Annotated in this window: 51 protein-coding genes and 1 tRNA gene (1 of these 52 running past the window's edge); 24 read left to right on the top strand and 28 right to left on the bottom strand. The window is 62.8% G+C overall.

The window, feature by feature from the left end:
• The 3 genes from JQ567_RS16575 to JQ567_RS16565 all read left to right on the top strand — a co-directional run.
• On the top strand, positions 1 to 490 hold the final stretch of the coding sequence (locus JQ567_RS16575; RefSeq protein WP_212439824.1) for a YafY family protein. The gene continues 515 nt to the left of window position 1, outside the view; the window shows 490 of its 1005 coding nt (coding positions 516-1005); the start codon falls outside the window, past its left edge; its stop codon occupies positions 488 to 490.
• A 105-nt stretch (positions 491 to 595) separates the two neighbouring features.
• Positions 596 to 1279 (top strand): helix-turn-helix domain-containing protein, encoded by a 684-nt coding sequence (locus JQ567_RS16570; RefSeq protein WP_212439823.1) that lies wholly within the window; start codon positions 596 to 598, stop codon positions 1277 to 1279.
• A 2-nt stretch (positions 1280 to 1281) separates the two neighbouring features.
• A complete protein-coding gene (locus tag JQ567_RS16565; RefSeq protein ID WP_212439822.1) occupies positions 1282 to 1725 on the top strand; it encodes a cupin domain-containing protein in 444 nt (147 codons plus the stop codon).
• Positions 1726 to 1839: 114 nt separating this feature from the next.
• Here JQ567_RS16565 and JQ567_RS16560 read toward each other — a convergent pair whose 3' ends face one another.
• Positions 1840 to 2958, bottom strand: a complete 1119-nt coding sequence (locus JQ567_RS16560) for a S9 family peptidase (protein WP_212439821.1) — start codon at positions 2956 to 2958, stop codon at positions 1840 to 1842.
• Between JQ567_RS16560 and JQ567_RS16555 the strand changes: the two genes are divergently transcribed.
• Positions 2957 to 3157 carry a hypothetical protein gene (locus tag JQ567_RS16555; protein ID WP_212439820.1) on the top strand — a complete coding sequence of 67 codons (201 nt, stop codon included), beginning with the start codon at positions 2957 to 2959 and terminating at the stop codon, positions 3155 to 3157. The genes JQ567_RS16560 and JQ567_RS16555 overlap by 2 nt on opposite strands.
• Before the next feature lie 6 nt (positions 3158 to 3163).
• On the opposite strand, the gene JQ567_RS16550 is transcribed toward JQ567_RS16555, so the two are convergent.
• Positions 3164 to 3391, bottom strand: coding sequence for a hypothetical protein (locus tag JQ567_RS16550; RefSeq protein ID WP_212439819.1), 228 nt, complete (start codon positions 3389 to 3391; stop codon positions 3164 to 3166).
• A 162-nt stretch (positions 3392 to 3553) separates the two neighbouring features.
• Between JQ567_RS16550 and JQ567_RS16545 the strand changes: the two genes are divergently transcribed.
• The 5 genes from JQ567_RS16545 (at position 3554) to JQ567_RS16525 (ending at position 8929) form a co-directional block, all read left to right on the top strand.
• On the top strand, positions 3554 to 4156 hold the full coding sequence (locus JQ567_RS16545; protein WP_212439818.1) for an isochorismatase family protein: 603 nt from the start codon (positions 3554 to 3556) through the stop codon (positions 4154 to 4156).
• 91 nt (positions 4157 to 4247) lie between these two features.
• The gene (locus JQ567_RS16540; protein WP_212439817.1) at positions 4248 to 5492 is read left to right on the top strand and encodes an FAD-binding oxidoreductase; all 1245 of its coding nucleotides are present in this window, start codon (positions 4248 to 4250) and stop codon (positions 5490 to 5492) included.
• A gap of 118 nt (positions 5493 to 5610) precedes the next feature.
• The gene (locus JQ567_RS16535) at positions 5611 to 6702 is read left to right on the top strand and encodes a patatin-like phospholipase family protein (RefSeq protein WP_212439816.1); all 1092 of its coding nucleotides are present in this window, start codon (positions 5611 to 5613) and stop codon (positions 6700 to 6702) included.
• Between the two features lie 95 nt (positions 6703 to 6797).
• The gene (locus JQ567_RS16530; protein WP_212439815.1) at positions 6798 to 8030 is read left to right on the top strand and encodes a rhodanese-like domain-containing protein; all 1233 of its coding nucleotides are present in this window, start codon (positions 6798 to 6800) and stop codon (positions 8028 to 8030) included.
• Positions 8031 to 8128: 98 nt separating this feature from the next.
• On the top strand, positions 8129 to 8929 hold the full coding sequence (locus JQ567_RS16525; protein ID WP_212439814.1) for an AMP nucleosidase: 801 nt from the start codon (positions 8129 to 8131) through the stop codon (positions 8927 to 8929).
• Between the two features lie 40 nt (positions 8930 to 8969).
• Here the strand turns inward: JQ567_RS16525 and JQ567_RS16520 are convergent, their stop codons facing one another.
• The 3 genes from JQ567_RS16520 to JQ567_RS16510 all read right to left on the bottom strand — a co-directional run bounded on the left by JQ567_RS16520 (position 8970) and on the right by JQ567_RS16510 (position 13455).
• Positions 8970 to 10394: a DUF1186 domain-containing protein gene (locus tag JQ567_RS16520; protein WP_212439813.1), complete on the bottom strand. Its 1425-nt coding sequence runs from the start codon at positions 10392 to 10394 to the stop codon at positions 8970 to 8972.
• Positions 10395 to 10455: 61 nt separating this feature from the next.
• Entirely contained in the window at positions 10456 to 12129 is a 1674-nt protein-coding gene (locus tag JQ567_RS38870) for a bifunctional protein-serine/threonine kinase/phosphatase (protein WP_212439812.1), read from the bottom strand.
• Between the two features lie 66 nt (positions 12130 to 12195).
• Entirely contained in the window at positions 12196 to 13455 is a 1260-nt protein-coding gene (locus tag JQ567_RS16510; protein WP_212439811.1) for a NarK/NasA family nitrate transporter, read from the bottom strand.
• A gap of 512 nt (positions 13456 to 13967) precedes the next feature.
• Here JQ567_RS16510 and nirB point away from each other — a divergent pair.
• Genes nirB through JQ567_RS16495 form a run of 3 tightly spaced genes read left to right on the top strand, consistent with a single transcriptional unit; the run spans position 13968 to position 19447 of the window.
• On the top strand, positions 13968 to 16427 hold the full coding sequence (gene nirB / locus JQ567_RS16505) for a nitrite reductase large subunit NirB (RefSeq protein ID WP_212439810.1): 2460 nt from the start codon (positions 13968 to 13970) through the stop codon (positions 16425 to 16427).
• An 11-nt stretch (positions 16428 to 16438) separates the two neighbouring features.
• A complete protein-coding gene (gene nirD, locus JQ567_RS16500; RefSeq protein WP_192736978.1) occupies positions 16439 to 16774 on the top strand; it encodes a nitrite reductase small subunit NirD in 336 nt (111 codons plus the stop codon).
• Between the two features lie 12 nt (positions 16775 to 16786).
• The gene (locus tag JQ567_RS16495; protein ID WP_212439809.1) at positions 16787 to 19447 is read left to right on the top strand and encodes a nitrate reductase; all 2661 of its coding nucleotides are present in this window, start codon (positions 16787 to 16789) and stop codon (positions 19445 to 19447) included.
• Positions 19448 to 19465: 18 nt separating this feature from the next.
• Here the strand turns inward: JQ567_RS16495 and JQ567_RS16490 are convergent, their stop codons facing one another.
• Complete coding sequence (locus tag JQ567_RS16490) at positions 19466 to 20644, bottom strand: cupin domain-containing protein (RefSeq protein ID WP_249165510.1); 1179 nt, start codon at positions 20642 to 20644, stop codon at positions 19466 to 19468.
• A gap of 369 nt (positions 20645 to 21013) precedes the next feature.
• Here JQ567_RS16490 and JQ567_RS16485 point away from each other — a divergent pair, with 369 nt between their 5' ends.
• A complete protein-coding gene (locus tag JQ567_RS16485) occupies positions 21014 to 22273 on the top strand; it encodes an adenylate/guanylate cyclase domain-containing protein (protein ID WP_212439808.1) in 1260 nt (419 codons plus the stop codon).
• An 88-nt stretch (positions 22274 to 22361) separates the two neighbouring features.
• Here JQ567_RS16485 and JQ567_RS16480 read toward each other — a convergent pair whose 3' ends face one another.
• From JQ567_RS16480 to JQ567_RS16435, 10 genes are all read right to left on the bottom strand, one after another.
• Positions 22362 to 23333, bottom strand: coding sequence for an ABC transporter ATP-binding protein (locus tag JQ567_RS16480; RefSeq protein WP_212439807.1), 972 nt, complete (start codon positions 23331 to 23333; stop codon positions 22362 to 22364).
• A complete protein-coding gene (locus tag JQ567_RS16475; protein ID WP_212439806.1) occupies positions 23330 to 24367 on the bottom strand; it encodes an ABC transporter ATP-binding protein in 1038 nt (345 codons plus the stop codon). The genes JQ567_RS16480 and JQ567_RS16475 overlap by 4 nt, the downstream gene beginning before the upstream one ends.
• Entirely contained in the window at positions 24367 to 25308 is a 942-nt protein-coding gene (locus JQ567_RS16470; protein WP_212267902.1) for an ABC transporter permease, read from the bottom strand. The genes JQ567_RS16475 and JQ567_RS16470 overlap by 1 nt, the downstream gene beginning before the upstream one ends.
• The gene (locus JQ567_RS16465; RefSeq protein WP_192736985.1) at positions 25274 to 26233 is read right to left on the bottom strand and encodes an ABC transporter permease; all 960 of its coding nucleotides are present in this window, start codon (positions 26231 to 26233) and stop codon (positions 25274 to 25276) included. The genes JQ567_RS16470 and JQ567_RS16465 overlap by 35 nt, the downstream gene beginning before the upstream one ends.
• 49 nt (positions 26234 to 26282) lie before the next feature.
• The gene (locus JQ567_RS16460) at positions 26283 to 28073 is read right to left on the bottom strand and encodes a peptide ABC transporter substrate-binding protein (protein WP_212439805.1); all 1791 of its coding nucleotides are present in this window, start codon (positions 28071 to 28073) and stop codon (positions 26283 to 26285) included.
• Positions 28074 to 28340: 267 nt separating this feature from the next.
• Positions 28341 to 29285, bottom strand: a complete 945-nt coding sequence (locus JQ567_RS16455) for a hypothetical protein (protein WP_249165509.1) — start codon at positions 29283 to 29285, stop codon at positions 28341 to 28343.
• Between the two features lie 303 nt (positions 29286 to 29588).
• On the bottom strand, positions 29589 to 30545 hold the full coding sequence (locus JQ567_RS16450) for a tripartite tricarboxylate transporter substrate binding protein (RefSeq protein ID WP_312017414.1): 957 nt from the start codon (positions 30543 to 30545) through the stop codon (positions 29589 to 29591).
• 135 nt (positions 30546 to 30680) lie between these two features.
• Positions 30681 to 31529 carry a fumarylacetoacetate hydrolase family protein gene (locus JQ567_RS16445; RefSeq protein ID WP_212439803.1) on the bottom strand — a complete coding sequence of 283 codons (849 nt, stop codon included), beginning with the start codon at positions 31527 to 31529 and terminating at the stop codon, positions 30681 to 30683.
• A 73-nt stretch (positions 31530 to 31602) separates the two neighbouring features.
• The gene (locus tag JQ567_RS16440; RefSeq protein ID WP_212439802.1) at positions 31603 to 33189 is read right to left on the bottom strand and encodes a bifunctional 3-(3-hydroxy-phenyl)propionate/3-hydroxycinnamic acid hydroxylase; all 1587 of its coding nucleotides are present in this window, start codon (positions 33187 to 33189) and stop codon (positions 31603 to 31605) included.
• Positions 33190 to 33232: 43 nt separating this feature from the next.
• Positions 33233 to 34129: a VOC family protein gene (locus JQ567_RS16435; protein ID WP_212439801.1), complete on the bottom strand. Its 897-nt coding sequence runs from the start codon at positions 34127 to 34129 to the stop codon at positions 33233 to 33235.
• A 212-nt stretch (positions 34130 to 34341) separates the two neighbouring features.
• Between JQ567_RS16435 and JQ567_RS16430 the strand changes: the two genes are divergently transcribed.
• Positions 34342 to 35070: a GntR family transcriptional regulator gene (locus JQ567_RS16430; protein WP_312017413.1), complete on the top strand. Its 729-nt coding sequence runs from the start codon at positions 34342 to 34344 to the stop codon at positions 35068 to 35070.
• A 73-nt stretch (positions 35071 to 35143) separates the two neighbouring features.
• Here JQ567_RS16430 and JQ567_RS16425 read toward each other — a convergent pair whose 3' ends face one another.
• The 6 genes from JQ567_RS16425 to JQ567_RS16400 all read right to left on the bottom strand — a co-directional run bounded on the left by JQ567_RS16425 (position 35144) and on the right by JQ567_RS16400 (position 41307).
• On the bottom strand, positions 35144 to 36145 hold the full coding sequence (locus JQ567_RS16425; RefSeq protein WP_249165507.1) for a 4-hydroxythreonine-4-phosphate dehydrogenase PdxA: 1002 nt from the start codon (positions 36143 to 36145) through the stop codon (positions 35144 to 35146).
• Between the two features lie 47 nt (positions 36146 to 36192).
• On the bottom strand, positions 36193 to 37701 hold the full coding sequence (locus JQ567_RS16420; RefSeq protein WP_212439799.1) for a tripartite tricarboxylate transporter permease: 1509 nt from the start codon (positions 37699 to 37701) through the stop codon (positions 36193 to 36195).
• 12 nt (positions 37702 to 37713) lie between these two features.
• Positions 37714 to 38181 carry a tripartite tricarboxylate transporter TctB family protein gene (locus JQ567_RS16415; RefSeq protein ID WP_212439798.1) on the bottom strand — a complete coding sequence of 156 codons (468 nt, stop codon included), beginning with the start codon at positions 38179 to 38181 and terminating at the stop codon, positions 37714 to 37716.
• 10 nt (positions 38182 to 38191) lie between these two features.
• Positions 38192 to 39196, bottom strand: a complete 1005-nt coding sequence (locus JQ567_RS16410; protein WP_212439797.1) for a tripartite tricarboxylate transporter substrate binding protein — start codon at positions 39194 to 39196, stop codon at positions 38192 to 38194.
• Between the two features lie 64 nt (positions 39197 to 39260).
• Positions 39261 to 40481: a CaiB/BaiF CoA-transferase family protein gene (locus JQ567_RS16405; protein ID WP_212439796.1), complete on the bottom strand. Its 1221-nt coding sequence runs from the start codon at positions 40479 to 40481 to the stop codon at positions 39261 to 39263.
• A gap of 34 nt (positions 40482 to 40515) precedes the next feature.
• The gene (locus JQ567_RS16400; protein ID WP_212439795.1) at positions 40516 to 41307 is read right to left on the bottom strand and encodes an enoyl-CoA hydratase/isomerase family protein; all 792 of its coding nucleotides are present in this window, start codon (positions 41305 to 41307) and stop codon (positions 40516 to 40518) included.
• A gap of 160 nt (positions 41308 to 41467) precedes the next feature.
• Between JQ567_RS16400 and JQ567_RS16395 the strand changes: the two genes are divergently transcribed.
• The 6 genes from JQ567_RS16395 to JQ567_RS16370 all read left to right on the top strand — a co-directional run bounded on the left by JQ567_RS16395 (position 41468) and on the right by JQ567_RS16370 (position 49811).
• The gene (locus JQ567_RS16395; protein WP_212439794.1) at positions 41468 to 42106 is read left to right on the top strand and encodes a GntR family transcriptional regulator; all 639 of its coding nucleotides are present in this window, start codon (positions 41468 to 41470) and stop codon (positions 42104 to 42106) included.
• A gap of 191 nt (positions 42107 to 42297) precedes the next feature.
• A complete protein-coding gene (locus JQ567_RS16390) occupies positions 42298 to 43230 on the top strand; it encodes a helix-turn-helix transcriptional regulator (protein ID WP_212439793.1) in 933 nt (310 codons plus the stop codon).
• Positions 43231 to 43438: 208 nt separating this feature from the next.
• Complete coding sequence (locus JQ567_RS16385; protein ID WP_249165506.1) at positions 43439 to 45844, top strand: TonB-dependent siderophore receptor; 2406 nt, start codon at positions 43439 to 43441, stop codon at positions 45842 to 45844.
• Positions 45845 to 45911: 67 nt separating this feature from the next.
• Positions 45912 to 47081: a PepSY domain-containing protein gene (locus JQ567_RS16380; protein ID WP_212439792.1), complete on the top strand. Its 1170-nt coding sequence runs from the start codon at positions 45912 to 45914 to the stop codon at positions 47079 to 47081.
• Between the two features lie 4 nt (positions 47082 to 47085).
• Entirely contained in the window at positions 47086 to 47277 is a 192-nt protein-coding gene (locus JQ567_RS16375) for a hypothetical protein (RefSeq protein ID WP_212439791.1), read from the top strand.
• A gap of 182 nt (positions 47278 to 47459) precedes the next feature.
• A complete protein-coding gene (locus JQ567_RS16370) occupies positions 47460 to 49811 on the top strand; it encodes a mechanosensitive ion channel domain-containing protein (protein ID WP_212439790.1) in 2352 nt (783 codons plus the stop codon).
• A gap of 25 nt (positions 49812 to 49836) precedes the next feature.
• Here JQ567_RS16370 and JQ567_RS16365 read toward each other — a convergent pair whose 3' ends face one another.
• The 4 genes from JQ567_RS16365 to JQ567_RS38865 form a co-directional block, all read right to left on the bottom strand.
• Positions 49837 to 50103 (bottom strand): DUF3551 domain-containing protein, encoded by a 267-nt coding sequence (locus JQ567_RS16365; RefSeq protein ID WP_212439789.1) that lies wholly within the window; start codon positions 50101 to 50103, stop codon positions 49837 to 49839.
• 56 nt (positions 50104 to 50159) lie between these two features.
• A complete protein-coding gene (locus JQ567_RS16360) occupies positions 50160 to 50882 on the bottom strand; it encodes a DNA-3-methyladenine glycosylase I (RefSeq protein WP_212439788.1) in 723 nt (240 codons plus the stop codon).
• A gap of 895 nt (positions 50883 to 51777) precedes the next feature.
• On the bottom strand, positions 51778 to 52476 hold the full coding sequence (locus JQ567_RS16355) for a flagellar hook assembly protein FlgD (protein WP_212439787.1): 699 nt from the start codon (positions 52474 to 52476) through the stop codon (positions 51778 to 51780).
• A gap of 11 nt (positions 52477 to 52487) precedes the next feature.
• Positions 52488 to 54125 (bottom strand): flagellar hook-length control protein FliK, encoded by a 1638-nt coding sequence (locus JQ567_RS38865; RefSeq protein WP_212439786.1) that lies wholly within the window; start codon positions 54123 to 54125, stop codon positions 52488 to 52490.
• Positions 54126 to 54500: 375 nt separating this feature from the next.
• On the opposite strand from JQ567_RS38865, the gene mnmA reads away from it, so the two are divergent.
• The 4 genes from mnmA (at position 54501) to JQ567_RS16330 (ending at position 57006) form a co-directional block, all read left to right on the top strand.
• A complete protein-coding gene (mnmA, locus tag JQ567_RS16345; RefSeq protein ID WP_212439785.1) occupies positions 54501 to 55703 on the top strand; it encodes a tRNA 2-thiouridine(34) synthase MnmA in 1203 nt (400 codons plus the stop codon).
• 35 nt (positions 55704 to 55738) lie between these two features.
• Positions 55739 to 56377 (top strand): class I SAM-dependent methyltransferase, encoded by a 639-nt coding sequence (locus JQ567_RS16340; protein ID WP_212439784.1) that lies wholly within the window; start codon positions 55739 to 55741, stop codon positions 56375 to 56377.
• Between the two features lie 72 nt (positions 56378 to 56449).
• Positions 56450 to 56815, top strand: coding sequence for a hypothetical protein (locus JQ567_RS16335; protein ID WP_212439783.1), 366 nt, complete (start codon positions 56450 to 56452; stop codon positions 56813 to 56815).
• A gap of 114 nt (positions 56816 to 56929) precedes the next feature.
• Positions 56930 to 57006 (top strand) — tRNA-Met (locus JQ567_RS16330).
• Positions 57007 to 57012: 6 nt separating this feature from the next.
• On the opposite strand, the gene JQ567_RS38640 is transcribed toward JQ567_RS16330, so the two are convergent.
• Together JQ567_RS38640 and JQ567_RS16325 are read right to left on the bottom strand one after the other, a co-directional pair.
• Complete coding sequence (locus JQ567_RS38640) at positions 57013 to 57201, bottom strand: type I restriction enzyme endonuclease domain-containing protein (protein WP_283816514.1); 189 nt, start codon at positions 57199 to 57201, stop codon at positions 57013 to 57015.
• The gene (locus JQ567_RS16325) at positions 57194 to 57568 is read right to left on the bottom strand and encodes a type I restriction enzyme endonuclease domain-containing protein (protein WP_312017416.1); all 375 of its coding nucleotides are present in this window, start codon (positions 57566 to 57568) and stop codon (positions 57194 to 57196) included. Before JQ567_RS16325 ends, JQ567_RS38640 begins: the two co-directional genes overlap by 8 nt.
• Positions 57569 to 57671: the final 103 nt, after the last annotated feature.

The raw sequence follows: 57671 nt of genomic DNA, 5'->3' as shown, positions 1-57671 counted from the left end.
CGGTCTCGTGCTCAAGGCGGGCATCTGGTATCTCGTCGCGCAGGTCGGCGATCAGCCGCGCACCTATCGCGTCTCCAACTTCATCGATCTCGCCGTGACCGAGGAGTCGTTCGAACGGCGGAAGGATTTCGACTTGGCGCGCTTCTGGGTCACCTCATCACGCGCGTTCGAAACCAGCGTCTACCATTCCAACGCCACGCTGCGCGTGACGGCGCGCGGTCTCGCCAGGCTCGACGTGCTCGGCTCACGCGTCGCTCAGGCGGCCGCCGAGACGGCAAGGCCGGCGGATGCCGGCGGTTGGATTAGCGTCACGATCCCGATCGAGTCGGTCGAGCGGGCCGCGTCCAGTCTGATCGCGCTCGGCGCCGACGTCGAAGTCGTCGAACCCCCGGAACTGCGCGAGCGGCTTGTCGCAACGGTGCAGGAACTCGTCCGCCTCTACGCGCCCGTGCAGCCGACGGAGCCTCGGCCGCGACAGCGCAAGCGCTGAAGGCCACACGTCGCGCCGGGCCTAAGATGACCACCGCTTGCAAAAAAATTGTCTGTGAAGCAATTTTAGTTGACGGCTGAACAAATTCGGGAAATGCTCCATGCCATGAAAATCCAGGACGAAGCCTTGGTGAGGCTGGGTGGTCGCATCCGCGCGTTGCGGGAGGTGCGCGGCATGAAACTGAAGCAATTGGCCGACGCCACCGGGCTCTCGGATGCGTTCGTCTCGCGCCTTGAACGGGGCCAGGTCTCAAGCTCGGTCGCCAACCTGATCCAGATCGCGCAGGCGCTCGACATCGGCGTCAGTGAACTGTTCGCCGATCCGCCAGACCGGCTTCGCAGCGATATCACCGTGCATCGCCACGGCGACGGCGGCGAAGACCAGAGCATTCCGAGCACCGGCTATCGCTGGCGGCTGTTTGCCGGCGGCATGCCGAACGACGACCTCGAGGTCTTTCATCTGCTGTTCCCGCGCAAGAACCGGATGGATCTGATGGTGTCGCATCCGGGGCAGGAATATTGCTACGTGCTCAGCGGTCGCATCCGCTTTCATGTCGGCGCCGAAACCTTCGAGCTTGTGTCGGGCGAAGGCATCTTCCTCAATTCCGAACTGCCGCACCGCGCCGACAATATCGGCGGCGACGAAGCGCGGATACTGATGGTGGTCGCCAAATCCTCGAACGCCAAATCCTCCGAACATTTCGACTGGTGGCGCGTGGCCGGTGCCGCGGCCCCGACAAGATCCAGCACGCGCAAAACCAGCAAAAGCAAAATCAGCCAGGGAGAATGACGATGCAACCAGCGGCCAGTTCAGCCGGCGGCAAGCATTTGCCGTACGAGGCCAAGCACATTAACGATTTCGAGTGGGAGACCATCCGCTGGCCGGGCGAAACCGGCAAGATGCTGTTTCACCCGCGGCCGGAACGGCCGACCGAACCAAACGCCGGAATCCTGCGGTTAGAGCCTGGCGCCCATCATCCGATTCACAATCACGATTTCGCGCAGGTCTGGTACATCCTGTCAGGTGAATTCCGGATCGACGACGTCATCTACACGGCTGGAACGATGATCTTTCATCCCGATCCGCATTTCGAAGGCAAGTTCGAAACGGCGACGGGCGGCGATATCCTCATCGTGCAATATCCCGGCCCGAGCACCGGCGGCAGGCCGATCTATGCCGGCCGCTTCAACATGGAAAAACGCCGCGATATCTCCGAGGAACGAACTGATCTCTGATCGCGGCTGATTGCAGCGGCGCGCAGAAAGACGTGATCGTCGCGCGTGACGTCAAATGCGCAGCGCGCGCCGCAAGCTGCTGCGACGGTGTTGATGTCGCGACGGCGACGCCCCTCAGTTCGGCGTCGCCACGATATCGAAATTTTTCATGGCCGGATTGCAGGCCATCTTGGCCGCCTTCTCGCAGCTTTCCAAAGCGGATCTCTGCGCGGGTTCAAGCCCGCCGGTACTCGCGGAATAGCTCGGGACGCCGTTCGGCGCGCGGACCAGCACTTTTGGGGTGTAGAGCGAGAAATATCCCTCGAGCCACGGCCGGCGGGTCGCCGGCATATTGTATTTCTGCATCAAGGCATCGAGCTGTTGCGCACTCCAGGTCGGCAGGTTCTGCGCGCGCAGGAAGGGATCGAGCGCCGCCAGCCAATGCTGCCGCCCTGCCGGAAGTTCGAAGATGTTGTGACCGTCGGCCGGTTGCAGCGACGGAGCAATTTTCAAGGTGGCGACGCCGCCTTGTGCGACATAGGCCGCGTGCACCTTGCGTGCGGCATCGGGCCCGAAATTGCCGTCGTTCTCCGAATAGACCCAGAGCGTCGGCGTCCTTGTCTGGCCGCCGAAAGACGCCAGCGCCGCGATCGGCATATCCTGCGGACAGGCGAGTTGCCCCTGGGCGTCGGTGATCCGCATGGCGCCGGCGAGATTCACGACCGCTTTCAGCCCCGGGGTATTGCGCGCCGCAAGCGCGAGCGCGGCGCCGCCTCCCACGGAGCCGCCGATCGCGATCACCCGTGTGGCATCGGCATCGCCGCGTCCGGCCACGACGCGCAACGCGCGCTCGAGATCGTCGGCCTCCACCGAGAAGTAGCGGCGCAGGTCGGCATCATTGCATTTGGCATAGGCCGCATTGGCGGGTTGGCCCGTTGTCCCGCCCGACAGCCCGTAACCTCGCCGCACCACGGCGACAGCGAGATAGCCGCGATAGGCGAGGCCGCGGGCCTGCGGCGCCATTAACGGGGCGCGCATGTTCACGAGTTCGGACGGCAGCCGAGGCTTGCCATGCGTGAGCAAAGCGACCGGCAGCCGTCCCTTCGCGGCAGCCAGCCTTACGATCAATGCTTCCAGCCGGTAGTTTCCACCCGGCGCACGAATATCGAGGAAGGTGATTTCTTCGAGCAGGGCCGGGTGGTCCGGTGGCGAGGCAGGCGCAGCTTGCGTCAGGCCGGGCGTGGAGACTGCCATGGACACGATCATCGTTACGGCCGCCGCGATCGCAGAAATGGACCTCATCGTCGAACCTCCGCAGGCGCACTACGCGGTGTGGCCTGAACATGCAGCGTATCACAGCCATCATGTCGCACGATCATCACCGCCACACGCTTGGCCTGCGCCGACCGTGTGGTCCAATCATCAACCTCACTCGGGTGGCAAAGAACCGTGATCTGGCTCACCTAGCCGGCATAAACCGTGTCCACGGATGAATTGCACGGGACTCCCTCAAGACCGCGATGCGCCGGTGGTAAAGCCGACAGGCGCCGTCGTAGAAAATCACATCCTCGACCAGCAACGATCGCAGCTCATCGATCTCTTCTGGCGGTACGTCGACGGCACTTTGCGCGGTGACATTGAGCGGGCGATAGTTGACGTCGGGAAGGCCCGCGAGCGAGCTGAGCAATGCGGTAGCAATTCCTCGACGATTTCAGGGTCTGGGGTGACCTCCGGCAATCATGCCTTGCTTCTTCCCGATCGGGAAGTGCTTTGGCTGCAAGCGATCCGCGTGGATTCCGGTGCAGTCCCGTCTCTGGCCAAACGGCGGCGGACGAACTATCGTCGCGGCATGTCAGCCCCAAAGCGCGTCCACGCCGATCAGTGTAGCGGCGCGATCATCGACTATCAGGATTTCTTTTTGGCGCAGCTCGAGCCGCGTAACCGCTCTCGCTTGCGCAAAAACATGCGCAACTTCGCGCGCCTTCTTGCGTATATGCGTATTCCGACGGTCGTCACACTCGAGCGGCCGGTCCACCGAAAAGGCGCGGTGCCGCAGGATATCAAGGCGCCGCTCGGCAGCACCGCAAAGGTTTTCGAGAAGGATTTCTTCGACCTTACCAAGGAGAAGCCGATCCGGGCCCATCTGAAACGGCTGAAGAAGACGCAAATCGTCGTTGCCGGTTGCGAGACCGACGTGTGCGTCCTGCAATCCTGCCTCGGTCTTCTCGAAATGGGTTTTGAGGTTTTCGCGGTCGAGGAGCTGCTGTTTTCGTCGGCGCGCAATGTCGATGCTGCGTTGGTGAGGCTGAGGTCCGAGGGAGTGATCATCCTGTCCTACAAGACGCTGTTCTTCGAACTGGTCGAGGTCGTGGCAGGTGGACCGCATGCCGAAAAGATGGTCGCGGCATTCGGCGAATTACCTTCCGATCTCCCGGAAGAAGCTGTGTCTTGAGGTGCAGGCGCCCCCGCGTGGCGCGCTGTTGCCGCTCGACGGCGGGCTGACGCTGATGGTGCGAATGCGAAATTCCCTGGTGGTGAAATAGATGTCGGACAAGAAATTGGATGTCGTCGTGCTCGGCGCGGGCATCGTCGGCGTGTCCGCGGCCTATGCCGCGCGGCAGCAGGGGTTGTCGGTCGTGCTCGTCGACCGGCGTGAGCCCGGCAGCGAGACCTCCTACGGCAATGCCGGCATCCTCTCCAGCGGCTCGATATCGCCGCTGAACAATCCGTCGCTGTGGAGCGCGCTGCCGAAATATCTGACCAACCGGCACGCGGCGCTGCGCTGGAATATCGGCTGGTCGATTCGCAACGCGGAATGGGTGCTCCAGTTTCTGGCCAATGCGATCCCGTCTCGAACCAGACCGCGGGCGGCGGCCCTGCACGGGCTGATCGGCGCATCGCTGAAACTGCATCGGGATTGGATCGTGAAAGCGGGCGCGGGACACCGCATCCGCGAGACCGGCTGGCTGAAGGCGTGGCGCGGCGACGCGATCGATGCGGCCAAGCGGGAACAGGCCTTGCTGACCGAATTTGGTATCGAAAGCCAGTTGCTCGACCGCCAGGCGATTTCCGCGCTCGAGCCAGGCATCGTGCCGATCTATAAAGTGGGGCTGCTTCATTCGCAGACGGCCTCGGTCGATTCCCCGGGCGCGGTGGTGAAAGCCTATGCGCGGATGTTCGCGGGCGCAGGCGGCGAGATCCGGCAGTCGGAGATTAGGGCGATCATGCCTGACGGCGAGGGGTGGCGCGTGGTGCTCGCCGATGGCGCGCTTTCCGTGCGGCATGTCGTGGTCGCGCTCGGACCGTGGTCGGCGGAAATGCTGCGGCCGCTCGGCTATCGCGTGCCGCTGGCGTTCGAACGCGGCTACCATCGTGAGTTCAAGCCGAACCCGGCGCGCGCGTTGCGGCGTCCAATCCATGACGTCGATGGCAGTTTCCTGATGACGCCGATGGAGCAGGGCATTCGCGTCACCTCCGGCGTCGAACTCGCCGACCATGATGCGCCTTCGTCCTACGCCCAGATCGATGCGGTGGAGCCGCTGGCGCGCGAGGTGGTCGAATTTGGCGAGCAGGTCGGCGACACCTGGCGTGGCGCGCGGCCGACGCTGCCCGACAGCCTGCCGATGATCGGACCGGCGCCGCGGCATGCCGGCCTGTGGCTGGCGTTCGGCAACCAGCACATCGGCTTCACCACGGGGCCTGCGACCGGCGCCGCGATCGCCGCCATGATCAAGGGAGCACCACCATCGTACGACGTCACAGCTTTTGCGCCGCGCCGCTACATCTGATGCTCCATAGCGCCTCCCTCAGTACATCTATTGACTTAGGTCTGCTTGCGGATCCTGTACTCGGGAGCCACATTTCTTCCTGACTGCTTGCGAACACCATTAAAATTGGAGTTCTGCGATGGAAGCGGCTTCGGGGCGCTATTCGGCGGCAACGCCTGAGGCAGGGAGCGCCGGCGACGGACCGGCACTCTCCAACCAGGTGAGGACGATCAATCTGGCCCTTCAAGGTGGCGGCGCCCATGGCGCCTTTACCTGGGGCGTGCTCGACCGGCTCCTCGACGAAAAGGACGTTGCCTTCGAGGGATTGAGTGCGACCAGCGCCGGCGCGATGAATGCGGCGGTCTTTGCCTACGGGCTTTCCGTCGGCGGCCGCGAAGGGGCGCGCAAGGCGCTGACCGACTACTGGAAGCGTGTCAGCGACGCGGCTAGTTTGGGGCCGTTGCAACCAAGCCCGATCGACCGGCTGCTGGGGAACCACAAGCTGACCTGGTCGCCGGTCTTCTCGCTGCTCGGCTTCGTGACGCGCGTGCTGTCGCCGTATGAGTTCAACCCGTCGGACTATAACCCGTTGCGTGAAGTGGTCGAGCAATCGATCGATTTCGAGGTGCTGAAGTGCCCGGACTGTCCGGTCAAGCTGTTCCTGTCTGCGACCAACGTTCGCACCGGAAAGGTGAAGATCTTTTCGGGGACTGAAATTTCAGCGTCTGCCGTGATGGCTTCGGCATGTGTTCCGACCATGTTTCACGCCGTCGAGATCGACGGTGAGGCCTACTGGGACGGCGGCTACATGGGAAATCCGGCGCTGTTCCCCCTCATCTACAACTGCAAGAGCTCCGATATTGTCATCGTTCATATCAATCCGCTGTTCCGCAAGGAATTGCCGTACGCGGCAGTCGACATCCTGAACCGCATCAATGAGATCAGTTTCAATTCATCGCTGATGCGGGAGATGCGGGCGGTCAGCTTCATAACCAGGCTGGTCAAGCAGAACCATATCGTCGGCGGAGACGTCCGGCAGATCTTCATCCACAGCGTCGCCGACGATGAATTCATGGGGGCGCTCAGCCCGACCAGCAAATACAACGCCGATTGGGACTTTCTTGTTTTTCTTCGCGACCAGGGCCGGAAATGCGCGAACGACTGGCTGACGAACCATTTCGTCAAGCTCGGCGTCGAATCGTCCGTCAATATCGACCAAGTGTATCTCTAGATTCGAAGGGTGGCGCGCCATTCGTTATTTGCTGGTGAATTATTCGCCGCGTTGTGCGATGACGGCAGCAACGCCACCTCCAGACCTGCCATGCCATGACCCCACCCACCGTCACACCCTCGCAAGTCCGCACCGCGCTTCTGCTGCGCGATGAAATCGCGTTGCTCGATCTACGGCACGAGGCGGCTTTCGCCGCCGGCCATCCGCTGTTTGCCGCCAACATGGCGGCCGGCCGCATCGCGCTCGAAGCCGAGACGCGGCTGCCGCGCAAGGACTTGCCGATCGTGATCTACGACGCGGGCGAAGGCCTCGTCCCGCAGGCGATCGATCAGTTCAAAACGCTGGGATACACCAACGTCCGCGCGCTCGAAGGCGGGCTGCAGGGCTGGCAGGCGGCGGGCTATGAGCTGTTTCAGGACGTCAATTCTTACGCCAAGGCGTTTGGCGAACTGGTGGAGCATCGCCGCCACACGCCCTCGCTGGCGGCGGAAGAGGTCGCAAGCCTGATTGCGCGCAAGGCCAATATCCGGATTCTCGACGTTCGCCGCTTCGACGAGTACGCGACCATGAACATCCCGGGCTCGATCAGCGTGCCCGGCGGCGAGTTGGTGCTGCGCGCCGGCGAGGCGGCGCCAGATCCCGAAACCACCATCATCGTCAATTGCGCCGGCCGCACCCGCTCGATCATCGGCACCCAGTCGCTGATCAATGCCGGCGTCGCCAATAAAGTCGTGGCGCTGCGCAACGGCACCATCGGCTGGACATTGGCCAAGCAGGATCTCGAACACGGCTCTGGCCGTCGTGGTGCCATCGGCGCTTCCGAGAATGCAAAAGCCAATGCGCGCGATGTCGCCTATCGCGCCGGCGTCCGTCGTGTCGGCCCGGAAGAGGCGCGGGCGCTGGCGGCGCAGACCAACCGCACGCTCTATCGTTTCGACGTCCGCGACGCCGAGGAGTATGCCGCTGGTCACCTCCCGGGCTTCCGCCATTACGCCGGCGGACAGCTGGTGCAGGAGATCGACATGGCCGCGCCGGTGCGCGGCGCGCGGATTCTTCTGTCCGATAATCTCGGCGTCCGCGCCGACATGACCGCGTCCTGGCTCGCGCAGATGGGGTGGGAAACCTATTTGCTCGATGGCGGCTATGACGGCGCGCTGGAAGTCGGCCCGCCGGTGGTCCTGCCAAAGCCCGATCCGTCGCACCGCTACCGGCGTCCCTATGAGGGCACCGATGTCTCGACTGCTGCAATGCAGGCCTATCTCGACTGGGAATATGGCCTGGTCGACCAGCTCCGGCGCGACGCCAGCCATGGTTTCTTCGTGATTTGAATGGCTACCTCGTAATTTGATGCCGAAGGCGGCGGCACGGTCCTTGTCGGCGTGATAGTCTTGGCCTTGCTGGGCGCCGCGAGGTGAGTCGAAAGGCAATGAGAGACAAAAAGGACATCGTGGAAAACTGGCTGCCGCGTTACACCGGCACACAGCTTTCTGAATTCGGAGACTATGTTCTCCTGACCAACTTCGACAATTACGTCGAATGGTTCGCCGCAGGGAACGGCGTTCTGGTGAACGGCATCGATCGGCCGATGCCCAACGCGACGGCCGATGGCATCACGCTGATCAATTTCGGCATGGGAAGCCCGAACGCCGCGACCGTGATGGATCTGCTCAGCGCCATCGCGCCGAAGGCCGTGTTGTTTCTCGGCAAGTGCGGCGGGTTGAAGCGCAAAAATCAGATAGGCGATTTGATATTGCCGATCGCGGCCATCCGGGGCGAGGGGACGTCGAATGATTATTTGCCGCCGGAGGTCCCCGCGCTGCCTGCGTTCGAGTTGCAGCGCGCGGTGTCGACGATGATCCGCGATCTCGGTCGCGACTATTGGACCGGCACCGTGTACACCACCAATCGCCGCGTCTGGGAACATGATGATCGCTTCAAGGAAATCTTGCGCGGCACGCGAAGCATGGCGATCGATATGGAGACGGCGACGATCTTTGCGGCAGGATTCGCCAACCATATTTCGACCGGCGCGCTGCTTCTGGTGTCCGATCAGCCGATGATACCCGAGGGTGTGAAGACCGAAGCGTCGGACCGGACGGTGACCGAGAACTATGTCGAGATCCACATCAGGATTGGGATCGAGGCCCTGAAGCTGGTGCGTCGCCGGGGCCGCAGCGTCAAGCATTTGCGCTTCGAAGACGATTTCGACCGGGGGATCGAGACGTAGGGGTCATGGCGCCATCCAAGCGCGAGACACCAGTTTAATATTATTCGGAGCGCAACCAGTTTTCGGCCGTCAGCTCTTCAAGTTCGGAAAAATACCGGGCGGTGAAATCGCGATCGGATGGCTTCTCGGGCCGCCGTGTCTGCGAACCCACCTCGCGCAGCTGCTCGTTAAGGTGACCGGAAAGGACCGAGGCGATCGCATGGATCGCCTCGTGACGATCGAGTCCCTCGGCCATCAGCCGCAGCAGAGTGCGGCGCACCGGGTATCGATCTCCTTCCGCAATCTGGTTCTCGACGACGGCGTGCATGGCCGCATGCGCTCCTGCGCGCTCCAGCTTAATGCCGGCGCGCCGGTGGTAGTGCTCGATCATGTCAAGACGTCGTTGCTCGTCGGCCGCGAGCCAGTCGCCCGGATCAGGCTCGACCAGCGGATCGTAGTCCCGAATCCGGTCTGCGATGCCGTCGAATTCATACACCTCGTCTATGTCGAAGGGATCGCCCGGCGATGCGATCTGCGGCAGTTCCGCTCTGCCGATACAGCACTTCTTGAATTTCTTGCCGCTGCCACAGGGGCAGGGGTCGTTGCGGCCGACGTTGCGGAACGGGTTGTGCGCTGGCATCGCGGGCCACGGATCGAGGCTCGGGTCGTCTGCGATCTGATCCTGATATTCCTTCGGATTGGCTATCTCCCAGCCCGATAATTCCTCGATGACATCACCGAACGGCTCGTACTCCTTGCGCCGCCATGGCTGAAGCGGGCCGCCGGCGCAGGCCTCCTTCAAATCATCCTCGAAATCCTTCAAATCCTTCAACATCGGGTCGTTGAAGCCGAGCCGGAATATCTCGCGCACCAGGGGCTCGAGCTCGACCAACCCCAGCACTGCGATCGTGCCCTGCCAGCCGTCCCATACGGCACACACATCCCGAGGCTGCAAATCGTCGAAGGCCGACCGCAAGAAATCGGCGACCGCAGCCCGGTCGAGTTCGCCGCGAAAAACGAGTATCACGAGGGCGTCGAGGGCACTCCAGCGCACGAACTCGTCCGCCTTGGGATCTCGAATGATGTCGTAGATCGGACCTGGATCGCCATCGAAAACACTTGCCAGCACCTTGTGGCTGGTCGCCGTCGTGGCGTCGCCGAGAATCAATTCGACGTCCGGCCGGCGCAAAAAGCGCGCGATCGTGCGATACGCTGATTTCTCCCGCCACTGGCCAAGAAGATGGAACGCGATGAAGAGGCCATTCTCCTCGATCTCGTTCTTGGGCTCGCATCTGTCGATGGCGTCCAGCAGCAGCGGCGCCACAATCGTCCGATCGGCGGTTGCGGCACGGATCGCCTCGGTCGGCAGGCCGTCGCCGGAACCCAATTGGTCAAGGATCTGCATGGGAACGATTTCGTTTGCGTATCCAAATGTCAGGGCAAGTTTGCAGCCTCTGATTATAGCGATCAGGAATACCGGCAGCAAACGGCGCTTAGCCACTCATCGGGGTTCGGACGCCAGTTCCGGCGGTTGCCGTCGCTGAGCGTCAGCGCCACGCCAGGAGTATCGCGACCAGGATGACGAGGCCCGCCGACAATACTTTCCAGAACACCAGTGGGTTGCGCTCATAGAGCGCCCGCCGCTTCACGGCAGCGGGCTTGGCCCACATGGCGCCGTTTTCCAGTTCGTGGGCGAATTCGATGACGTCGCCGAAGCGTTGCGTGGGGTCGACGGCGAGCGCCTTGCCGATCACAGCATCGAGCCAGGCCGGCAGATCGGGACGGTAACGCGACAGCGAAACCGGCTTGCCGAAGCGTGGCCGCGAAAACGGTTCGATCTCGCCATAGGGGTAGGCGATGCTGAACATGCGGTAGACGGTCACGCCAAGCGCATAGAGATCGGAAAATTCGTCTCCCGCGCGGCCGCTGAACAGCTCGGGCGCCATGTAACTCGCGGTGCCCGGAATATCCTGCGCCGGGAAATCCTCGAGCAGCGGCACCCGGGCGACGCCGAGATCGACCAGCCGCAATCCGCCGGCCGCCAGCAGGATGACGTTGTCAGGCTTGATGTCGCGATGGATGATGCCGGCGCGATGCAAGGTCGCCACCGCACGTGCCAGCTTGGTCGCGATCCCGATGCCTTCGGTGAGCGAGAGCTGCGGCGAACGGTTCAGGCGCTGCTCGAGCGTTTCGCCCTCGTACAGCGGCATCACCGAATAGAGCCGCGTCTGACGGCCGGCGGGAACCTCGATGATCTCGCCGATCCACAGGCTTCTGACGCGGGCCGCCACCCATGCTTCGCGTACGAAGGCGAGTCGATATGAACCTTCGCTGGCAACGCGGGGGTGAGGAAATTTCAGCACCAGTTTGCGGTTCTGCCGCTTGTCGATGGCGACGAACAGCCGGCTATAGCGGCCGTCGGAAAGCACCTCCTGGAGCACGAAATCGTCGATGGTCTCGCCGGACGATGGCAGCTCCAGGATGGGAAGGGTTTCGATTGCGTGGGTAAGTTCGTTGCGGTCGGCCGGCGGCAGGTCGATGACGTCGAGCACCAACGCGGTCATGTTGTCGCTGCTGCCGGCGGCCAGCGCCGTGTCCACCAGCTTGCGCGCGGTTTCCTCAGGCGAAGCGCGCTCGTCGAGCAGTACCTGCAGGCGGCCGTCGTCGAGGACACCGTGAATACCGTCGCTGCAGATCAGCAGTCGATCGTGTTGCCGCAGGCCGACCGCGGTATAGTCGACGCGCGCGAAATCCTCGAAGCCGATGGCGCGGTTGAGCACGTGCGCGAGGTCGCCGCGGCCGGCGACGTGATCCTTGGTCAGCCGCTCGAGACGGCCTTCGCTCAAACGGTAGGCGCGCGTGTCGCCGATGTGGACGATATGGCAGGTGCGCCGCGACAGGATCATCGACGAGAACGCGCAGCTCATGCCGCTGAGCCGGGAATCGACGCGGCCCTGCGCATAAATCCAGCTGTTGGCGGCCTCCAGCGCCCGCGAGGCGATGCGCCGAACGCCCAGCGTTTCGGGAAGCGAATAGTAGGCGTCAAGAAAACAACGCACGGTCAGTTCGGCGGCTTCCCGTCCGCCCTTGTGGCCTCCGACGCCATCCGCCACCGCGGCAACGATGTCGCGGTTGAAGGCGCCGGTCTGGCCGAGGCAGGCCGCGACGTAGTCTTCGTTGGCCGCCCGCTTGCCGGTCTCGCTGACGAAACCGACGCGCACCTGAAGATTTCTCTGCGAACCGATCGTCACGTCAGAGACCTGCCGAGCTCTTGGAAGCGCGCGTCGTCAGACCCGCGCTCCCGATGCAGCGCCCCATGTCGTGCGCCACCGGACCTTGACCATGGCAAGTCCGATAAAGCCAAGCAATGCCAGCGCCCCGAAAAACAGGAATCCGGCCCCGAAGCCGCCGGTTGCGGCCTTGGCGGTGCCGAGCGCCTGGGCCAGGAAAAAGCCGCCGACGCCTCCGGCGCACCCGACCAGACCGGTCATCAGGCCGATGTCCTGACGGAAGCGGAGCGGGATGAGTTGAAACACCGCGCCGTTGCCCATGCCGAGCGCCAGCACGCCGACCGAGAACAGCAGCACCGACATCCACGCAATGCGCGGCATCTGCAGCAGCGACCAGCCCGCCGCGGTCGGCGCCGCCGGCCCCTCCGGCATGAAGGCGATGACGAGATAAGCGGCAACCACAACCGCGAACAGCACCGACAGCGAGCGGATGCCGCCGATGCGGTCGGCAATCAGCCCGCCGACCGGACGGAAGCCGGAGCCAAAGGCGACGATCAGCGAGACCAGCAGACCTGCCGCGACGCCCGAGACGTGATACTGCACGGTGAAATACAGCGGCAGCGCGTTGGCTAGTCCGACGAAGCCGCCGAAAGTGATGAAGTAGAAGAACATGAACCAGCGGCTATCAGGGTCGCGCAGCAGCGTGGCATAGGCCTTCAGCGAGATCGGCTTGCGCTCGCCCGGCGCATCCTTGGCTGCGAAGACGTAATATGCGAGCACCAGCACCATCGGAATCAGCAGGAAACCGAACACGGCCTGCCAGCCGAAATGCTCGGCGATCGTCGGTGCGAGCATCGTATCGATGACGACGCCCATATTGCCGGCGCCTGCGATGCCCATCACCACGCCCTGATATTGCGGCGGGTACCAGCGGCTCGCCTGTGGCAAAGCGACGGCAAAGGACGCGCCGCCAATGCCGAGCACCAGGCCGAAGATGGTGATCGCGAGCTTGCTGTCGAGCCCGTACCGCCATACCCACGCGGTCGCCGCGGTGACGATGAGCTGTGCGATAATGCCGGTTCGCTTGGCGCCGATGATATCGGCCAGGATGCCCATCGGGACGCGCAGCAGCGCGCCGGCCAGAACCGGGATGGCCACGAGCGTAAACTTCTCGCTGACCGCGAGGTTCATGTCGTGCGCGATGTAGACCATCAGCGGGCCGAGCGCGACCCAGGCCATGAAACTGATGTCGAAGTAAAGAAACGCGGCCAGCAGCGTCGGCCAATGGCCAGCCTTCTTGAACTCAGCAAACTTCATTGCGACAGCCTCGCGATCATGCGGCCGATAGCATGCGCGCAGGTGCGGCAGGTCTCGGCACGACAGATGGAATATGGGTGAAAGCGAGAGCCGTTCTCGTCATTGAGACGGGTCTCGATTGGCGCTAAGGGCAGCAATATCTGTGCCATTCGATTGCGGGCGGCACTTTGCCTTTAATCGCAACGCGTTGACCGCTATTCCGCCGCCAGGGAAGAAAACCCGATCTGCTGCACCGGGCAGCAAACCGCGCCACTCAAATGCGCAGGGTGGTGCTTTTTTGTGCGGTGCGCACAAGCGCCCGAATTCGCGGCAGTCGACAAACCCATTGATATCGCTCGCGGAATCGCCGCTGCCGAGTTGGCACGCGTTTTGTATCCAATGAAATATCGATCGTCATTGATGATGGTCAGCTGCCCGCGGATGGGCTCCTCAAAACTCCCAATCTCTATTCCACCGATCGACGACGCATGTCGCGTCGACGCGCGGTGTCGTCGGAATGCGAAAGGCAGATCATGCTCGAGAAAGTTAGCAGGCAGAAGCTGGTGGTGATCGGCAACGGCATGGCCGGCATCCGCACAGTGGAAACGCTGCTGGAGCGTGCGCCTGATCTCTACGACATCACGGTGTTCGGTTCCGAGCCTTACGGCAATTACAATCGTATCCTGCTGTCGCCGGTTCTCTCCGGCGAGAAGTCCGTCGACGACATCATGCTGAATACCGAGCAATGGTACGACGACAACGGCATCACGCTGCGCAAGGGCGAGACGATCGTGATGATCGACCGGCGCACCTGCGAAGTCGTCACCGCCACGGGCGCGCGCGTCGCTTATGATCGGCTGCTGATCGCGACCGGCTCCAACCCGATCATGTTGCCGCTTCCCGGCAAGGATCTTCCTGGCGTCATCGGCTTTCGGGATATCCAGGACGTCGAGCGCATGGTTGAAGCCTCGACGAGCCATCCGAACGCCGTCGTGATCGGTGGCGGCTTGCTCGGCCTCGAGGCCGCCAACGGGTTGATGAAGCGCGGCATGAACGTCACCGTCGTGCATCTGCTCGACTGCCTGATGGAACGCCAGCTCGATCCGGTTGCAAGCGGAATGTTGCGCAAGTCGCTGGAAGAGCGCGGCATGGTGTTCAAGATGCCGGCGCAGACGCAGGCGATCCTGGGCGAGGACCGCGTCACGGGCGTGCGCTTTGCCGATGGCGTGGAGCTTCCGGCCGACCTGGTCGTGATGGCCGTCGGTATCCGCCCGAACATCGAGCTCGCGCAGAAGGCGGGCATCCATTGCGAGCGTGGCATTGTCGTCTCCGACACGATGCAGACCTATGACGGGCGCATCTACGCGGTCGGCGAATGCGTGCAGCACCGTCGCCAGACCTACGGTCTGGTCGCGCCGCTGTTCGATCAGGCCAAGGTCTGCGCCAATCAGCTCGCCATGAAGGGCTTTGCCAGCTACTCGGGATCGGTGGTCTCGACCAAGCTGAAGGTGACGGGCATCGACCTGTTCTCCGCCGGCGATTTTGCGCCCGGCGCCGACAAGGAAGAAGTCGTGATGCAGGACGCCGCGCGCGGCGTCTACAAGCGGATCGTCCTGCGCGACAAGAAGATCGTCGGCGCCGTGCTTTACGGCGATACCGTTGACGGGCCCTGGTATTTCCAGCATCTGCGCGACGGCACCGACATCTCGCAGATGCGCGAGCGCCTGGTGTTCGGCGCGGCCAACCTCGGCGACGGCGGTCACGCTGGCCAGAATTCGGTCGCCGCCATGGGCGACGAGGCCGAGATTTGCGGATGCAACGGCGTCTGCAAGGGCACCATCGTCAAGGCGATCGCCGAAAAGAAGCTGTTCACGATCGATGACGTGCGCGCCCACACCAAGGCGTCATCATCATGCGGCTCATGTACCGGCCTCGTCGAGCAAGTGCTCGCGTTCACGCTCGGTGGCGACTATTCGACGGCGCCGAAGGTCAAGCCGATGTGCAAGTGCACCGATCACAGCCATGACGACGCGCGCCGCGTCATCGTCGAGCAGCAGTTGAAGACCATTCCCGATGTCATGAAGTTCATGGATTGGAAGACCGCCAACGGTTGCCACTCCTGCCGGCCGGCGCTGAACTATTATTTGCTCGCCACCTGGCCCGGCGAATATCGCGACGACCAGCAGTCGCGTTACATCAACGAACGCGTTCATGCCAACATCCAGAAGGACGGCACCTATTCGGTGGTGCCGCGGATGTGGGGCGGCGTGACCACGCCGAACGAATTGCGGGCCATTGCCGACGTCGCCGACAAGTTCAAGATTCCGACCGTCAAGGTCACCGGCGGCCAGCGCATCGATCTGCTCGGCGTCAAGAAGGAGGATCTGCCTGCGGTCTGGGCCGACCTCAACGACGCCGGCATGGTGTCGGGCCACGCCTATGCCAAGGGGCTGCGCACGGTGAAGACCTGCGTCGGCTCGGAATGGTGCCGGTTCGGCACCCAGGACTCGACCGGGCTCGGCATCAAGATCGAAAGATTCATGTGGGGGTCCTGGGCCCCGGCCAAGGTGAAGATGGCGGTGTCGGGTTGTCCGCGCAACTGCGCCGAATCGACCTGCAAGGATGTCGGCGTGATCTGCGTCGATTCCGGATACGAGATCCATTTCGCGGGCGCCGCCGGCCTTCACATCAAGGGAACCGAATTCCTCGCCAAGGTGGCGACCGAGGAGGAGACGCTGGAGTTGATCGCGGCACTGACGCAGCTTTATCGCGAGCAGGGCTGGTATCTCGAACGCATATACAAATGGTGCGATCGTGTCGGTCTCGATGCCATCCGCAAGCAGGTGGTCGATGATCTCACCAACCGCAAAGCGCTGTACGACCGCTTCGTGTATTCGCAGCAGTTCTCGCAAAGCGATCCTTGGGCGGAACGCGCCCAACGCGGTGTCGATCGCAACGAGTTTGCGCCGATGGCGGAGCTGGAACTCGCATGACCGGAATTCGTATGACAAGGTGGATTGAAATCGGAGCCCTGGACCAGATTCCGCGCCTCGGCGCCCGCGTGGTGCGCACGGCGTCGGGAAACATCGCGGTATTCCGGACCGAAGACGACGAGGTATTCGCGCTCGACGACCGTTGCCCGCACAAAGGCGGACCGTTGTCGCAAGGCATCGTGCACAACAAGCGCGTCACCTGTCCGCTGCACAATTTCGTCATCGAGCTTGCGAACGGCGAGGCGGTCGCTCCTGACGAGGGATGCGCGCACTCGTATCCGGCCAAGGTGGAGAACGGCACCGTGTGGCTGTCCGTTCGTGAGGCAGTCACCGCTTCCGCCGATTGAGGGTAACGACGCGTGCCAGTCAAGACGACATGTCCCTATTGCGGCGTCGGCTGCGGCGTCGTGGCCGACAGGGATCCGGCGGGGGCGGTCACGGTCCGGGGTGATCCGCTGCATCCGGCAAATTTCGGGCGGCTGTGCGCGAAAGGATCGGCGCTGGCTGAAACCGTCGATCTGGAAGGACGCCTGCTCGAGCCCATGGTCAACGGCCGCGCGGCGAGCTGGGATGCCGCGCTCGGCCATGTCGCCGAAGGATTCAGCAAGGCGATCCGGGAGCACGGGCCTGACGCGGTGGCGTTCTACGTCTCGGGCCAGCTTCTCACCGAGGACTACTACGTCGTCAACAAGCTGGCGAAGGGCTTTGTCGGCACCGCCAATATCGATACCAATTCGCGGCTGTGCATGGCCTCCAGCGTGGTGGGTCACAAGCGTGCCTTTGGCAGCGACACCGTTCCGGGTTGTTATGAAGATCTGGAACTGGCCGACCTGCTGGTCCTGGTCGGATCCAATGCGGCCTGGTGCCATCCCATCCTGCACCAGCGCATGCTGGCGGCGAAGGCGAAAAATCCCGCTTGCCGCATCGTCGTCATCGACCCGCGCCGCACGGCGACCTGCGAGGGCGCCGATCTGCATCTGCCGGTTCGTTCGGGCAGCGACTCCGTTTTGTTCAACGGATTGCTGGCGTATCTTGCGAAGAACAAGGCGGCCGATGGCGCGTTCGTCGGCGATTTCACCACCGGCGCCGAGGCGGCGCTGGCGCAAGTCGCCGGCCAGACCGTGGCGCACACGGCTGATGTCTGCGGGTTGACGGGCGGTGCAGTCGAGCAGTTTTTCAGCTGGTTCGCCAAGACCGAGCGCGTCGTCACGCTCTATTCCCAGGGCATCAACCAGTCGAGCAGCGGCGTCGACAAGGTCAATGCGATCATCAACTGCCATTTGCTGACCGGCCGGATCGGAAAGCCCGGCATGGGGCCGTTCTCGCTCACCGGCCAGCCCAATGCGATGGGCGGACGCGAAGTCGGCGGGCTGGCCAATCAACTCGCCGCCCATATGGAGATCGAGAATCCGCGCCATCGCGAACTCGTGCAGCGGTTCTGGCGCTCGCCCGTCATCGCGGGCAAGACCGGGCTCAAGGCGGTCGAGATGTTCGACGCGATGGCCGCCGGCCGCATCAAGGCGGTCTGGATCATGTCCACCAATCCGCTGGTCAGCCTGCCGGATGCTACGCGCGCTCGCGCCGCGCTGGATGCCTGCGATCTCGTCGTGGTGTCGGATTGCATGCGGAATACCGACACGACGCGTCACGGCCATGTGCTGCTGCCTGCGACGGCATGGGGCGAAAAGGACGGCACGGTCACCAATTCCGAGCGCCGCATCTCCCGGCAACGGCCGTTCTTGCCGGCGCCCGGCTCCGCGCGCCCGGATTGGCGGATCATCTGCGATGTCGCCCGACGCATGGGATTTTCGGGCTTCGACTATACGAGCGTGGCCGAGATATTTCGGGAGCACGCCAGCCTCTCCGGCTTTGAGAATAATGGCGTGCGGGATTTCGATCTCTCCGCCTTGAGCACGCTCGATGATCGCGCTTACGAGACGCTGGCCCCGGTACAATGGCCGGTGACGCGGGATTATCCGACCGGCACGCCGCGGCTGTTCGAGACCGGAGGCTTCTTCACCCCCGATCGCAAGGCGCGCTTTATTCCGGTTGTACCGCGCCCGCCCAAGAACCCGACCAGCCGCGAGCATCCCCTGATTCTCAACACCGGCCGAATTCGCGATCAGTGGCACACCATGACGCGGACCGGGAAATCGCCGCGACTGATGATGCACATGTTCGAACCCTGTGCGGAATTCCACCCCGAGGATGCGCGCAAGGCGGGGCTCGACGACGGCGCGCTCGCACGGCTGTCCAGTCCCTGGGGCCAGATGGTGGCGCGCGTGACCGTCACCGCCGAACAGCGGCGCGGCTGCGTGTTCGTGCCGATGCACTGGAATGGCGAGTATGCCGGCGACGGCCTGATCAACGCGCTGGTCAATCCCGCGACCGACCCGATATCCGGACAGCCGGAATCCAAGCATACGCCCGTGAAGGCTGAGCCCTATCTGCCGAAATGGCATGCCTTCATTCTAAGCCGTTACGAGATCGAGCGCCCGGAGAAGGGGTACTGGGTTTCCGGCCGCACGGGCATGTGCTGGCGCATGGAGCTGGCGATCGAGGAACGGCCGGCGAGCTGGCGCGACTGGGCGCGCGCGCAGCTCCGCGCCGAGCAGGCGGACATCGAATGGATCGCCTATCGCGATCCGAGCATCGGCCGGTATCGTTATGCGAGCATTCGCGACGGGCGGTTGGAGGGATGCATCTTCATCGCCTCGGACCACAAGCTGGTGTCGCGTTCATGGCTGACCAATTTGTTCGCGGAAAACTCGCTCTCGCCAAAGGCGCGGATGTCGCTGCTCACAGGGCAGCCGCTGGAAGCCGGCGAAGATATCGGGCCGATCGTCTGCTCGTGCTTCGGTATCGGCCAACGGCAAATCTCCGCCGAAATCAACAAAGGCGCGAGAAATGTCGAAGCCATCGGCCAGCGCCTGAAAGCCGGCACCAATTGCGGGGCATGCAAGCCGGAGATCGGCAAGCTGCTCAATGGCGCGCCTGTGCCAAAACCCCTGCCGGCGTGAGTTTTTCCGATTCCCGGCCTATTTGCCGGGTCCATCCTTGCCCGTGACGAACACGTCGCGATGGGGAAACTTCCCGAACAGTTCAGGCGGCTGGCTGAAATTGGTGGCGAGCACGTCGGCCGGGTTGGCCGCGATCCATTGCGACAGGTCGATGGTCTCGTAGATACCGGAATTGAAGCCGATCAGGATGCGCGCGGGCTTGTCGCCGACATTTTCAATGGAGTGCCCGTAGCCTTGCGGGATATAGCCGACGTCGCCCTGCTGCAGCTGCTCGATCCTTGTGCGCCCGTGCGAGCCGAACAAGGTCACGCTGACGGTGCCGTCCAGCACGTACTGCCACTCGTCGGCATTCGGATGCCAGTGCAGCGTCCGCAACGCACCGGGATCGAGATCGAGCACGACGCCGGTGATGGTTTTCGCAATCGGGAAGCGGCTTGAGTCGACGCGCCATTCGCGGCCGCCCTGAAAGGTGCCGTGGGGCGGCTGCGCCAGCAGGCGGTATTTGTGCGTTTGCGGCGGCAGCATCCAGCCCTGCAGCGGCACTGAAGGCGCCGCGGGTGGCGGCTTGCCGCGGGCAAAGTACACTTCGTCTTTGGGGAAATTGTCGAACGCCGATTCCGGCACGCCAAAGTTCTTCGCCAGCAGCGCTTTCGGGATGTGCCCGATCCAGTCGGTGATGCTGAAGGTACCGAACTCGGAAAAATAACCGTTGTCGAAGATCAGAATGAAACGGCAAGGCTTGTCGCCAAGACACTGCAGCATGTGGCCGTGACCGCGGGGAAAGTACCAGACGTCGCCCGGTTCGAAATCGTTGGTCTCGGCAAAGCCGTTGGGATCGACGACGGTGGTGCGAACGCGCCCCTCGAACACGAACGCCCATTCGGCCGCGGTGGCGTGCCAGTGCATCTCGCGCATCGCGCCGGGCTCGAGCCGCATCGAAACCCCGGCAATTCCCTTGGAGATCGGCAGCTGCGTGACGGTGGCTTCCTTGCCGTAGCTGTTGCCGATCACCTTGCCGCCCGATTTCTCCAGCGCGAACTTGAACGTCGGCAGGTCCTTTCCCGACAGCGTGGGATCGGGGACATTGTTCATGAAGCTGGGATCGCCGGCGACCGCCACTTGCGATCCGGCCAGCGTTGCCATCGAGGCGATGGCGGCGGCGGCAGCGAGAAACTCCCGGCGTTGCGGATCGGACATGTTGGTCTCCCTGGTGGGGCGAAAATCCTCCGGCGGGCGGCGTGCCGCCTCTCGTGCCGGCACGGGCTCGCGATCTCACGGGATCATGCTGGCAGCCTGGCATCACGTCCAGCCTGTGCAGGTCCTCTCGCGGCGCAACCTGGAGCCCGCGAATGACGCTGTCGGCCACGCATAGTCCTGCTGCGCTCTTCCCATCGCTCGTCTTCCAGTCGTCAGTGTGCTAATTTGAGCGAACAGGGATAGCTCCAGGAGCTTTCTGACCGGTAGCCGCATGTTCGTCTTTGGCGACAGAGAGATGCGATGATGGCTATGTGACGGCTCTTGTATCGCGACCAGACTTGAAGAGGCGGCTAAGGCGAAGGGCTTGTCATGAACCAGACGATTCCAGCCAATGAGCCCGGACGCCTTGTCGCGCTGACAACCTACGCAATCCTCGACACGCTTCCGGAAGCCGGGTTCGACGAAATCACCGAACTGGCGGCGCAGATCTGCGGCTGCCCCGCCGCCCTGGTCAGCTTCGTCGACGCCTCGCGGCAATGGATCAAGGCGAAGTATGGTCCACTTCCGGCAGAGCTTTCGGAATGCCCGCGGGAAATTTCGATTTGCACGGCCACGATCTGCAACAACGACGTCCTCTACATTCCCGACCTGATAAAGGATCAAAGATTCAATACCAGCCCGCTGGTGACGGGCGATATGCACATTCGCTTCTATTGCGGCGTTCCACTCATCACGCAGGATGGCTATGCGCTGGGCACCTTGTGCGTGATCGCCTTTGAGCCGCGGGAACTTACCTTCGAGCAGCAGGAGGCGCTCAGACGACTGGCGCACCAGACAATGGTTCACCTCGAATTGCGCCGGCAATTGCTCGTGCGCAACGAGATGCTGCGTGAGTTGGAGCGTGCGCGCGACCAGGCCATTGCCGGGCAAGCCGAATCGGACAAACTGCTCCTGAACATCCTGCCATCATCCATCGCAGCCGAGCTCAAGGCAAATGACCGCGTTCAGCCGCGCTTCTTCGATTCTGCGACGGTGATCCTGATCGATTTCACCGGCTTCACCCGACTGGTCGAAACCATGGAGCCGGCGAGCGTCATTGATCAGCTCGACCAGCACTTCACCGTGTTCGACGACATCATGGCCAATCATCGCCTCGAAAAACTCAAGACGATCGGAGATGCCTATCTCGTCGTTGGCGGCGTGCCCGAGCCCAATCGCTCGCACGCCATCGATGCCGCGTTGGCAGCGCTGCAGGTCATCGATCATTTGGCCAGGATCAATCGGCAACGCGAGAAGCTGCACCTGCCGGCGTGGCAGGTGAGGATTGGAATCAATACCGGACCGGTCATCGCCGGCGTCGTCGGGAAACACAAATTCACCTACGATATCTGGGGGAATACCGTGAATATTACCCAGCGCGTCGAAGCCGCCGGCGTTCCGGGGCGCATCAGCATCGCCGCATCGACGTGGCAGCACATCAAGACGCGATTCGAGACCGACGCCCGTGGCGCCGTTGAAGTGAAGCACCAGGGTTTGGTGAATATGTACTACCTCAACCGCATCAGACCCGAATTTTCCGCTGATCCAGCCGGGATAATGCCAAACGAGCGGTTCTGGAAACAGGAATGAGCGTGCGCTTTACGCCGCCGCCCGATGTCCGGGAGGGGTGCCATCGCCGGATCATCTCGATGGAACCGCGCGCCGTGCAGACTTGCCTTCAGCGGAAATGGCAGGCGACCCAGTGGCCGTCGGCGCTTTGCTTGAGCGGCGGCGCCTCGCTCTTGCACAACGGAAACTGCGCGATCGGGCATCTGGTGTGAAAGTGACAGCCGGTCGGCGGCGAAATCGGGTTCGGCACTTCGCCCGACAGCCGGACGCGCTGCCGCTTCACTTTCGGATCCGGTATCGGCACCGCCGACAGCAGCGCTTCGGTGTAGGGGTGCCGCGGCGAGGCATAGAGCTCGTGGGCCGACGCCATCTCGACAATGCGCCCGAGATACATCACCGCGATACGCTTGGAGATATGCTCGACGACCGCAAGATCATGGGCGATGAAGAGATAGGCGAGCCCGAATTTTTCCTGCAAATCTTCAAGCAGGTTGATGACCTGGGCCTGGATCGAGACATCCAGCGCCGATACCGGCTCGTCGCAGATGATCAGCTTGGGCTCGACCGCAAGCGCCCGCGCGATGCCAATGCGCTGGCGCTGGCCGCCGGAGAATTCGTTCGGATAGCGCCCCATATGGTCCGCGCGCAGGCCGACGGTTTCCAGCAAATCCACCACGCGCTCTTCGAACTGCTGTTTGGTTTTGGTCAATTGGTGAATGATCAGCGCTTCGCCGACGATCGCGCCCACATTCATGCGCGGATTAAGCGACGCATAGGGGTCCTGAAAGATGATCTGGATGTCGCGGCGCAGGATGCGAAGGTCGTCGGCCTTGAGCGACCGGACATCCTTGCCGTCGAAATGGATTTCGCCCGAACTCGGTTCGATCAGGCGAAGCACGCAGCGGCCGGTGGTCGACTTGCCGCAGCCGGATTCGCCGACCAGGCCCAGCGTTTCACCGCGATCGACGTGAAAATCGACGCCGTCGACCGCATGAACGCTGGCGGTGTGACCGCTGAACAGCCCGCCCTTGAGCGGAAACTCCTTGGTCAGTTTGGCTACCTTGAGCAGCGGCTCGCTCATTGAACCACCGTCGTTTCAGCGTGGATGCAGGCCACCTTGTGGCCGGGTTCGAGCTCGCGCAAGGCAGGCTGCGCGCGCACGCATTCATCGGTGGCAAAACCGCAGCGCGGCGCGAAGCGGCAGCCGCCCGGCGGGTTGATCAGCTTCGGCACCGTGCCGGCGATGGTCTGCAGCCGGGCCTTGCGGCCACCGCCCCTGTCGACGCGCGGGATCGAGCGGATCAGGCCCTGCGTATAGGGATGGCGCGGGTTGGCAAACAGCTGCTCGACCGCGGCTTCCTCCACCACCTTGCCCGCATACATCACCACCACGCGCTGGGCGACTTCGGCGACGACGCCCATGGCGTGGGTGATCAGCATGATCGACATGCCAAGGCGCGATTTCATGTCCTGCAGCAGATCGAGGATCTGCGCCTGGATCGTGACGTCGAGCGCCGTGGTCGGCTCGTCCGCGATCAGCAGTTTTGGATGGCACGACAGCGCCATCGCGATCATCACGCGCTGCCGCATGCCGCCGGAAAACTGGTGCGGGTAGTCGTTGACGCGGCGCGCCGGGTTCGGGATCTGGACCAGCGCCAGCATGTCGATGGTCCGCTCCAGCACGGCGCGGCGTCCGAGACCCTCATGCAGGGCGATCACTTCGCCGATCTGGTCGCCGATGGTGTAGACCGGATTGAGCGAGGTCATCGGCTCCTGGAACACGATGGCGATTTCCTTGGCGCGAATCTGGTTCATCTCGTCCGCCGCCATCGGCACCAGATCGCGGCCCTGCCACAGGATCTGCCCGCCGGCGATCCGCCCGGGCGGCATTGCGATCAGCTTGAGCACGGAAAGCGCCGTGACCGTCTTGCCGCAACCGGACTCGCCGACCACGCAGACCGTCTCCCCGCGCCGGACGGCAATATCGACGCCGTCGACCGCCTGCACGATGCCGTCATCGGTCGCAAAATGCGTCTTCAAGCCCCTGATGTCGAGCATGGGCGCTTCGTCGGTCGGTGCTGCAGCCACGTTCGCGGTATCCTCCGGACGCAACATTACATGACTCTCCGGGGGTCGAGCGCGTCGCGCAATCCGTCGCCGATGAAATTGATGGTGAGCACGGTCAGGAAAATCGCGGCCCCCGCGAACAGCGCCCAGTGCGGTGCGATGTCGAGATAATCCTTGGCGTCGAACAGCAGCCGCCCCCAGGTCGGGATGTCAGGCGGAAAGCCGAGGCCGAGAAACGACAGCGTCGATTCCGCGATGATTGCCGCCGCGACGTCGATGGTGCCCGCCACGATGACAGGCCCGAGCGAGTTCGGCAGGATGTGCCTGATCACCAGCCGCGGCGTGGTGGCGCCGAGCGCGCGCGCCGCTTCGACGAATTCCTTTTCGCGCAGCGACAAAAACTGCGCGCGCACCAGCCGCGCCACCGGCATCCAGCGAAACGCACCGATCACGAGCACGATCAGGATGAAGACGCCGCCCTCGGGGCCGACCCAGTTCTTGAGAAAATCCCGGAACAGATAGATCACCAATAGCAGCAGCGGCAGTTGCGGCAACGCCAGGAACAGATCGGTGATCCACATCAGCGCAGCATCAACGCTGCCGCGGGAGATGCCCGAGATCGCCCCGATCAGCACGCCGACGATGATGGCGACCGCCATCGCCGCGAACCCGACCGCCAGCGAAATGCGTCCGCCATACAGCATGCGCGCCAGCAGGTCCTGGCCGAGATCGTCGGTGCCGAACGGGTGATCCCAGGACGGGTGAGCGAGCCGCGCGGTGAAATCGATTTCGTTGATCGGTATCCGCCAGATCAGCGGGCCGAACAGAACGGCCGCGGTCAGCAACGTCAAAATGCCGATGCTCGCCACCGCCATGCGATGGCGGCGAAATTTTCGCCACACCTCATAGCCGGGCGAAATGTGGCGCGGGCGTCCCTCGAGCGGAACGACGACGTCAGCGATAGGAGATGCGTGGGTCGAGCCAGCCATAGATGATATCGGCCAATAGGTTGAAGACGACGACGAGACAGGCGAACACGAAGGTCACCGCCATGATGACCGGCGTGTCGTTGGCGAGGATGGCGCTGATCAGCAGTGAACCAATGCCGGGGATGCGGAAGATCTGTTCGGTAACGATGGCGCCGCCGAACACCGCCGGCATTTGCAGCGCGACCAGCGTCACCACGGGAATCAAGGCGTTGCGCACCACGTGCTTGATGACGACCTTGCCTTCATTGAGGCCCTTCGAGCGGGCCGTCGTGACATAGTCGAGCCGGATCACATCGAGCACCGCCGAGCGGACGTAGCGGGTATAGGAGGCGGCCTGAAACAGGCCGAGCACCGAGATCGGCATGATCGCCTGCTTGAAATATTCCCAGTGCCAGAGCCAGCCGGTGGCCGGGATGTCGACCCGGTAGACGAACGGCAGCCAGCCAAGATTGATGCTGAAGATCAGGATCAGCAGCAGCCCGGTGAAGAAAGTCGGCAGCGAGAAGCCGATGAAGGCAAAGGTGTTGGCGATCTGGTCGAAGATCGAATAGGGCCGCATCGCCGCATAGACGCCGACCGGCAGCGCCACCGCCAGTGCCAGGATCTGCGACGAGCCGACCACGAACAGCGTGGTGGGCACCCGCTGCAGGATCAACTGGTCGACGTTGATGCGGCTGGCGAACGAAAAGCCCCAGTCGCCCTGCAGCATCGCGGCGAGCCAGCGCAAATAGCGGATGAAAATCGGATCGTCGATCCCGAACTTCACCCGCAGCGCCTCCCGGACTTCGGGCGGCACATTGGAGTTGGTGGCAAGTTCGCCGAACGGGTCGCCCGGCGCCAGCGCCAGCAGCACAAAGAGTATGAGGCTGATGCCGAGCAGGCTGGGCAGGGCGATGATCAGGCGCCGGAGGATGTATTTTCCCATGGTCGTCCTGCCACCGCCCGTTCAGATCTTGCGCATCGCAAAGCTCACCTCAGGTCTCGCGGTACCAGTTCGCGATCTGCCAAAGATCGTTGTCCCAGCCGCTGAGTGGCACCGCCAGATTGCCGGCGACGGCCGAGACTTTCGGCCGGCGGAGCAGGGGTTGGATGTAGTTGTCTGTCACGACGAGGTCGTTGAGCTTGATGAACATCGCGGCCCGCTTCACGGCATCGAGTTCCTGCTCGGCCTGCTTGTAAACCTCGTCATACTCCTTGTTCTGCCAGCGCGAGACGTTGCGGCCTTGCCACTTGTTTTCCTTGTTCGCCGCCCGCCACGACAGATACTGGTTCATGAAGAACCCGGGGTCGGGCTGCGTCATGGTGGTGTTGTACATCTGCGCATCGCAATAGAAATGCGTGTAGGTGTCGGGATTGGCGGCGTCGGAGGAGAAAAACACCGATGCCACCACCGACTTCAGCTCGACGTCGATGCCCGCCTTCTGGCACGCCTGCTTGACGATGGCCTGCGTTTTCTGGCGGGGCGCGTTGATCGATGTCTGGTAGACGAACCGCAGCGGCTTGCCGTCCTTGGCGCGAATGCCGTCGGCGCCCTTTTTCCAGCCGGCGGCCTCCAGGATCGCGTTGGCTTTCTCGATGTTGAACTCGAATTTGGTGTTTTTCGAGCGGACCTTCGCCGGAGCGTTGAGGAAGTTTGCGGTGGCGCTCGCCGTCCGGCCGTAGATGAACTTCTCGATCGAGGCGCGATCGATCAGGAGGTTGATGGCCTGGCGCACCGCCGGGTCACTGAACAGCGGATGCTTGGTCTTGACGCTGGCGCGCTCGCCATCGACCTCCGCCGCCGGATCGGTCGAGTTGAGCATGATGAATTCGATATTGCCGGTCTCGACGATGCTGACCTTGCCCTTGCCGGCGCCTTCCAGCTTGGTCAGGATTTCATCTTCCACCTGCATGTTCCAGGCATAGTCATATTCCCCGGTCTGCAGCACCGCGCGTGCGGCCGACACCGCATCGCCGCCGCCCTTGATTTCGATCGTATCGAAATACGGGCGGTTGGGCATGTGGTAGTTCGGATTGAGCTTGCCGCGGACGATGTCGCCCGGCTTGAAATCGACGAAAACGTAAGGACCGGTACCCACCGGCTTGAGGTTGGCCGGCGCGTCGCGCGACTTGCCGCCGATGTAATCGGCAAACAGATGTTTCGGGATGATCATGCCGTAGGTGCCGACAAAGGCATCGGCCCAGAACGGCGTCGGCTTTGAAAACGTCACGCGAACGGTGAAATCGTCGACCTTTTCGACCTTGGCGTCCTTGTAGCTGGCGATCGAGACCGCGGCGGTCTCGGGATTTCGCGCATATTCCCAGTTGAACACGACGTCGTCAGCCGTGAACGGCATGCCGTCATGCCATTTGACGCCCCGTTTCAGCTTCCAGACCACCGAGAGGCCGTCCTCGGTGAGGCCGTTGTTTTCCTTGCTCGGAATTTCGGCGGCCAGCACCGGGACCAGATTGCCCTCCTGGTCCCATCCGGCCAGCGGCTCGTAAAAGACGCGGGAGCCGTCCTGGTCCTTGGTGCCGACGGCGAAATGCGGGTTGAGCAGGGTGACCGCCTGCCAGTACAGGATTTTCAAAAGCCCGCCGCCGCCGGCCTTGGTCGGCTTGTAGGGGATCGCGGTCTGGGCCATCGCCACCCCGGATTGGGCCAGCATCATGCCGGCCATCGGTGCCGTCAGGCCGACGGCGATCATCTGCTGGACAAAGGACCGCCGCGACAAGCGTCCGGTCTTGACGTCTGCAATGAGATCTCGAAGTTCCCGTTCTTGCATCGGATTGACTCCTCGGCTGGTGCTGAATGCCTGACTTGCGCCCCCTGGCACCCCCGCCGCCGCGGGGGCTTGGACCCAAATGATTGGATCGCCAAGGAAATGGAGCAGGTTAGTACCAGCCTGTCAAAGCAGGAACCGGGCCACGCTTCGCCAAAACCGTCTTAACCAAAAGTCCGGCTTGACCCGGCTGACCAAGCGACCGGTTCGCCAAGAGACCGGCTATCCGCTGCAGCCACGCTAGTTCGTTGGGAAAAGCGGCGCCCGCGCCTAATCGCGATGGCGCACCATGACCGGCTCAAGCCCGGCGACAACCGCCGGCGCCTGCGACGAAATGCTCGCGACCGGCGCCGGGGTACGATAGCGCGGCAGTTGATCCCCAAGCGAATAGAACACGCACAGCGCCAGGCTCGACCAGACCGCCAGGCTGAAATACAGCGACATCCAGGCAATCTCTTCCTTCCACTCGGCAATATCGTGCGTCACGATCCAGCGCGTGCGCACGTCGCGCAGACCCTCGAGCGGGTGCAGCAGCGGATTGGCGTCGGCGACATCGGCCCGCCACCGGTTCAGATACATCGGGACGTCGACGGTCATCAGAAACGCCAGATAGAACGCGATCCCGACGATCGTGACGATCAGGATCGCGCGCACCGCGCCGTCGAACTCCGGCAGCAGGCGGCAGAGACCGACGCCGATGATGAAGAAGACGACGGCCCAGATCGAATTCTCGATGGCGTTGTTCAGATATTTGGTGGTCAGCACCGCGTGCCATGAGTAGCACTCCGCGATCACGATCAGCGGCACGATCACCCAGGCGGCGTTCACGGTGGTGTCCGCGCCCGTCATGGTGCCGAGCTGGTGCAGGATAACAGCCCATTGTGCCGCGAAGGCAATCTCGGCCACGGTCGCGACCGAGCGGCCGACGAACACGCTCGACAGCCAGGTGTCGAACAGGCAGATCCGTTGTACGTCGGCGCGCGGCAGGATCGAGCGGAAGGCGCAGCCGAACACATAGGCCGCGCTGAGCGCGAGCATCAGCTCGACGCCTGCCGTGCTGGCGGGACTTCCAATCGGCTGTCCGTGAAGCTGCCGGTACAGCACGAACCAAACCGCGATATTGGCGCCGCTGACCAGCGTCAGCATGCCCCACCACCGGATCACCGGGTTAGACCAGGCCAGGGAGGCTGGTTGCGCACGCCATTCCAAGCTCATTTACCGCTCCGCATTTAATCGAACTGACATCTGATTGTTTTACTTCTGTCATGAATCGCCGCGAATCACGACAAAAATATGCGTGGGTCGGAGTCTTGCGGGGTGATGGCGAGCGCGTCGGCGTTCAGCGCTTGCGTGAAACGCTGCTGTCATAAAACTGTCATCAAATATTTTGGTCGCGATCAAATTTGTCGCGGGTATTCGTCAACCGAATACGGCAGAAGCGTACTTACCAATAATGAATTGGGTGAGCGCTTTGCAGGCGCTCACCCAGCCAGCCGCCCGATGAGCATCGGTTGTTTGCTATTCAGGTTGGATACCGAGTTCCTGAATGACCTTGCCTGCGGACGCATGCTCGGCATCGAGAAACCGTTTCGCGCCTGCAGGCGTCACCGCGTCGCCAATGCCTACATCAAACCCGAGGGCGGGGGCGCGCTCCTGCACCTCCGGGGACTTTAATGCGCCCGCAATCTCGGAACTGAGCTTCTGGATGATGTCGGCGGGCGTGCCGGCCGGCGCCATCAACATGAACCAGCCTTGCAGGTCCACGCTCTTTAACGTTTCCGCGATCGCCGGCACGTCCGGCAACGAACCGATACGCTTGCTGCCCGCAACGGCAACAGGTCGAAGCGTGCCCGCCGCGATGAAGGATTCTGCAATCGATGCGGCTTGTATAGTCACCTGGACGCGTCCCGTCATGCTGTCCTGCACCGCGTTCGTGGTCGTATTGTAGGGGACCAGAACGAAGCCGGTCCCGGCCTGCTTGTTGATGGATTGTGCGATCAGGCCCGAGAGGTTGCGCGGGCCGTCGACCGCCATGCTCAGGGATCCCGGTGCCGACTTTTCCAGCGCAATCAATTCCGCGAGCGTCTTGGCCTTGACCTCGGGGTTGACGAGAAGGACGTGGTTGCTTCGGGCCACCACGGCGACCGGCACAAAATCCTTAATCGGATCGTAGGGAAGCTTCTTGAACGTATAGGGGTTGGTGACAAGCGCGGCCGAAGTGGCAAACAGGAAGGTGTATCCATCCGGGGCGGCGCGGGCGACGGCCTGCGTGCCAACGAGGTTCGCTGCGCCTGGACGGTTCTCGACGACGAACTGCTGTCCGAGCGCGCGCGAGAGTTTGTCGGCGATCAGGCGGCACAGCACATCCGGGCTGTTGCCCGCCGCCTGCGGCACCACGACCGATACCGGCCTTTGCGGCCATGATTGTGCGTACACCGGACCCGAGAGGCAAAGCGCAATGCCGGTCAACAGCACGCGGCGGGATAGTTTTGACATGGTGATCCTCCCTGAAATATTCGCCTGCGATTTCTGATCGCTTGAGGCGGCGTTCTCTCGGACAATTGGATGGTTCGCAGGCGTCCCGAGGAACGTCGGCGCGGGCTACCCGCTTCAAATCTCGTCGGCGACGCCATTGCGCAGCACGCCAAGGCGATCGATTTCGACCTCGACGGTATCGCCCGGCTTCAGCCAGAGCGGCGGGGTTCGCTTGGCGCCAACACCGCCGGGCGTCCCCGTTGCGATCACATCGCCCGGTTCGAGACGCGTAAAGGACGAGCAGTATTCGATTTGCCGCGGAATATCGAAAATCATCTGATCGATGGTCGCATCCTGGACGATCTGACCATTGACGCGCGTCTGCAGCCGCAGCGGCGCGACGTCGCCGAGTTCGTCCGGCGTCATCATCCAGGGACCGAAAGCGCCGGTCTCCGGAAAATTCTTGCCGGGCGTGAACTGATGCGTATGGCGTTGAAAATCGCGCACGCTGCCTTCGTTGTAGCAGGCATAGCCGGCGATGTGGTTCCACGCGTCAGAACGCGCGATATGGCGTCCGGGCTTTCCGATGATGATCGCAAGTTCGCCTTCGAAGTCGAGATCGTGTGAGAGTTTTGGCCGGATGATGTTGGCGAGGTGCCCGGTCTGGCTGTTGGCAAACCGGCCGAACACGGTGGGGTTCTCGACTTCGGCGCGTCCGGTTTCCTTGCGGTGCATCTCGTAGTTCAGGCCGATGCAGAGAATCTTATCGGGATTTGGAATGACCGGCAGCCAGCTGATCTCAGCCGTGGGGTAACGCTTCGCCGTGCGGATGGCGTCGCGCACAGCGGGCAATGCGTCGGCGGCGATCGCCGATTTGAGATCGGGATAGCGATCCCTGAGGAGCGCGCCGACGTCAATCGCTTCCTCGCCCTCGATCACGCCCCAGGTGCGGCTGTTGCCGATCGTAAAACTTGCCAATTTCATTGTGATGTCCTTGCTTTGGAAACCGCGTAACGGTGATGAGTGTTTGTGCCTTCAAGCTGCAATCCCTGATGGATCATTGAAGACGTCCCGCAAGCTCTGACAGCATCCTGCCGAGCGCGCTTTCGTCGTTGGCGACGCCGAAGACGTAGTGGTCCGGCCGGACGATCGCGGCCCGGCAGCCATGGCGGTCGAACCAGGCGGCGAGAACGCCATCTTCTTCAGCGACGGCGTCATGCCCGGCTTGATCTGCCGCGTCCCCAGAACAGATTCGGATCAGTCGCATGCCAAGCCCGGTCAGATGCGCCCGCACATCAGCGGTCAGATCCGGCGCGTTTCGCTGGTCCAGCACAAGCCGCCATCCAGTTCCTGCGGCGCTGTCGAGCAGGCGCCGCCCTTCTGCCGTTCTGATCCAGGGCTGCGGAAACAGCGTGCCGTGCGCCGGCTGCAGCGGGAACGCGAGAAGGCCTTTCTGGAGCGGCGGGACAATCTCCTGGCGGGTGAAGGTGCGGGGGAGACCGCCGCCTTCGGCAAGAATGCTGATATCGCGCGCCTCGGCCGCGACGGGGTCGCGCTCGCAAATCACGTGCCCGATCGCCTTGATCCGGGTGGTGAGTTGGCGAACATGCTCGCTTCGCTCCTCGCCATAGGTGTCGAGCAGCGTGGGGCCGGATTGCCGTTTCAGAACGCGATCGAGCTTCCAGACGAGATTTCCGACGTCGCGAATGCCCTGGCACATGCCCTGGCCGATGAAGGGGGGCTGCTGATGGGCGGCATCGCCGGCCAGGAATATGCGGCCCCGCCGCCACTCCTCCGCAACGAGCGCATGAAACCGGTAGCTCGCCGCACGCCACAGCGTGGCGTCATCAGGCCCGATCCATCGGCTGAGCAGCCGCCAGACTTGCGCCGGCGCTTCCATCTCACGGGGATCTTCGCCCGGCAGCAGCATGATCTCGAAACGGCGATGATTGCCGGGGCCGACGATGAAGGACGTCGGCCGGGACGGATCGCAGAATTGCGCCGCCGTCTCCGGCAGCTTGCCGAGTGCGGCATCGTTGACCCTTAGGTCGACGACAAGCCAGGGCTCGTCGAACACCAGGTCCTCGAACGTGATGCCAAGCGCTTGCCGTGTTCCGCTCGAGGCGCCGTCGCAAGCGATCATATAGTGGGCGGTGACCGAACGCGTCGCTCCCTTGTCGTCGCGCAGTTGCAGCGTCACACGGTCAGGCGATTGATCGAAACCTGTGAGCTCTGTTCCCAGTTCGACGTCGACACTGTCATAGGCCGCGGCGTGCGCGCGCAGCGCCGCCTCGACCGGCGGCTGCGTGAACACCATGCTGGGGGTGTATCCGAGCGGATAGGGTTCGGGCACCATATCGATCCGGCGTATCAGCTGGCCCTTGGCGCCGAAATGCTGCGAGGCAGGAAACGGTGCGATGTAGGGCAGCACGCGCTCTGCGGCGCCGAGGTTATCGAGCAGGCGAAGGATCTCATGATCGATCGCGATCGCGCGCGGCTTGTCGTAGACGTCGCGCTGGCGGTCGATCGCAAGGGTTCGGATATTCCTGTCCCCGAGCAGGCTGGCCGCGATGGCTCCCGACGGGCCATGACCGACCACGACAACGCTGTAATCGCTCCTAGGTTGCTCCGATGAAAGCGTCACTCAGGACTCCAGTCGAGATTCCAAGGCGAAGCGGATCGCGCGGTTAAGCATCGGCGTAGGGCACGGCCGTCTGAGCCGCCTTGACGTGATCGGCCTTGGGAGGGGCGATGCCCCAGTGGTCTGTCCTGCCTGACGGCCAGACCCATTCCGACGGCCCGCGCACCACATAATTGTCGTCGATCTGCAGAACTTCGGCGGTGTATTCGATGACGATCCCGACCGGATCGATGAAATACGCGAAGACGTTGTCGCCCGGGCCGTGGCGGCCGACGCCCCAGGCGATTGGAAATCCGGCGTCGATCATGCGGCCCGAACCCCGCATGACTGCTTCCAGGTTCGGCATCATGAAGGCGACGTGATTGAGGCCGTTCACGGCGGCATCGGCGATGACGATCGCATGGTGGTCGTCATTGCAGCGGACGAACGCCATGGCTTTGGTGCGATCCGTCAGGCGAAAGCCAAGCGCCCGCTGATAGAACGCGGCCGAGCCGTCGACATCTGCAGCGTTCAGATTGACGTGAGCCAATCTCGTCGGCCGGCTTTCGGGTGGCAGAGATGCGGCGTGCCGCATGTCCCCGTAAACAAAGCGCAGCACGCCGCCGCCGGGTGCTCGAATGGCCATGACCGTCCCGCCATCGGGACCGGGATTTTGGACGGGGCCATGGAGCAGCGTCGCGCCCTGCTGCTGTGATGCCGCAGCGATAGAGTCGAACTCCCCATCGGAATCGAGTCGGAAGGTGACAGCCCTGAGCGCAGGGCGATCGCCCTGCCGCAAGGTGACCACATGATGATCGGTGCCGCTGGCCCGCAGATACGTGACACCCTCGTGGCGCGTCACCAGGTCAAGCCCCCAGACGGACGTATAGAAATGCTCCGATCGGCCGATCTCAGGCGTTTCGAGCTCGACGCTGCGCAATGCCGTGACGGGAAAATGGGTCATTCCGTAGCGTGCTCCCAAATCCGGGAAACGTTGAGCGTTGTCGCAAGCAGCGTGGCTTTCGGTCCCGCTGGTCGTTTCCTCAGTTCTCGGAGACTCCTAACCTATAGAAAATGTACTTGGCAACCATAATTTATATATTCCTTACAAATACGAGAAAGCGTATATAATAAGGAATCGGTCACCGGGTTGAGGACCGAAAGGAGAATTTGGGCGTGGTCACCACATCAGCGCTTCGCTTGGCGTCAGGTACGGCATCCTCCACGCAAGCGAGCACGGTCTATGACCGGCTGAGGGAAGACCTGCTTTCGGGGAGGCTCGAGCCGGGCCGCAAGTTGCAGATGCGTTTCCTGACCGAGACGTATCAGACCAGCCAGACGCCTTTGCGCGAGGCGCTCAATCGCCTGACGGCCGATGGCCTGGTCGAATGCCGCGAACAGCGCGGGTTTTACGTCGCCGACATCAGCCGCAACGAATTGATTGAACTGACCAAGACCCGGTGCTGGGTCGAAAGCCTTGCGCTGCGGGAATCCATGGCGGCCTCGACGCCGCAATGGGAAGAGCTGCTGCTGCTCGCGGAGCATCGTCTCGCCAGGACGCCTCGTTCGCTCAACACCGAACATTTCGAAGACAATCCGGAGTGGGAAAGACTGCATCGCGTCTTCCACAGGACCCTGATCGGAAATTGTGGATCTCAGTCACTGATCGCGTTTTGCGGACAACTTGCCGACCAGCTGTACCGGTATCGGCGCTTGTCGATCCAAAGGGCCTTTCCATCGAGGCACGTGAGCGACGAACACCAGGCGATCATGGCGGCGGTATTGAGCAAGGAGGCGGACGATGCCGTGGCCCTGCTGACGGCACATTACAAGCAAACGGCTGACGTCATTCTGCAGGATCAGCAGATATTTCGGGAATTGCAGAACGACGGCGAACGCGCATAGGCCGCGCGTCGTGACCAGACGCTAACCGCTGGCGCGAGGCTTCTCCCACACGGCTTCGTTGCGCAACGCCGCTTCAAGCCTGCAGCTTTCTTTGCGCCATTTCCACCGCAAGCAGGATCGCCGCATGGGCGGCTCCGATCCCTGCGATTCCCTTCCCGGCGATGTCGTAGGCCGTCCCGTGGGCCGGCGTACAGATCGGAAACGGAAAGCCGCCTAATAGAGTCACGCCACGATCGAACCCCATCAGCTTCATCGCGATCTGGCCCTGGTCATGATACATCGTCAGCACCGCATCGAACGCGCCGCCTTTGGCGCGGAGGAACACGGTATCTGCGGGAAACGGGCCTTCGGTCGCGATCCCTTCAGCGCGGGCCTCTTCTACCGCGGGGCCGATCGCGTCGATCTCTTCCCGCCCGAAATTCCCGCCATCGCCGGCATGGGGGTTGAGACCGGCAACCGCGATGCGCGGACGCTTGAACCCCGCGGTTCGCATCGAGGCATCCGTTAGCCGCAGCGCACGCAGGACGCGTTCCCTGGTGATATGCGAAGCGACCTCCGCAAGCGGGATATGCGATGTGACGCGTGCGTTCCAAAGCCCATCCAGCACGTTGAATTCGCTTGCCGGGCCGTCTAATCCGACCACGTCGGCCGAAAAGCTGATCTCGTCGTCATAGACGGGATGTGCAAGTCGCATGGCGTTCTTGTTGAAGGGCGTAAAGCAAACGGCGTCGGCCCGGCCGTCGCGTGCCATCGTCAGCGCTTGACGATAATTCGTCAGCGCAAACCGGCCGCCTTCGGCTGTCGCGGTGCTTCGCGCGACCGATGCCGGATCGAGATGGCCGAGATCGATGAAAACCGGGGCCCGCTCTTCCTTCGAGAGATCGGCGTCGGGCGATGCGGATATCAGGTCAAGCTTTACCGCGGCAACGCGCGCGCCGTCATCGAGGACGCGGCGGTCGCCGATGACGACGATCCGGGCCCTGGCGACGACGTCGTCGAGAGCGAGGAGCCGGGCCGTCAGTTCCGGGCTGATGCCGGCGGGGTCGCCCATCGCAAGCGCTATGATTGGTCTCATCAGGATCTCCGGGGCCTTATCTGCGGTCAAATTGTTTTGCGCGCCGATCATGGCTTTACCTCCGACCGCGGCATCATCCGGCCGATCGTTCGCCAGATTGTCGGCATCAGCAGCAGCGCCGCGCCAAGCAGGATCAGCGTTGTCACCAGCGGTTTGGCAAAAAATATTCCGAGCGAGCCCTTCGACATCAGCATGGATTGGCGAAATGCGTCTTCCGCCTTGTCGCCAATCACGATCGCGAGCACCAGTGGGGCCAGCGGATAATGAAGCTTCTTGAACAGATATCCCAGAACGCCGAACCCCATCATCAACATGACGTCGAGATAGGAATTGGAAACCGAATAAGCTCCGACCGTGCAGATGATGACGATCACAGGCGCAATGATGAAGAACGGCACGCGCATCAGCGCCGCGAAGATCGGCACCGTCAGCAGCACCAGGACCACGGCCACGACGTTGCCGAGATACATCGAGGCGATCAATCCCCAGACGAAGTCCTTTTGCTCGACGAACAGCATCGGTCCGGGATTCAGTCCCCAGATCATCAGCCCGCCCATCATGACGGCGGCGGTCGCCGATCCCGGGATGCCCAGCGACAGCATCGGAAGCAGGGCGCTGGTGCCGGCGGCATGATCCGCGGCTTCCGGAGCGACGATGCCTTCCGGCTCGCCCTTGCCGAAATTCGCGCGCCGGGGCGAAAGACGCTTGGCGATGCCGTAGCTCATGAACGATGCGGCGGTCGGGCCTCCCGGCGTGATACCCATCCAGCAGCCGATTGCCGCGCTGCGGAGGAGCGCCCAGCCATGTTTCGGAAGACCCACGAGCGTACGGAAGACTTCGCGCCACTCCACTTTGGAGGAGATCGCCTTGACATGAAATTCCTCTTCCACGGCAATCATCAACTCGCCGATCCCGAACAGGCCCATGACGGCGACCACGAAGCTGACGCCCTTCACCATCTCGTCGATGCCCATGGTGAGCCGCACGCTGCCGGAGACCGTGTCGATCCCGACGGCCGCCAGGGCAAAGCCGATCGCGAGCGATACCAGCGTCTTGATCGGCGGCGAGCCGCCCATCCCGATGAAACTCGCAAACGCCAGAAAATAGACCGCGAAATATTCCGGCGGCCCGAAGGCCAGCGCCACTTGCGCGACCCATGACGCCGCAAGCGTAATCAGAACGACACCGGCGAGCGCGCCAAAGGCGGCCGAGCCGAACGCCGTCGCCAGCGCCGTGGTCGGCCTGCCGTCGCGCGCCATCGGATAGCCGTCGAACGTGGTCGCGACCGAGGAGGGCTCACCCGGAATGTTGAACAGAATGGACGTCACCGAGCCGCCGAACAAGGCGCCCCAATACATCGACGAGAGCAGGATGATGGCCGACACCGGCTGCATTCCGAAGGTGAGCGGCAGCAGCAGCGATACGCCGTTGGGCGCGCCGAGGCCGGGCAGCACGCCGACGAGAATGCCGAGCAGCACGCCGATCACCATCAGCAAAATATGATTGCCTGACAGCGCGATGCCAAAGCCGTGCATCAGGGCTTCGAGATTCTCCAACGAAGCGCTCCCCTAGAAGCCGAACAAGGTGCCGAGCGCGCCGCGCGGCAACGAGATCTGGAACGTCAGCTCGAACATCAGATAGAGCGCCAGCGCCGCGCCGATCGCGGCGACGGCTGCGAGCAACAGCGAGCCACGCTTGTGCCAGGCCAGCGCTCCGAACACATAGAGCGCGGCGGCCGGATACATCCCGATCAGCGGAATAACCCCGACAAACACCGCGGCCGGGACGAACAGGATCGGCAATCGCCTGAACTCGCTTGGCCCGAGGATGACGGCCCGCGCGTGCATCCATCCCTGCACGAGATTGAACAAACTGCCGGCCAGGATGACGAGGCCGACGATCAATGGAAAGGTGCCGGACTCGACGCCGGCGGCGGACCAGCCGATACCGTTGTCGAGGCTGGAGACGACGACGGCTGCGCCGAACGCCCCGGTGATGAGCGCCGTCGCCGCTTCCAGGCTGCGTCCAGAGACCATCGTCCGAACCCTAGTTGGAGATCAGCCAGCCTTCATCGGCGGCAACCTTGCGGGTGCGTTCGATGTCTTCCTTGATGAACTTGTTGAAGGCATCACCGGTCAGGAACGTGTCGGTTTGCGACGTCCGCTCGATATATTCCTTCCATTCCGGCGTGGCCTGCACCTTCTTCATCAGATCGACATAGAAGGCGGCCTGATCGGCCGTCACCTTTCCCGGCAGCCACACCGTGCGCGGTTGCTGGAATTGCGGAATGGCCAGGCCGGATTCAACGCAGGTCGGGATGTCGTGCCAGTTCTGCGTTGCCGTGACCTTGGGTCCGTCGGGCAGGCGCTGCGGGCTGAAGGCGCATAGCGGGCGCTGCGTGCTGCCCTTCCACTGTCCGATGCTTTCGCTGGGATTGTTGACGTGGGCGTCGATATGGCCGCCGGCCAGTTGCACCGCGGCTTCGGCGCCGCTCTTGAAGGGAATGTAGACGAATTTCACCTTGGCCGCCTTGTCGATCATGCGCGTGAGCGTTTCATCGGTGTCCTTTGATTGCGCGCCGCCCATCTTGACATCGCCCGGCGGCTTCGCGGCAACGGCTTTGAGAAAATCCTGCACGTTCTGGTAGGGCGCATCCTGCTTCACCCAGAGCAGGAATTCGTCCTGCACCATCGCGGCAATCGGCGTCAGGTCGGTGTAGTTATAGGCGACCTTGGAGACCATCGGCTGGTTCCAGGCGTTCGATGTGCCGAACACGACCTTGTAGGGATCGCCCGCCATGGCCTTGGTGTAGGTGTAACCTTCGGCGCCGCTGCCGCCGGCCTTGTTGACGACGACGATAGGCTGCTCGACCAGCTTATATTTGGTGACGATGTTCTGGACGGCACGCGCGAAGTTGTCCGTGCCGCCGCCCGGGCCTGCCGTTGCAATGAATTCGATCGGCTTGGCCGGTTGCCACGCGGCATTTGCCGCTCCCGTGAACCCGATTGCGAGACCGAAGGCGATCGCAGCGAATGTCGGCTTCTGAGACATCTAGTCCTCCCGTGTGTCTTATGATTTTTGTTTTCTTGGTTCTGGCGTTTCCTGGGCTTTTGCGTCAGCCTACTTCATCCTTGGCAAACTCCGGCGCGGCGATCGCGCCCTCCCTGTGAAGCGCCGCAATTTCGTCGGCGTCAAAACCGTAAGCGCCGAGGATTGCGCTGGTGTGCTCGCCGTAGAGCGGCGCCCCCGAGCGCACCTTGCCGGGCGTCTGCGAGAACTTGATCGGCAATCCAATCGTCTTCACGCTGCCGAGCGTGGAATGCTCGACCTCGACCACCATTTCACGCGCGATCGTCTGCGGGTCGGCGAGGGCCTGCAGCATGTCGTTGACGGGCCCGCAGGGGACGCCGGCCTCCTCGAGCGCCGCCAGCCAATATTCGGCGGATTTGGTTTTAAAGCGCGCCGTGAGCACGGCTTCCAGTTCCTTCAAATGTCCCATTCGATCGGCGCCGGTCGCAAACCGCGGATCCCGCGCCAGTTCGATTGCATCCAGCACTTCGAGCGTGCGCATCCAGTTTTTCTGGTTGGCGCCGCCGACCACGATCCATTTGTCTGATGTTTCGAACGCCTGGTAGGGCGCATTGAGCGGATGGGCCGAACCCATCGCCTTCGGCGCCACGCCGGTGGCCATCGCGATGGCAGCCTGCCAGTAGGTCTGAACGAGGGCGGCCTCGAACAGGGAGGTTTCGACCCATTGCCCCTCGCCGGTTTTGAGACGGTGCGCATAGGCGGCGAGAATGCCCATGGCCGCGAGAATTCCCGCCGTGATGTCGGACAGCGGCGCGCCGCATTTGACCGGTGGTCCGTCGGGCCGCTCGCCGGTGAAGCTCATGATGCCGCTCATCGCCTGCGCCACCAGATCGAAGCCGCGGCGATGCTTGTAGGGGCCGGTGCGGCCAAAGCCGGACAGCGAGCAGTAGATCAGGGCAGGGTGCGCCTTGCTGATGTCGGCGTAACCGAAACCGAGCCTGTCCATCACCCCGGGGCCGAAATTCTCAACGAGCACGTCCGCCGATCCGATCAGGCGCCGCAGCACCTTTGCGCCGCCCGGTGTCTTCAGATCCAGCGCAATGCCCTTCTTGTTGCGGTTCATCATCAGGAATGAGGCCGCCACGTCGCCGATCCTGGGAGGGACCATGTAGCGGGTGTCGTCGCCGGCCGGAATCTTTTCGATCTTGATGACCTCGGCGCCCATGTCGGCGAGCATCAGCGTGCAGGTCGGGCCTGCCATGACGTGCGTCAGATCGACAACCTTCAATCCACTCAGGGGACCCATTGTTTCTCCCGCAATGTTGTTGTTCTTGTTGCGATCAGTCGCCAGTCCATTGCGGCTGGCGCTTGCCCAGGAAGGCGTCCATGCCTTCCCGGAAATCCCGGCTTTGGTAACACATCAGGATCAGGTCCTCGTCTTCGGCCGGCTTGGGCTGCGCGCGAAGCAGCGCCTGCTTGGTGGCACGCAGCGTCAGGGGCGCATGACCAGCGACAAGCCGTCCCAGTTCATCGGCCCGCCGTTCGAGGGCGGAAAGATCTTCCACGACTTCATGCAGCAGGGCGATGCCGGCGGCCTCTTCGGCTTCGATCAGGCGCGCGGTAAAGATGATCTCCTTGAGCCGCGTCGCCCCGATCAGGCCCGAGAGCCGGCCGATGCTGGATGCCGACAGGCAGTTGCCGAGCGTGCGCGCGATCGGAAACCCGAATTTCGCGGTCCTGGTGCCGATGCGCAAGTCGCAGCATGCGGCGATCGCGGCGCCGCCGCCGGTGCAAGCGCCGTTGATCGCCGCAATGGTCGGCACCCGGCATTGTTCGAGCGTGGTCAGCACGCGATCGATCCGGGCCTCGTAGTCGATGGCATCCTGCGGGGTGTTGAACGCGCGAAACTGGTTGATGTCGGTGCCGGCCGCGAACGCCTTGTCGCCCGCGCCGCTCAGGATCAACACCTTGAGGCTGCGGTCGCCGGCGGCGGCTTCGCAGATCGCGGCGAGCCGCTCATACATGCCGAAGGTCAGCGAGTTTCTCGCCTGCGGCCGGTTGAAAATGATCCGGCCGATGCCGTCGCGGACCTCGTACAGCAGGTCTGTGTCGGGGGTGACGTTTTCATTCATTTTCTTGACAGACCCCTCAGGATGGAACCTCAGTTTGGCTGTGGAGGGCATTTTTGAATGCAAAACATATCCAATGCAACAGGAATTTGGTCGAATTTGCTTGGTATGGATCATTTTTGCATTCAAAATGGTTCCATGAGTCGCCGAGGAGAACCTCGATATGATGCATGACGAGGTGGTTTCCCGCCTCCGGCACGTCTTGACGGAGGGCGAAATCCCGCCGGGTGCGCGCATTCCAGAACGCGAGCTGTGTGCGTCGTTCGCGATATCGCGTACGCCGCTGCGCGAGGCGCTCAAGGTGCTCGCGGCCGAAGGGCTCGTGGTGCTGTTGCCCAATCGCGGCTCGCGGGCCGCCAAGCTCACCCAGAAGGACGTCAAGGAACTGTTCGAAGTCTGCGAGGCGCTCGAAGCCGCGGCTGGTGAGCTGGCATGTCCGCGCATTTCCGACGCGCAGCTGCGCGAAATTGCCGAGCTGCAGGCCAGCATGGTCGAACATTATCGCGCGCAGGATCTGCTGTCGTACTATCGCTGCAACCGGTTGATCCACGAGGCCATCGTTCGCGCGGCCGATAACGCGGTGCTTGCCGGCTTCTATGAGTCGATCGCCGCAAGGATACGGCGGGCTCGGTTCATCACGCCGATGTCGCCTGAGCATTGGGCGCTCGCCATCCAGGAGCACGAAGGAATCCTGAACGCGCTGCAGCGGCGCGACGCCGGCGGGCTCGCCCATATCCTGCGCACGCATCTGCGGCGAAAGCGCGAGGAAGTCGTCCGGGCCGGCTTCGCCGAGGGCGAATGATCGTCGAATTCCAACCGACCAGGGTCTGCTTGCTACCGCGTGCGGAGTGCACGAGGCTGCGCCCACATCCACCGCAAGCTGATTAAAACGATTCTATTTTCAAAACCTTCTAAACTGGAAGCGGCGATCATCGTTGAGGACGATCTGCGCAGATTGCATAGTGGCGGCATGAGCGTTTCCGAACCGCATTGATGCCGCATATCTACGACCACATTTTCGAGCAGTTCCGCATCGTCGATCCCGATGACAATGACAGGTCGATCGTGGAAGATTTTGCCAGCCGTACGCAATGGCTGGAGACGCCGGGCTGCCTTTTCCAACGCAACAATATCGTGCTGGGCACCCGGATTCGTACTGAAGGTGTCATCAAGGCAGGGCTTTTTGTCTCCGTGATACTCAAGGGGGCAGGGAGCGGCCGGGCGCGTAAGGGCGCCACCCGGATCAGCTATTCGGATGCTTCCCTCGTGGTCATGGCGCTCAAGGAGCCGACGCTGTGGGACGGCGATGCGCCGCGCGGCGCGCACATGCAGGCGGCCGGTGTCGCCTTTCCCGTCGCGTCCCTGGAGCGGCTCGGACTGATGGATGAATTCATCGGACTGTTCGACACCAGGGACCAAAACGTCTTCGTCGCTTCGCTGAAGGCGTCGCCCCGGATCAAGGCGATTGCCATAGAGATGATTTCCCCGGTGGCGGAAGGCCGGACCGCCGAGCTGCTGCTGTCGGCGCATGCGACCGAGATGCTGGCCCGGGCCATGCTGGCGCTGCGCGGCAACGAGGGCGTCAGCCTCGTATCCGACCATAAGCGTTTACGCCTGCAGGCGGTCAGGGAGCTGATCGAATCCGATCTGCGGCATCCCTGGACGATTGCCGAACTGGCAAGGCACGCCGGCGTCAGCCGCCGCTCGTTCACGGCGCAATTTCATCGGGTCTATGGCGTCAGCGCATCGGAATATCTTCGAACCAGCCGGCTGAAATCGGCCCGCGAAGCCTTGCTGCATCAGGGATTGTCGGTCACCGAGGCGGCCTATGCCGTGGGCTACGCCAACCCGGCGAATTTTTCCACGGCGTTCCGCCGGCATTTTGGCTACGTGCCGAGCAGCTGCCAGCGCGACGGACTGTCCTGACCTCACCGCATTCTAAAGGGGGAACCTGGCCGCCTGCGTGGCGGCTGGGGACATCATGCTGCGCCGATGCGTGACCGGCGGAGTATTCCCAAGTTGAACTTGGAGAGTGTCGACGCACGATCAAAGGTTTTTTGCGCATACGCAAAGGCATCCAAAAATCAAATCTGGTCTCTCGTGAACGGGGATTAGTGAACGGGGTGAGACTGCGATGCGTGATTCTGTACAGCCATCGGCGTGGGGCGTGGCGTCGAAGGCGTTCTGCGTAACCGTATTCGGGTTGAGCATGCAGGTCGGGGAGGTTCACGCGCAATCCGGCCAAACCTTGCCGCCCGTCACCGTCGATGCACCGAAGCCGCAAGCGGCGCGTCCAACCCAGCCGGCGAGAAGGGCCGCAAGGTCGCAACGCGCGACCAGGCAGGTCGCGGCCCCCGCGCGGCAGCAGGTGGTGGAACAGAACGCCGGTGGCGGTCCCGCGAGAGAACGCGCCAACGGCCCGGTGAACGGGATTGTCGCGCGGCAGAGCGCAACCGGAACCAAGACCGACACGCCGATTCTCGAAACGCCGCAATCCATCAGTGTCGTGCCTCGGCAGCAGATCGAGCAACAAGGGGCGCAGAGCGTCGCAGAGGCCATTCGGTATACGTCGGGTACGCAGGGCCAATTGTACGGCGCGGCGTCGGTGTTCGATACCGAGGTCAGGGTCCGTGGCTTTATCGCACCGCGTTATCTTGACGGCCTACGCCTGCCTTACGATACGACAATTCAGTTTGCTCAGCCGAGGACAGAGCCGTACGGGCTCGAACGGATCGAGATTCTCAAAGGACCGGCATCGGGCATTTACGGCCAGGCTTCTCCCGGCGGTATTCTCAATATGGTGAGCAAGCGCCCGACCACTGAGCAGCGCGGCGAGGTAGAGGCACAAACAGGCAGCTTTAATCGGATTCAGGGGGCCTTCGATGTCTCCGGTCCCATCGACAAGAATCGCGAATTTCTCTATCGCTTTGTCGGCTTGGCGCGCGAAAGCGACACGTTTGTCGACATGAACAAGGAGCAACGCTATTTCATAGCGCCGAGCTTCACGTGGCAGCCGACCACCGACACCAGCCTCACAGTGCTGGCCAGCGCGCAGCGCGACCGCCTTAACGGCCAGGTCCATCAATACCTGCCGGCGTACGGTACGCTCCTCGCCAACCCCAACGGTCGAATTCCCGTCGGCACCTACACCGGCGAACCGGCGTTCGACCGGATCGGGTATGACCAGGCCATGATCGGCTACGAATTCAAGCACCGCTTCAACGAGGGTCTCGAATTCCGCCAGAACATGCGCGTGGCATCGGTCGATATTGATATGTTTTCGATGCGCAATGCCGGGACGCTTTGCCCTGTCGCGGGCGGTCATCCCGCCTGCTTGGGTGGTCCCGTGGATCCGGCGCAACGCATCACGTTGCGCGATGCGAATTTTGTTGGTGGCAGCACGAAAAACTTCGCGATCGACAACCAACTGCAGGCGGATTTCAACACAGGCTGGCTGCGTCACAAGGTATTGGCCGGCCTGGACTACCAGAAAACCTCGGTCGATACGGACTACCGCGGGACCTTCCCCGGCTTCCCGATCGATGCCTACAACCCGGTCTATAATGCGACGCCGCTGCCGACCAAAGCCGGGCTGATCCCGTTCATCAATACGTCGACGAACAAGGACCAGATGGGCGTCTACCTTCAAGACCAGATCAAGCTCGATCGCTGGAATCTGGTCCTGACTGGACGTCATGATCGTGCGACTGCCGAGACAACCAACAGGCTGGCCAACGCGAATGTCCCGCAGGATGATTCCGCGTTCACCGGAAGGGTTGGTCTCAACTACGTGTTCGATATCGGTCTGGCTCCCTACATCAGCTATTCGACGTCGTTCGAGCCGGTCGCAGGACTGTCGCTTGTTTCGGCAACGGGACAGCCCTTCAAGCCCACGACGGGGGAGGGAATCGAGGCGGGCATCAAATTCGCCCCGCCCGGCACCAGTATGCTGTTCACGGCTGCGATCTTTGACATGACCCAGAAGAATGTCGTGGTGAACACGCCGACATTTGTTCCGTTCCAGGTTGGCGCAATCCGCGTCAAGGGGGTGGAAGCCGACTTCCGCGCGAGCATGACAGACAATTTCGACATCATTGCCGGCGGTTCCCATCTCATGCCGATCGTGGAGGATCACGTAAATCCTGCCATCATCGGTAAGGATGTTGCGAGCGTGAATCGCGATAGTGCATTCTTGTGGGGCCTCTACAAGTTTACCGGGGGACCGGTCGCCGGCCTTGGTTTGGGAGGGGGCGTCCGATACACGGGGAGCTTGTTCGGCGACGACGCTAACCTGATCAGGGTCCCCGGTTATACGCTGTTCGATGCGGTGCTGACGTACGACTTCAGCTATCTGAACCGTGATTGGCGCGGTCTTCATCTGAGGGTCAACGCCATCAACATCGGCGACAAATATCACGTGACGAATTGCTTCACCGGCCTTGCTTACTGCGCGCTGGGCCAACCCCGCACCATCCTCGCGACACTGACCTATCGCTGGGGGGAAACCCCAAAGCCGCCGGTGCTTGTGACGAAGTATTGAGCTCGGACGTCGGGATGCCGGGGGTGTGAATGGCACCGGCACCCTATCGGGACGGAGGAAGAGTCAATTGACGCCAGCGACCAGATCTCTTCGCAGATGGGGCGCCGTCCATAAATGGACGAGCCTCATCTGCACGCTTTTCATGCTGCTGCTGTGCATCACCGGCCTGCCGCTGATCTTTCATCATGAGATCGACGAGCTCCTGCACAGCGAGGTGAAGCCGGCCGAGGTCGCGCCCGGCACACCGTTCGCCGATCTGGACAAGCTGCTCGCCAACGCGATGGCGAATGCACCGAAGAACATGCCGGTGCCGCATTTCCTGATCTGGGACCGCGACGATCCCAACGCGATGTTCGTCAGCGTCGGCGAGTCCCTCACGTCCGACCCCGTGAACAACCGCTTCGTCCGGATGGATTCGCATACCGGCGCCTATCTCGATTCGCCCGACGTCACCGGCCGTTTCACCTACATCATGCTGAAGCTGCACACCGACATGTTTGCAGGTTTGCCGGGGAAGCTTTTCCTTGGCCTGATGGGGATTCTGTTCTGTGTCGCGATTATATCGGGCATCGTGGTCTACGCGCCGTCGATGCGGAAATTGGACTTCGGCACCTACCGCAGCCAGCGCCCGCGCATCGTGCGCTGGCTCGACATCCACAATCTCGCGGGCATTTTGCTTGTGATGTGGACACTCGTGGTCGGCTTCACCGGCGTGATCAACACCTGGGCGGATCTCGTCCTGAAGATGTGGCAATACGGCCAGCTCGCCGAGATGACGTCGCAATATCGCGATCGCGCGCCGCCCGCCAAATTGACCTCGCTGCAATCGGCCGTGACCGTCGCGACGGAAGCGGTGCCGGGCATGACGCCGAGCTTTGTGTCTTTCCCCGGAACGATCCTCAGCAGCAAGAGCCACTATGCCGTCTTCCTGAAGGGCGACACGCCGGTGACCTCGCGCCTGCTCAAGCCGGCCTTGATCGATGCGGAAACCGGCAAGCTGACCGACAGCCGCGATATGCCCTGGTACGTCACCACGCTGTTCATCTCGCAGCCGCTGCATTTCGGTGATTATGGTGGCATGCCCTTGAAGATTCTCTGGGCGCTGCTCGACGTGCTGACGATCATGGTTTTGGGGACAGGGGTCTATCTCTGGCTGCGCCGGCGCAAGACCGGCGTCAGCGTCGATCGCGTCATCGCCCAGGGCTCCGCCATCGATACGCCCGTGCTGTCGCGGTGATCCCGTGAGAAATCATCGCAACCTGCGGCAAATCTTTGCGCTGCCTATACTGATCGGCATCCTCTCCACCGTGGGCCTCATCGCCGCCCTCGTCGGTGACGGGTGGTGGGACGGCCTGTCGTGGAGCTCACTGTCCTTGCCGGTCCTGCTGTATTTTTTCTTCACCATCCGCAGACAGACGATAACGCGCGATTAATTGCTGCGACATTTGTGTGACGCGGCATGCAAGAAATGCCCACAGCAAATGCCAAGAGAAAGTCGTCTCCATGGCAAACTTCCGACACATGATGGCGGCGAAAAGGGGCTCTCCGACATGACGCTGGCGCGGCGGCAAACCGGTTCCGGTTTTGCCGTCGTGCGCATTTAAAAGGGGCCTCGATGTCGCACAAATTCCTGCCCTCGTTGCTGCTCGTGTGCGCGCTGTTTGCCTGCCCCGCGGCGCTTGCCCAATCCAACACCGCGCCGGCCGCCACCGCCCCGGCAACCAACAACGCCAACGCGCTGACACCTGATCAGGCGAAGCGGGCGCTGGAGACATTGCAGGACGACAAGAAGCGCGCGCAGATGATCGATACTCTGCGGGCGATCGCGGGTGCGTCTTCATCGCCGCAGGCCGCCGAGCCCGCGTCCGAGGCGAAGCCGGCCATCCCGCTCACCGCGGATAGTCTTGGCGCGCAGCTGCTGCTGACCGTCTCCGAACAGGTCGGCGAGGTCTCGCGCGAAGTTACCCATCTGGTGCGCTCGATAACGCATTTTCCGGCGTTCTATTATTGGTTCCTGCGAACCGTCAACGATCCCGCGGCTTACGGCCAGATATTCGACATCGCGTGGAAACTGGCGCTGGTGTTCGGCTGCGCCTTCGCCGCCGAATGGCTGGTGTTCCGCCTGATCAAGCGGCCGGTGGCGCTATTGGAAGCGCGCCTGCCGCAAACCGCGCGCGCGCCGGCGCAGACGCTGGCAATGGTCGATCCGCCATCCTCCGCCGCTGACGTCACCGTGGAGCCGGCGTTGCACCGGCGGCGTCTCAGCCTGGCGCGGGCCTGGCAATCGCTGATCAGGTTGCCGTTCGTGCTGGGGCGGCTCGCGCTCGAACTGCTGCCGGTGCTGATCTTCGTCGGCGTTTCCACCATGCTGCTGAGCACCGAGATCGGCGATCGCCCGACGGTGCGGCTTGCCATCCAGGCGGTCGTCAATGGTTATGCGCTGTCGCGCGCGCTGATCTGCGCCGCGCGGGCGCTGGCCGGGCCGTACGGCCTGTTTCGGGTCCGCGCCGAGACCGCTGCCTATATCGAGATCTGGGTCCGGCGCATCGTCGCGGTCGGCGTATCCGGCATCGCCTTTGCAAACGTGGCGCTGCTGCTCGGGCTGAGCCGCGGCGGCTATGCCGCACTGCTGCGCCTCGTGATGCTGGTCGTGCATCTCTTTATCGTCGTCATCATCCTGCAATGCCGCCGCCAGATCGCCGACGCCATTCGCGCGCCTGACGGACGCACCGGCGCGGCCGCCCTGATGCGCAACCGCATTGCCGCTGTGTGGCACTATCCCGCAATCGCGCTCGACCTCGCGCTCTGGACGGTGTGGGCGCTGCACATCCGCAACGGCTATTCGCTGTTGTTGCAGTATTTCGTCGGCGGCATCGCCGTCATCCTGGTTGCAAGGCTCGCGATCATCGTGGTGCTGAGCCTGATCGATCGCGGCTTCCGCATCCGCCCCGAAATTCTGCAGCGCTTTCCGGGTCTGGAGACCCGCGCCAATCGCTATCTGCCGCTGCTGCGCAAGATCGTCGCTTCGGTCATCGCCTTTATGGGCTTCGTCGCATTGCTCGAGGTCTGGGGCATCGACGCCATCGTCTGGTTCTACGGCGGGCAGATCGGCAGCCGGCTGCTGTCGGCGGTGGTGACGATCGGCATCGCCGCGCTCGCGGCCGCTGCGATCTGGGAGGTCGCCAACGCGCTGATGGATCGCCAGGTCACTGCGCTGTCGCGCGAGGGGCATTACGCGCGCGCGGCGCGGCTGCGCACCTTCCAGCCGATGCTGCGGACCGCGCTGCTGTGCCTCATCGTGACCGTGGTCGGTCTGACCACGCTCAGCGAAATCGGCGTCAATGTCGCCCCGCTGCTGGCCGGCGCCGGCATCGTCGGCATCGCCATCGGCTTCGGTTCGCAGAAGCTGGTGCAGGACCTCATCACCGGGCTGTTTCTGTTGTTGGAAAACACCGTCCAGGTCGGCGACAACGTCACGGTGTCCGGGCTATCAGGGACGGTCGAGAATGTTTCGATCCGCACCATCCGCCTGCGGGCCGGCGACGGTTCGGTGCACATCGTTCCCTTCAGCGCGGTGACGACGCTCACCAATTCGAGCCGCGGCGCCGGCAATGCGTCCGTCAGTGTCAACGTATCTTACAAGGAAGACACCGACCGCGCCGGTCAGATCCTGAAAGACATCGTCGCCCAAATGCGGCGCGAGGACGAATACCGCCACGCGATCCGCGGCGATCTCGAATTGTGGGGCATCGACAAGGTCGACGGTTCGATGGTCTCGATCGTCGGCCAGATCCGCTGCACCGACAGCGGGCGCTGGCCGGTGCAGCGCGAGTTCAACCGGCGCATGAAGCAGAAATTCCAGGACGCCGGAATCGAAATCGCCTCCACCGGACAAACCATCCTGATGCAGATCCCGCAACCTTCCGAGGCGGCGCCGGAGCAGATGCCGCGGCGCGCGGCGGGCTGATGGCGGCGATCAATTTCAGGCCGTACTAGTATGCCCCGCGCTGCCGTCGGACGTCCGGTCCCGCAGTCGCTCTTGCAGCACCATAATAAGGATTGGTGATGCACTGGGCGGCGCGGCCCGATGCCGTCGCGGCGCACTGCGCCAGCGAGGTAAAGCGGCATACGATGGCGCTGCCGTGGTGGCTGTAGGTCTGGATGCAGATCGGGTAGGCCGGATCATAGGTCTGCGCCCGAACGGGCGCTGCGGTCAAAAGTGCCGCGACGGCCACGACAATTATAGCTCGAATGCGCACGGGTGGGTTCCTCTCTGCACCGGTTTCTCAATCGAGGGAGCCCCGACACCAGGCCCTCATTCCTCGCCACCCAAAAACCGCGCCAGCGTCTCGTTACTGTAATTCTCCCCCGCCGACATCGCACAGATGCGTGAAAGCTGCACGTAAGGCAGCCCGGTTTCCTCGGCCCAGGCGTTGAACTGCGCCTGCACCTTGGCAAGGTCGCGCTTCGAGGCCACCGTCTCCGCGATATCGAGGCCGGCGTCGCGCAGGCACGCCACCATGTCCTTTGACGTGACGAAGCCGTCGAAGCCGAGAAAGCGCAGCATCATCTGGCCGGTGTTGCCGCCGAGCCGGCTGCCGCGCTTGGCCAGCAAGTCGAGTAGTCCGATCTGGTCGGAGGAGGGCCAGTTCGAGAGAAACTTGCCGAAGCTGCCATGTTCTTTGGCGATCTCGCGCACGAAGGTCGCATTTGATCGCACCGACATGATCTTGGCGCCGTTGCGCACGATGCGCGTGTCCTTCATCAACGCGTCCCAGAACTCATCCGCCTGCAGCGTCAGCGGCCCGGGCTTGAAGCCGAGAAACGCCTTCTCGAATCCCGGCCATTTGTTCTCGATCACGCTCCAGGCAAAGCCGGCCGAAAACACCCGCTTGGTCATCTCGGCGAGAATCCGGTCGTCGCTCATTTTGGCGAGCGCCTTCGGATCCGGCTTCGACGGCAGCAGCTTCTGCAGCGCCTTCGGCCCGCCCTTGCGCTTCTCTGCGCGCGCGCGAATGGTTTTGAACGGAATGGTCATGGGGCAAATCCTATCGCTGAACGATCCAACGCTCCTCCCCGTCCGACGGGTCAACCCGGTCAGGTTCTGTCATTGCGAGCGAAGCGAAGCAATCCATGGCACGGCATAGCGATTATGGATTGCTTCGTCGCCTACGCTCCTCGCAATGATGTCGGAGTGCGACAAATCAACCCGACGGGCAAATCAATTCTGATTTACGGAAATCGTGTCAAGCCTCGAAATAAAAAATATTTCGCTTTTACGGAAATAAAATCAGGTGCATATCTTTGGCCATCCCGTCCTACTCAGAGGGCGTCGGCCGTCGTCACGGACGTTGGACGGGATGCGATGGACGCCGATGTTGCGAAGACGTAACGCGACAGAGGCGTACGGCGAAGGCGCGTGGTCCTGACACCCCGTTGCTGGTGTCAAGTTCGCGAGGAGCCAAAAGCTTCTGGCGGGCGACGGTGGCAAGAAAGCCCGTTCACCGGGGAGATCGCGTTATAAGCCGTAAAGCCATTGCGCAGGGAAGGCCGGGTGTTCTCCGCTGCCCTGTATGCTCGTGTGCACTTTGTTTTGTGCAAACCGCACGCGAGACCGCGGGTGCAGCGCGCACCCGGTCTTCCCTGCGCCCTCTCATTCGAGGGCTAGGAATTTCTGGCAAAGCTCGGGCGCAATGCGTCGCGAGAATGCGGCCGCACATCCTCTCGCTGTTTGACAATTGAATCGAAGATTTTTTCGTCGTCCCGGCGAAGGCCGGGACCCATACGCCGCGGCCTATCGGTGAGAGTGCTGGCGTTAGCGACCCTCTTCAACAACAACCGTCACGGAGTATGGGTCCCCCGATGCGCAATTGCGCATCTGAGCTCAAGGCCGGGACGACGAGGACGAGAGAGCGAGCCATTAGCCCGCAGCGCTAGCTCGTGGTCGACGGGCGCACCACGCGCTTGATCTTGTCGGTCGTGTAGCTTTGCCCGCCGATCGAAAGCAGCGGCGGGGAGGCGCTGAGATCGACCGAATCCACGATGCCCTGGACTTCGGTGGAGATCGCCACGTTGTTGCCGGAGCTGTCCTTGCCGGTGGCGGTCAGCGTGTAGGTGCCGGCCGGCCACTGCACGCCGTCATTGCCTTTGCCGTCCCAAACGAAACTGCTACCGCCCTGTTTCAGCGAGTAGTTGCCGCTGTACGCAGTCTGTCCCGCCGAGTTGGTGATCGTGATGGTTGCCGAGGTGTCTTTGTCGCTCTGAAAATTCCAGGTCGCCGACTTGTCGAACGCCGCCTTGCTGCCGTCGACCGCAACTGTGTTGCCGACATAGACCAGCGCCTGGGTCGCCTGGGCGCTCTTTTCGATTTCGAGCAGCGACTTCAACTGCTCGTTGGACTTGAGCTGCTGCTCGACGCCGGCGAACTGCACCAGCTGCTGGGTGAACTGGTTGGTGTCGAGCGGATCCAGCGGGTTCTGGTTCTGCAGCTGCGTCGTCAGCAGCGTCAGAAAGGTCTGGAAATTATCCGCGATCCCCGTCGTCGCGGTCGAGCTCGTGGAGCTGCTGGAGCTCGAACTGCCCGTTGCGGGCGCCGAGACGATCGTCGTCGGCATGGTTGCATCGACTGCCATAACGCTCTCCGTTAAACCCTGATGTCCACGCCGCCGCTCGCTCCGAGCATGCGGCCATAGTTGCGGCCGGCAACCGCTGCCGGAATGCTGTCTTCTTCGCTGACGACCAGGCGATGGGCGTTGGGATTGGACTGGTTGCCGTCGCTCTGGCCCTGCGAGGATTGATCGCGCAGGCTGAATTGCAGCCCGCTATTGCCGGTCGAAAGTCCGGCGTTGTCGAGCGCGCGCTGCAGCTGGTTGGCGTCCTGGCGCAGCATCGACAGCGTCTCCGGCCGCTCCACCGTCAGATGCGAGGTGACCTGGCCGTTGCGATCGACATCGATGCGGACGTCGATGCGGCCAAGCTCGGCCGGATCGAGCCGGATTTCGAAACGGCTCTTGCCGCTCTTGGCCGACGCTGCGATTTCCATCGCAAGCCCGCTGAGCGGCACCGCTGCTGATGTCGCGACGGCGACGTTGAGCTGGGGTACCGGGGCCGGCGTGGTGGAAGATGCCGGCTGCTGCGTCTGGATCGCGCCTGCGGCCTGCAAGCCGTTGTTCGATGCGCTAAGCAGCGTCTGGCTGACGTCGGCTGTGACCGGATGCGCATGCGTGGCCGCATGGGCCGATGGTGCCGGGGCGCCGTTGCCTGCGACATCAGCCTTGGCAGGGTCGATGACGCCGTTCTCGGCTTTCGGTTGGCCTGCGACCTCCGCCTGCGGCGTGACTGATGGAACGATGGTGCCGGGCGCCGGAGCCGCGGGGGCGGCGATCGTGCCGGCTGCCTTGTCTGGTTCGCCTGAGGTCGCAGTGCCTTCTTTCGCCACGACCGGCGTTCTGGCTTGCGTTGCGGTTTTCGACACGCCGGCAGCCGTTGCAGCTGCGGATGCAGCCAATGCGATGCCTGACGTGAGCGTGGTGTCGGCGGGCGCGGCCTGCGCGGTGACGGCTAAGCTGACCTCGGTCTGGGCATCGATCTTCGCGCCCTCTGTCTTGGCGGCGTTGGCGGTCGCCGCCGGATTTGCGCTGGCATCGGCCGCCGGAGCGGCTGCCCCGGTGAGCGAGGCGGTGGCGGCAATGGCGGCTGCGGCGACGGCAAGCGGCGCCGTCGCGGTATCGGTCGGAGCTTTTGCGATCGAGGCTTCCGCCGTCGCCGCGGCGACGGGAATGACTGACGCCACGGCGCTGGCCGTTACCAGTGCTGCCGTATCCTGCTTCGCTTCGGTCTGATCGGTGGCCGCAGCGCCTTCGCCGGAAGCGGGCTTGCCTTCCGCCTTGGTCTCCTCCGGTTTCGAAATGTCGGACATCGAGGAATCCGATTTCGGCTTGGAGCGGCGGGTTGCGTCGGTCGTGGTGTCCGCTTCGGCATTGTCGCGGGCATTGCTGCCGACATCGCGGCCGCTGGAATCCTGGCGCGCGTCGTTGCGCGCGGCCTTGTCGGATGCCGCTTTGTCCGAGGCCGCCTTGTCCGATGCCGCGGTGTTGTCCCGCGCCCGGTGGTCCGCCGGGCTTTGCGAATCGTCGGCGCGTCGCGGCGCGGTGTCTTGGGAACGGTGGTCGCTGTTGGCCGCCGCCTTGTTGCTGTCGACCAGCGCGGCAAAGCTGTCGTTTCCGGCCGTCAGGTCGGAATCCGGCCGCCCCGACCTCGCCGTAGCGCCTTGAAAAGACACGTTTGCCAATAGTTCTGACGTGACACCAACCACGGGCGACCCTCGCGCTGAAACCTTGGCTACCTCTGAGCAAGGACCGGGCCATGCTGGATTTTCGTAAAATATCTTTTTATTTCAATGGCTTAATTTGACGTCGGGTCGGCCGCCGAGGGCCTCGGCCGGCCCCCTTTTCTGCCCGGCGGCAAGATTTGCCGTCTATTGCCCGGCCAAAGCCGGTCCGACTGATTGCCTCCCGGGAATACGGCCTATATTAAAGAGCGGGCTTCTGGTCCGGCAAAAAAGGGCCGGACTGGGCCTTAAGGCCTTATATGTAAAAGGCTTTTTTGAACTCTTGCCGCGCGGCGCTGCCTCGCGATTGAAGCCGATTGACCTGTCATGCCGAACAGTCTGGACCTCGAAGGCCGCCCCCAGGACACACGGATCGTGGTCGCCATGTCTGGCGGCGTCGATTCCTCGGTGACGGCTGCCTTGCTGAAGTCCGAGGGCTACGACGTGGTCGGCATCACGCTGCAGCTCTACGACCATGGCGCGGCCACCCATCGCAAGGGCGCCTGCTGCGCCGGCCGTGACATCCACGATGCCCGCAATGTCGCCGAGCGGATCGGCATTCCGCATTACGTGCTCGATTATGAAAGCCGTTTTCGCGAGTCGGTGATCGACAATTTCGCCGACAGCTACGCGCTCGGCGAAACGCCGGTGCCGTGCATCGAGTGCAACCGCTCGGTCAAGTTTCGCGACCTGCTGGCCACCGCGCGCGAGCTTGGCGCCAGCGCGCTCGCGACCGGACATTATGTCGCCTCGCGACGTCTCGCTGACGGATCGCGGGCGCTGGTGTGTGCGGCCGACGCCGATCGCGACCAGAGCTATTTCCTGTTCGCGACCACGCGCGAGCAGCTCGACTATCTGCGCTTTCCGCTCGGCGACATGACCAAGCCGCAGGCGCGCGAACTGGCGCGGCGCTTTGGTCTCGAGGTCGCCGACAAGCAGGACAGCCAGGACATCTGCTTCGTCCCGACCGGGCGCTACACCGACATCATCGGCCGCCTCAAGCCCGGCGCGATCGAGCCCGGCGACATCGTCGATCTCGACGGCCACGTCATCGGCCATCATCAGGGCATCGTTCATTTCACCGTCGGCCAGCGCAAGGGATTGGGCATCGCGTCAGGCGCGCCGCTCTATGTCGTCAAGCTCGATGCCGCCAGCCGCCGCGTCGTGGTGGGACCGCGCGAGGCGCTGCGGATGGATCGTATCCAGCTGCGCGACGTCAACTGGATCGGCGACGGCGCGCTGGAGCGCGTGATCGGCGCAGGCATCGAGATGTTCGTGCGCGTGCGCTCGACGCGCCCACCACAGCCGGCCTGGCTGCGCGCGGTCGATGGCGGCTATGAAGTCGAACTCGTCGCCGGCGAAGAGGGCGTTTCGCCGGGCCAGGCCTGCGTGTTTTACGACGCGCCCTCGGGGCAGGCGCGCGTGCTCGGCGGCGGATTCATTAAAAGTGCGACCGCGCGGAACGCCGCGGCGAGGGCAGGGGTACAGGCGGCAACTTCACCACCGCTTGCCGAGGTGATGCGCGGCTAGAAAAATGCGGGGCATAAGGGCGGGGGCTTAAGGGAATGACTGCGGACATCGACCGCGAGGGGGTCGAAAAGGCTTATGGGCGCTGGGCGCCGGTCTACGATCTCGTGTTCGGCAAGGTGTTCGAGCACGGCCGTCAATCGACGATCGCGGAAGCCGACAAGATCGGCGGGCGCATTCTCGACGTCGGCGTTGGCACCGGATTGTCGCTGTCGGATTATTCGCGCAGCACCAAATTGTGCGGCGTCGATATTTCCGAACCGATGCTGCGCCGGGCGCAACAGCGGGTTCGCGCGCTCGGCCTCTCCAATGTCGAAACGCTCGCGGTGATGGATGCCAAGAATCTGGCGTTCAAGGATTCGTTCTTCGATGCGGTGGTGGCGCAATATGTCATCACCGCGGTGCCGGATCCCGAACGCACGCTGGATGATTTCATCCGCGTGCTGAAGCCCGGCGGCGAACTCATCCTGGTCAATCACATCGGCGCCGAAAGCGGCCCGCGGCGCATCTTTGAACTCGCCTTCGCACCGCTGGCGCGGCGGCTCGGCTGGCGGCCGGAATTCCCCTGGGAACGATTGACCAATTGGGCTGCCAAACATGGCGGCGTCAGCCTGACAGAACGGCGGCCGATGCCGCCGATGGGGCATTTTTCGCTGATCCGCTTCCGCAAGTCCTGAAATTGCAAGTCTTGAAATTGCAAGTCTTGAAATCAGCCGGGAACCTCCGCGGCTGCGGACCGTTTTCCCTCCATGGCAATAAAACGCTCGCTCTTTCTGTCGTGTGTTCTGATGGCGGCCTCGGGCGTCGCGGCGGCGCAGGCCCCGCCTGGTCCGGCCACTCCCCCGGCTCCGACCGCGCCGCCATCGGCTGCGCGGACCGCCAATTGCGCGCCGATGCATCCAGCGCCGCATTCCGGCGCGGCAGCACCGGAAGGCACCACCACCGGCCAGCGGGCCGAACCGCTCGGCGAGAGGCTGGCGCGCTCCGATGGCGTGCTGTGCCCGCCCGCCGGCATTGATCCCGAAATCCACGCGCCGGCGCCTGACGGCGGCAAAACGCCGGTGATTCCGCCGCCCGGCAGCCCCGGCGGCGATCCTTCGATCCGGCCCAAATAGCGCCGTTTGCAGGCACTTTTCGAACGGAGCGGGTTTGCTTGACAGGCCCCCGACCGACTCCTTATATGCCGCGCGTTCGCGACTGCGGTATATTGAGCCGTGACGGTGAACCGTGGCGAGGTAGCTCAGCTGGTTAGAGCACGGGAATCATAATCCTGGGGTCGGGGGTTCGAGTCCCTCTCTCGCTACCAGTAAAATCAATCACTTAGCGTTCTTTTCGACTGAACCTGAGGTGTAACCCTTCGTGGCAGGGTAGCTTGAATGGCGCTCTCATTCTGGGCGAGGGCGTCGTAGAAGGCGAGTTCTTCCTCACTTAATCCTTGCTCCTCGCCGCGCTTCCGGGCCGCTTGTAGATCTTTGGCAAGCGAAATAAGTTCCTCAATCATCTCCGGCATTGGAGTGGTAGCGCGCCATGGCATCTTCAAGTCGTTTGGGGAATGCGCGGCTCTCAACCACGTTGGTTTTTGATCTGCTCTTGATCTCACCATTCAGGAGCTTCCGAAGCGCCTCCAGCGCGAGGTTCTTTCGGTCAAAGCCCCGAAGCTCTGCCAAAAAATCGTCGGATAGAATTGAGATATCAGGCGATTCGATACCTGCGGCCCGCAAAACATCGATGATCTCTGAGGAGGCGACGGCCCGGTCGATCAACTGCTGGACGGCGAAAGCCCTGTCTGCCTGAGAAATCGAACCTGTTGCTGTCGCCTTGGCGATAGCCGCCCGAATCGTCTGAAAGAAGCCGACGTCATCCCGGATCGCCGCTGCAGCGTCACTCGCTGAAGCTAGAGCGGGATGAGGTTAGGTTGATTCGATTAGGGATTCCCAAATCAGAGCGTCTCTGATTCAACATGCTGGCTGG

The organism is Bradyrhizobium sp. AUGA SZCCT0431 (assembly GCF_018131065.1).
GTDB lineage: Bacteria > Pseudomonadota > Alphaproteobacteria > Rhizobiales > Xanthobacteraceae > Bradyrhizobium.
This window is presented reverse-complemented; position numbering and strand designations above follow the sequence as displayed.

Bases quoted from the DNA above. Each gene is read 5' to 3' on its own strand.
- JQ567_RS16445 (WP_212439803.1), bottom strand. From the start codon at position 31,529: ATGAAATTGGCAAGTTTTACGATCGGCAACAGCCGCACCTGGGGCGTG.
- JQ567_RS16555 (WP_212439820.1), top strand. From the start codon at position 2,957: ATGGACACGATCATCGTTACGGCCGCCGCGATCGCAGAAATGGACCTC.
- JQ567_RS16395 (WP_212439794.1), top strand. From the start codon at position 41,468: ATGATGCATGACGAGGTGGTTTCCCGCCTCCGGCACGTCTTGACGGAG.
- JQ567_RS16390 (WP_212439793.1), top strand. From the start codon at position 42,298: ATGCCGCATATCTACGACCACATTTTCGAGCAGTTCCGCATCGTCGAT.
- JQ567_RS16470 (WP_212267902.1), bottom strand. From the start codon at position 25,308: ATGGCTGGCTCGACCCACGCATCTCCTATCGCTGACGTCGTCGTTCCG.
- JQ567_RS16355 (WP_212439787.1), bottom strand. From the start codon at position 52,476: ATGGCAGTCGATGCAACCATGCCGACGACGATCGTCTCGGCGCCCGCA.
- JQ567_RS16525 (WP_212439814.1), top strand. From the start codon at position 8,129: ATGAGAGACAAAAAGGACATCGTGGAAAACTGGCTGCCGCGTTACACC.
- JQ567_RS16360 (WP_212439788.1), bottom strand. From the start codon at position 50,882: ATGACCATTCCGTTCAAAACCATTCGCGCGCGCGCAGAGAAGCGCAAG.
- JQ567_RS16545 (WP_212439818.1), top strand. From the start codon at position 3,554: ATGTCAGCCCCAAAGCGCGTCCACGCCGATCAGTGTAGCGGCGCGATC.
- JQ567_RS16335 (WP_212439783.1), top strand. From the start codon at position 56,450: ATGGCAATAAAACGCTCGCTCTTTCTGTCGTGTGTTCTGATGGCGGCC.
- JQ567_RS16485 (WP_212439808.1), top strand. From the start codon at position 21,014: ATGAACCAGACGATTCCAGCCAATGAGCCCGGACGCCTTGTCGCGCTG.
- JQ567_RS16475 (WP_212439806.1), bottom strand. From the start codon at position 24,367: ATGTTGCGTCCGGAGGATACCGCGAACGTGGCTGCAGCACCGACCGAC.
- JQ567_RS16410 (WP_212439797.1), bottom strand. From the start codon at position 39,196: ATGTCTCAGAAGCCGACATTCGCTGCGATCGCCTTCGGTCTCGCAATC.
- JQ567_RS16400 (WP_212439795.1), bottom strand. From the start codon at position 41,307: ATGAATGAAAACGTCACCCCCGACACAGACCTGCTGTACGAGGTCCGC.
- JQ567_RS16480 (WP_212439807.1), bottom strand. From the start codon at position 23,333: ATGAGCGAGCCGCTGCTCAAGGTAGCCAAACTGACCAAGGAGTTTCCG.
- JQ567_RS16465 (WP_192736985.1), bottom strand. From the start codon at position 26,233: ATGGGAAAATACATCCTCCGGCGCCTGATCATCGCCCTGCCCAGCCTG.
- JQ567_RS16405 (WP_212439796.1), bottom strand. From the start codon at position 40,481: ATGGGTCCCCTGAGTGGATTGAAGGTTGTCGATCTGACGCACGTCATG.
- JQ567_RS38640 (WP_283816514.1), bottom strand. From the start codon at position 57,201: ATGATTGAGGAACTTATTTCGCTTGCCAAAGATCTACAAGCGGCCCGG.
- JQ567_RS16560 (WP_212439821.1), bottom strand. From the start codon at position 2,958: ATGGCAGTCTCCACGCCCGGCCTGACGCAAGCTGCGCCTGCCTCGCCA.
- JQ567_RS16340 (WP_212439784.1), top strand. From the start codon at position 55,739: ATGACTGCGGACATCGACCGCGAGGGGGTCGAAAAGGCTTATGGGCGC.
- JQ567_RS16435 (WP_212439801.1), bottom strand. From the start codon at position 34,129: ATGACCCATTTTCCCGTCACGGCATTGCGCAGCGTCGAGCTCGAAACG.
- JQ567_RS16455 (WP_249165509.1), bottom strand. From the start codon at position 29,285: ATGAGCTTGGAATGGCGTGCGCAACCAGCCTCCCTGGCCTGGTCTAAC.
- JQ567_RS16490 (WP_249165510.1), bottom strand. From the start codon at position 20,644: ATGTCCGATCCGCAACGCCGGGAGTTTCTCGCTGCCGCCGCCGCCATC.
- JQ567_RS16565 (WP_212439822.1), top strand. From the start codon at position 1,282: ATGCAACCAGCGGCCAGTTCAGCCGGCGGCAAGCATTTGCCGTACGAG.
- JQ567_RS16415 (WP_212439798.1), bottom strand. From the start codon at position 38,181: ATGGTCTCTGGACGCAGCCTGGAAGCGGCGACGGCGCTCATCACCGGG.
- nirD (WP_192736978.1), top strand. From the start codon at position 16,439: ATGACAAGGTGGATTGAAATCGGAGCCCTGGACCAGATTCCGCGCCTC.
- JQ567_RS16535 (WP_212439816.1), top strand. From the start codon at position 5,611: ATGGAAGCGGCTTCGGGGCGCTATTCGGCGGCAACGCCTGAGGCAGGG.
- JQ567_RS16570 (WP_212439823.1), top strand. From the start codon at position 596: ATGAAAATCCAGGACGAAGCCTTGGTGAGGCTGGGTGGTCGCATCCGC.
- JQ567_RS16540 (WP_212439817.1), top strand. From the start codon at position 4,248: ATGTCGGACAAGAAATTGGATGTCGTCGTGCTCGGCGCGGGCATCGTC.
- JQ567_RS16385 (WP_249165506.1), top strand. From the start codon at position 43,439: ATGCGTGATTCTGTACAGCCATCGGCGTGGGGCGTGGCGTCGAAGGCG.
- JQ567_RS16425 (WP_249165507.1), bottom strand. From the start codon at position 36,145: ATGAGACCAATCATAGCGCTTGCGATGGGCGACCCCGCCGGCATCAGC.
- JQ567_RS16530 (WP_212439815.1), top strand. From the start codon at position 6,798: ATGACCCCACCCACCGTCACACCCTCGCAAGTCCGCACCGCGCTTCTG.
- JQ567_RS16460 (WP_212439805.1), bottom strand. From the start codon at position 28,073: ATGCAAGAACGGGAACTTCGAGATCTCATTGCAGACGTCAAGACCGGA.
- JQ567_RS16370 (WP_212439790.1), top strand. From the start codon at position 47,460: ATGTCGCACAAATTCCTGCCCTCGTTGCTGCTCGTGTGCGCGCTGTTT.
- mnmA (WP_212439785.1), top strand. From the start codon at position 54,501: ATGCCGAACAGTCTGGACCTCGAAGGCCGCCCCCAGGACACACGGATC.
- nirB (WP_212439810.1), top strand. From the start codon at position 13,968: ATGCTCGAGAAAGTTAGCAGGCAGAAGCTGGTGGTGATCGGCAACGGC.
- JQ567_RS16510 (WP_212439811.1), bottom strand. From the start codon at position 13,455: ATGAAGTTTGCTGAGTTCAAGAAGGCTGGCCATTGGCCGACGCTGCTG.